46 protein-coding genes and 1 pseudogene (1 of these 47 running past the window's edge) are annotated in these 57,671 nt (G+C 71.9%); 28 read left to right on the top strand and 19 right to left on the bottom strand.

The window, feature by feature from the left end:
• From ABT078_RS02615 to ABT078_RS02600, 4 genes are all read right to left on the bottom strand, one after another.
• Positions 1-3,027: the 5' portion of an outer membrane protein assembly factor BamB family protein gene (locus ABT078_RS02615; protein ID WP_351223032.1), read on the bottom strand. Its footprint begins 1,674 nt before the window's first position; only the first 3,027 of its 4,701 coding nucleotides appear in the window; the start codon lies at positions 3,025-3,027; the stop codon falls past the left edge of the window.
• A 31-nt stretch (positions 3,028-3,058) separates the two neighbouring features.
• A complete protein-coding gene (locus tag ABT078_RS02610; RefSeq protein WP_351223030.1) occupies positions 3,059-4,180 on the bottom strand; it encodes a HupE/UreJ family protein in 1,122 nt (373 codons plus the stop codon).
• 168 nt (positions 4,181-4,348) lie between these two features.
• A complete protein-coding gene (locus tag ABT078_RS02605; protein ID WP_351223028.1) occupies positions 4,349-4,615 on the bottom strand; it encodes a VanZ family protein in 267 nt (88 codons plus the stop codon).
• Complete coding sequence (locus ABT078_RS02600) at positions 4,596-4,877, bottom strand: hypothetical protein (RefSeq protein WP_351223026.1); 282 nt, start codon at positions 4,875-4,877, stop codon at positions 4,596-4,598. The genes ABT078_RS02605 and ABT078_RS02600 overlap by 20 nt, the downstream gene beginning before the upstream one ends.
• Before the next feature lie 682 nt (positions 4,878-5,559).
• Here ABT078_RS02600 and ABT078_RS02595 point away from each other — a divergent pair.
• Positions 5,560-6,099 carry a hypothetical protein gene (locus tag ABT078_RS02595; protein WP_351223024.1) on the top strand — a complete coding sequence of 180 codons (540 nt, stop codon included), beginning with the start codon at positions 5,560-5,562 and terminating at the stop codon, positions 6,097-6,099.
• Positions 6,100-6,273: 174 nt separating this feature from the next.
• Positions 6,274-7,086 carry an ATP-grasp domain-containing protein gene (locus ABT078_RS02590; RefSeq protein WP_351223022.1) on the top strand — a complete coding sequence of 271 codons (813 nt, stop codon included), beginning with the start codon at positions 6,274-6,276 and terminating at the stop codon, positions 7,084-7,086.
• Between the two features lie 30 nt (positions 7,087-7,116).
• On the opposite strand, the gene ABT078_RS02585 is transcribed toward ABT078_RS02590, so the two are convergent.
• Positions 7,117-7,890, bottom strand: coding sequence for an amidohydrolase family protein (locus ABT078_RS02585; RefSeq protein WP_351223020.1), 774 nt, complete (start codon positions 7,888-7,890; stop codon positions 7,117-7,119).
• Entirely contained in the window at positions 7,887-8,633 is a 747-nt protein-coding gene (locus tag ABT078_RS02580; RefSeq protein ID WP_351223018.1) for an amidohydrolase family protein, read from the bottom strand. The genes ABT078_RS02585 and ABT078_RS02580 overlap by 4 nt, the downstream gene beginning before the upstream one ends.
• A 498-nt stretch (positions 8,634-9,131) precedes the next feature.
• Between ABT078_RS02580 and ABT078_RS02575 the strand changes: the two genes are divergently transcribed.
• A complete protein-coding gene (locus tag ABT078_RS02575) occupies positions 9,132-9,689 on the top strand; it encodes a TetR/AcrR family transcriptional regulator (protein ID WP_351223016.1) in 558 nt (185 codons plus the stop codon).
• A 261-nt stretch (positions 9,690-9,950) separates the two neighbouring features.
• Here the strand turns inward: ABT078_RS02575 and ku are convergent, their stop codons facing one another.
• A complete protein-coding gene (gene ku, locus ABT078_RS02570; protein ID WP_351223014.1) occupies positions 9,951-10,964 on the bottom strand; it encodes a non-homologous end joining protein Ku in 1,014 nt (337 codons plus the stop codon).
• Between the two features lie 50 nt (positions 10,965-11,014).
• Here ku and ligD point away from each other — a divergent pair, with 50 nt between their 5' ends.
• The 3 genes from ligD to ABT078_RS02555 all read left to right on the top strand — a co-directional run bounded on the left by ligD (position 11,015) and on the right by ABT078_RS02555 (position 13,329).
• Positions 11,015-11,899 (top strand): non-homologous end-joining DNA ligase, encoded by an 885-nt coding sequence (gene ligD, locus ABT078_RS02565; protein WP_351223012.1) that lies wholly within the window; start codon positions 11,015-11,017, stop codon positions 11,897-11,899.
• A gap of 35 nt (positions 11,900-11,934) precedes the next feature.
• Positions 11,935-12,825: an ATP-dependent DNA ligase gene (locus ABT078_RS02560; RefSeq protein WP_351223715.1), complete on the top strand. Its 891-nt coding sequence runs from the start codon at positions 11,935-11,937 to the stop codon at positions 12,823-12,825.
• Positions 12,826-12,897: 72 nt separating this feature from the next.
• Positions 12,898-13,329 carry a nuclear transport factor 2 family protein gene (locus tag ABT078_RS02555; RefSeq protein WP_351223713.1) on the top strand — a complete coding sequence of 144 codons (432 nt, stop codon included), beginning with the start codon at positions 12,898-12,900 and terminating at the stop codon, positions 13,327-13,329.
• A gap of 88 nt (positions 13,330-13,417) precedes the next feature.
• Here the strand turns inward: ABT078_RS02555 and ABT078_RS02550 are convergent, their stop codons facing one another.
• Complete coding sequence (locus ABT078_RS02550; RefSeq protein WP_351223011.1) at positions 13,418-14,236, bottom strand: nuclease-related domain-containing protein; 819 nt, start codon at positions 14,234-14,236, stop codon at positions 13,418-13,420.
• Positions 14,237-14,486: 250 nt separating this feature from the next.
• On the opposite strand from ABT078_RS02550, the gene ABT078_RS02545 reads away from it, so the two are divergent.
• The 5 genes from ABT078_RS02545 (at position 14,487) to ABT078_RS02525 (ending at position 21,889) form a co-directional block, all read left to right on the top strand.
• Entirely contained in the window at positions 14,487-16,517 is a 2,031-nt protein-coding gene (locus ABT078_RS02545) for a HEAT repeat domain-containing protein (protein ID WP_351223009.1), read from the top strand.
• Between the two features lie 326 nt (positions 16,518-16,843).
• Positions 16,844-17,533 (top strand): hypothetical protein, encoded by a 690-nt coding sequence (locus ABT078_RS02540; RefSeq protein ID WP_351223711.1) that lies wholly within the window; start codon positions 16,844-16,846, stop codon positions 17,531-17,533.
• A gap of 119 nt (positions 17,534-17,652) precedes the next feature.
• Positions 17,653-19,011: an ATP-binding protein gene (locus ABT078_RS02535; protein WP_351223709.1), complete on the top strand. Its 1,359-nt coding sequence runs from the start codon at positions 17,653-17,655 to the stop codon at positions 19,009-19,011.
• Positions 19,012-19,037: 26 nt separating this feature from the next.
• The gene (locus ABT078_RS02530) at positions 19,038-20,438 is read left to right on the top strand and encodes an FtsW/RodA/SpoVE family cell cycle protein (protein WP_351223007.1); all 1,401 of its coding nucleotides are present in this window, start codon (positions 19,038-19,040) and stop codon (positions 20,436-20,438) included.
• The gene (locus ABT078_RS02525) at positions 20,435-21,889 is read left to right on the top strand and encodes a penicillin-binding transpeptidase domain-containing protein (protein ID WP_351223005.1); all 1,455 of its coding nucleotides are present in this window, start codon (positions 20,435-20,437) and stop codon (positions 21,887-21,889) included. The genes ABT078_RS02530 and ABT078_RS02525 overlap by 4 nt, the downstream gene beginning before the upstream one ends.
• A 229-nt stretch (positions 21,890-22,118) precedes the next feature.
• Here the strand turns inward: ABT078_RS02525 and ABT078_RS02520 are convergent.
• A pseudogene (locus tag ABT078_RS02520) lies at positions 22,119-22,274 on the bottom strand (Uma2 family endonuclease); the annotation flags it as partial.
• 65 nt (positions 22,275-22,339) lie between these two features.
• A complete protein-coding gene (locus tag ABT078_RS02515; RefSeq protein WP_351223003.1) occupies positions 22,340-23,446 on the bottom strand; it encodes a ferritin-like domain-containing protein in 1,107 nt (368 codons plus the stop codon).
• Positions 23,447-23,575: 129 nt separating this feature from the next.
• On the opposite strand from ABT078_RS02515, the gene ABT078_RS02510 reads away from it, so the two are divergent.
• The 6 genes from ABT078_RS02510 (at position 23,576) to ABT078_RS02485 (ending at position 30,504) form a co-directional block, all read left to right on the top strand.
• The gene (locus ABT078_RS02510; protein WP_351223001.1) at positions 23,576-24,511 is read left to right on the top strand and encodes an AurF N-oxygenase family protein; all 936 of its coding nucleotides are present in this window, start codon (positions 23,576-23,578) and stop codon (positions 24,509-24,511) included.
• 80 nt (positions 24,512-24,591) lie between these two features.
• Entirely contained in the window at positions 24,592-25,323 is a 732-nt protein-coding gene (locus ABT078_RS02505) for a TetR/AcrR family transcriptional regulator (protein ID WP_351222999.1), read from the top strand.
• A gap of 65 nt (positions 25,324-25,388) precedes the next feature.
• Positions 25,389-25,667, top strand: coding sequence for a DUF8847 domain-containing protein (locus tag ABT078_RS02500; RefSeq protein WP_351222997.1), 279 nt, complete (start codon positions 25,389-25,391; stop codon positions 25,665-25,667).
• Positions 25,668-25,711: 44 nt separating this feature from the next.
• On the top strand, positions 25,712-28,135 hold the full coding sequence (locus tag ABT078_RS02495) for an outer membrane protein assembly factor BamB family protein (RefSeq protein WP_351222995.1): 2,424 nt from the start codon (positions 25,712-25,714) through the stop codon (positions 28,133-28,135).
• Between the two features lie 537 nt (positions 28,136-28,672).
• Positions 28,673-29,263 carry a flavodoxin family protein gene (locus ABT078_RS02490; protein ID WP_351222993.1) on the top strand — a complete coding sequence of 197 codons (591 nt, stop codon included), beginning with the start codon at positions 28,673-28,675 and terminating at the stop codon, positions 29,261-29,263.
• Positions 29,264-29,670: 407 nt separating this feature from the next.
• The gene (locus tag ABT078_RS02485; protein WP_351222991.1) at positions 29,671-30,504 is read left to right on the top strand and encodes a coiled-coil domain-containing protein; all 834 of its coding nucleotides are present in this window, start codon (positions 29,671-29,673) and stop codon (positions 30,502-30,504) included.
• Between the two features lie 190 nt (positions 30,505-30,694).
• Here ABT078_RS02485 and ABT078_RS02480 read toward each other — a convergent pair whose 3' ends face one another.
• Genes ABT078_RS02480 through ABT078_RS02460 form a run of 5 tightly spaced genes read right to left on the bottom strand, consistent with a single transcriptional unit; the run spans position 30,695 to position 36,465 of the window.
• Positions 30,695-31,930: a styrene monooxygenase/indole monooxygenase family protein gene (locus ABT078_RS02480; protein ID WP_351222989.1), complete on the bottom strand. Its 1,236-nt coding sequence runs from the start codon at positions 31,928-31,930 to the stop codon at positions 30,695-30,697.
• 15 nt (positions 31,931-31,945) lie between these two features.
• Entirely contained in the window at positions 31,946-32,593 is a 648-nt protein-coding gene (locus ABT078_RS02475; RefSeq protein WP_351222987.1) for a GTP-binding protein, read from the bottom strand.
• Positions 32,574-32,984 (bottom strand): DUF742 domain-containing protein, encoded by a 411-nt coding sequence (locus ABT078_RS02470; RefSeq protein WP_351222985.1) that lies wholly within the window; start codon positions 32,982-32,984, stop codon positions 32,574-32,576. Before ABT078_RS02470 ends, ABT078_RS02475 begins: the two co-directional genes overlap by 20 nt.
• Positions 32,984-33,472: a roadblock/LC7 domain-containing protein gene (locus ABT078_RS02465; protein WP_351222983.1), complete on the bottom strand. Its 489-nt coding sequence runs from the start codon at positions 33,470-33,472 to the stop codon at positions 32,984-32,986. The genes ABT078_RS02470 and ABT078_RS02465 overlap by 1 nt, the downstream gene beginning before the upstream one ends.
• On the bottom strand, positions 33,469-36,465 hold the full coding sequence (locus ABT078_RS02460; RefSeq protein ID WP_351222981.1) for a sensor histidine kinase: 2,997 nt from the start codon (positions 36,463-36,465) through the stop codon (positions 33,469-33,471). Before ABT078_RS02460 ends, ABT078_RS02465 begins: the two co-directional genes overlap by 4 nt.
• Before the next feature lie 378 nt (positions 36,466-36,843).
• Between ABT078_RS02460 and ABT078_RS02455 the strand changes: the two genes are divergently transcribed.
• Entirely contained in the window at positions 36,844-37,635 is a 792-nt protein-coding gene (locus ABT078_RS02455; RefSeq protein WP_351222979.1) for a protein phosphatase 2C domain-containing protein, read from the top strand.
• A 106-nt stretch (positions 37,636-37,741) separates the two neighbouring features.
• Here ABT078_RS02455 and ABT078_RS02450 read toward each other — a convergent pair whose 3' ends face one another.
• Positions 37,742-38,236: a MarR family winged helix-turn-helix transcriptional regulator gene (locus tag ABT078_RS02450; protein ID WP_351222977.1), complete on the bottom strand. Its 495-nt coding sequence runs from the start codon at positions 38,234-38,236 to the stop codon at positions 37,742-37,744.
• Between the two features lie 624 nt (positions 38,237-38,860).
• The gene (lon, locus tag ABT078_RS02445) at positions 38,861-41,275 is read right to left on the bottom strand and encodes an endopeptidase La (protein ID WP_351222975.1); all 2,415 of its coding nucleotides are present in this window, start codon (positions 41,273-41,275) and stop codon (positions 38,861-38,863) included.
• A 131-nt stretch (positions 41,276-41,406) separates the two neighbouring features.
• Here lon and ABT078_RS02440 point away from each other — a divergent pair, with 131 nt between their 5' ends.
• From ABT078_RS02440 to ABT078_RS02395, 10 genes are all read left to right on the top strand, one after another.
• Entirely contained in the window at positions 41,407-42,063 is a 657-nt protein-coding gene (locus ABT078_RS02440; RefSeq protein WP_351222973.1) for a GNAT family N-acetyltransferase, read from the top strand.
• Between the two features lie 250 nt (positions 42,064-42,313).
• Positions 42,314-42,910, top strand: coding sequence for an RNA polymerase sigma factor (locus tag ABT078_RS02435; RefSeq protein WP_351222971.1), 597 nt, complete (start codon positions 42,314-42,316; stop codon positions 42,908-42,910).
• Entirely contained in the window at positions 42,907-44,181 is a 1,275-nt protein-coding gene (locus ABT078_RS02430; RefSeq protein ID WP_351222969.1) for a zf-HC2 domain-containing protein, read from the top strand. The genes ABT078_RS02435 and ABT078_RS02430 overlap by 4 nt, the downstream gene beginning before the upstream one ends.
• The gene (locus ABT078_RS02425; protein ID WP_351222967.1) at positions 44,178-44,939 is read left to right on the top strand and encodes an ABC transporter ATP-binding protein; all 762 of its coding nucleotides are present in this window, start codon (positions 44,178-44,180) and stop codon (positions 44,937-44,939) included. Before ABT078_RS02430 ends, ABT078_RS02425 begins: the two co-directional genes overlap by 4 nt.
• Positions 44,936-46,264: a hypothetical protein gene (locus ABT078_RS02420; protein ID WP_351222965.1), complete on the top strand. Its 1,329-nt coding sequence runs from the start codon at positions 44,936-44,938 to the stop codon at positions 46,262-46,264. Before ABT078_RS02425 ends, ABT078_RS02420 begins: the two co-directional genes overlap by 4 nt.
• Complete coding sequence (locus tag ABT078_RS02415) at positions 46,261-46,863, top strand: hypothetical protein (protein WP_351222963.1); 603 nt, start codon at positions 46,261-46,263, stop codon at positions 46,861-46,863. Before ABT078_RS02420 ends, ABT078_RS02415 begins: the two co-directional genes overlap by 4 nt.
• A 39-nt stretch (positions 46,864-46,902) precedes the next feature.
• On the top strand, positions 46,903-47,628 hold the full coding sequence (locus ABT078_RS02410) for a spermidine synthase family protein (protein WP_351222961.1): 726 nt from the start codon (positions 46,903-46,905) through the stop codon (positions 47,626-47,628).
• A gap of 84 nt (positions 47,629-47,712) precedes the next feature.
• Positions 47,713-48,456 carry a response regulator transcription factor gene (locus ABT078_RS02405; RefSeq protein ID WP_351222959.1) on the top strand — a complete coding sequence of 248 codons (744 nt, stop codon included), beginning with the start codon at positions 47,713-47,715 and terminating at the stop codon, positions 48,454-48,456.
• Positions 48,453-49,544, top strand: a complete 1,092-nt coding sequence (locus ABT078_RS02400; protein WP_351222957.1) for a HAMP domain-containing sensor histidine kinase — start codon at positions 48,453-48,455, stop codon at positions 49,542-49,544. Before ABT078_RS02405 ends, ABT078_RS02400 begins: the two co-directional genes overlap by 4 nt.
• 258 nt (positions 49,545-49,802) lie before the next feature.
• Complete coding sequence (locus ABT078_RS02395; RefSeq protein WP_351222955.1) at positions 49,803-53,636, top strand: multifunctional oxoglutarate decarboxylase/oxoglutarate dehydrogenase thiamine pyrophosphate-binding subunit/dihydrolipoyllysine-residue succinyltransferase subunit; 3,834 nt, start codon at positions 49,803-49,805, stop codon at positions 53,634-53,636.
• A gap of 158 nt (positions 53,637-53,794) precedes the next feature.
• Here the strand turns inward: ABT078_RS02395 and fxsT are convergent, their stop codons facing one another.
• Positions 53,795-56,791 carry an FxSxx-COOH system tetratricopeptide repeat protein gene (fxsT, locus tag ABT078_RS02390; RefSeq protein WP_351222953.1) on the bottom strand — a complete coding sequence of 999 codons (2,997 nt, stop codon included), beginning with the start codon at positions 56,789-56,791 and terminating at the stop codon, positions 53,795-53,797.
• A gap of 79 nt (positions 56,792-56,870) precedes the next feature.
• Positions 56,871-57,671 (bottom strand): aKG-HExxH-type peptide beta-hydroxylase (locus tag ABT078_RS02385; RefSeq protein ID WP_351222951.1); only part of this gene is annotated, 801 nt, incomplete at its 5' end.

Raw genomic sequence — 57,671 nt, 5'->3', positions numbered from 1 at the left:
GACGCCGTTGTTGCCGCCGGTGTACGGCGTCACGGACGCCCGGACCTTGTCATTGGCCAGGTAGTAGTACTCCCTGCCCGTGACGACGTCGGTGCGCGTGCTGCCGTTGCCGTAGTCCGGCGCGTACGTCGACTTGCCGGCGACCGGGTGGGTCACCTTGATCAGCTTCAGGTCGGCTGTCTCGTTGCCGGTGGTGCCGACCGTGACGCCGGCCGCCGAGCGGTCGTCGGCGATCAGGCCGCGCTTGGCCGCCGAGACGGTCCAGGTCGACGCGGGCAGGCCCATCCGGTAGCGGCCCTTGGCGTCGGTGCTGGTCAGCGCGGTGTCCTGACCGGCGGCGACGGCGGTGACCTTCGCGCCGGCGATCGGAGCGCCCGTCTCCGGGTCGCTGACCGTACCGGTCACGGTCGCCCAGCGCTGCGCGGACTCGCCGCCCGGCACGTAGGCGTAGAGGTTGCCGTCCCAGGCGCCCGCAACGACGGTGTTGCCGCTGACGGCCGGGCCGGCGCCGACCCAGGTGCCGGTCTCGTGGTTCCACAGGATCTGGCCGGTGTCGGTGGCCAGGGCGTAGAACTTGCCGTTGTTGGCGCCGACGAAGAGCGTGCCACCGGCCACGACCGGGCTGGACATGACGCCACCGTGGTAGATGTCGCCGGGCAGCACGCGCTCCCAGAGGACGTTGCCGGTCTGGGCGTCGAGGGCGACGACGGCGCCGCTCGGGAAGCCCATGTAGACGACGCCGTTCTTGACGGCCGCGGCGCTCGGGGTCGAGCCGCTCGAGACGAGCGAGGAACGCGGGCTCCGGTAGGTCCACAGCGTCTCGCCGGTCTTGGCGTCGCGGGCGGCGATGCCGTTGTTGGAGCCGATGTAGACCTTGCCCTCGGCCGCGGTCGGCACGCCGTCCTGCCAGCCGCCGAGGGACTCGGCTCCGGTCCACTTGCGGGCGCCGGTGGCCAGGTCGTAGGCGAGCACGCGGTCGGCGGTCTGGTTGCCGACGTACACGGTGCCGTCCATGACGGCGGGCGTGCCGTCGCTCATGGTCGCGCCGGACATCGGGGAGGCCCAGATCTGCTCGCCGGTGCGGGTGTCGAGCGCCTTGAGGACGCCCTGGCTGCCGATGCCGAAGCGGGTCTGGTAGGGCCAGAGCACGGTGTGACCGGAGACGGCAGGCGAGTAGTAGCCGTAGGTGCGCTGGTTGTTCGGGGCCGGCGCCTCCTCGGGCTCGGCCTTCCAGCGCAGCTTGCCGGTCTTCGCGTCCACGGCGTACAGCTCCGAGCCGAGGGTCGGCGCGAAGATCAGGCCGTCACCGTAGGCGAGGCTGCCGTGGATCGACTGCGGCACCTCGAAGTTCCACAGCTCCTTGCCGTTCTTGAGCTGGACGGCGTGGATCCGGTTGTTGCCGTCGCCGTTCTCGTCGCGGGTGCCCGCATACACGACGCCGTCGTGGATGACCGGCGACCCGGTGAGGAAGGTGCCGTTGGTGCGGAAGCTCCATGCCAGGCGGCGGCCGGCCTCCTGTGCCGGCGCGACACCGGAGTGGCCCTCGTTGCCGTGGTGCTGGTCCCAGTCACCGCCGGCGACCGGCTTGAGAGCCGGCTCGTCGGTGAGGGTGAAGTCCGCCGACTTGGTCCAGGTCTTGCCCGCCGCGTCGACCACCTTCACCTCGACGCTGTGCTCACCGACCGTCTGCAGGCTGTCGGGCAGGTTGCCCTGCCAGGTGAACTCGCCGCTGCGGTGCAGCGGCCTCCACTTCTTGTCGCCGGCGATCCGGTAGGTCGCCGAGACGACGTCGTCGCCGGTGTCGTAGGCGTTGATCTGGATGCCCGGGAACTTCTCGGCCGGCACCTTCGAGCCCGGCGCGGGGCTGACGATGGTGAGGTGCTCGTTCTCGCCGTACATCCGGAACGGGTTCTCGAAGCCCGGACCCGCCATGTGGATGTAGCGGAAGCCGCGGGGCGCGTTGTCGATCGTGTAAGAGCTCGACACGGTCTGGATGTGCTTGGCGGTCGAGGCGAACGCCGACTTGTTCTCGACGTGGTTGGAATGCTCGTGGCCGACCAGGATCAGCTGCGCCTTGTACTGCTCGAGCACCTCACCGAAGGCGTCGTACGTCGACGGCGAGCCGAACGGGACGTTCATCGGCTGGTGGGTGAGGACGACGACCTCGATGTCGTTGGTCGGGTCGTCGTCGAGCGGAACGCTCGCGGCGAGGTCGTCCTTGAGCCAGTTCAGCTCCTCGTCGAACGGCGCCGAGCCGTTGTTCTCGAGCACCACGAAGTGCCGGTTGCCGTAGTTGAACGAGTACCACTCCGGACCGACGTTCTTGCGATAGTTGTCGATCTTGTCCGCGTACGCCGACCCGCTCGCGTACTCGTGGTTGCCGACGGCCGGCCAGACACCGACGGCCGACTGCTGGGTGCCGCGACGGTACGCGTCGAACTGCCCCTGGCTGGCGTCGTTGGTGAGGTCGCCGCTGACCGCGATGAACCGCAGGTCGGTGCCCGTGGAGTTGATCTCGCGTACCTGGTCGGGCAGCTGTGCGTTGACGTGCGGGTCGGCGATGTTGGCCCAGGAGAAGGTGTCGCCGTCGGAGAGTTCGTCGCGGACGAGCGCGAAGTCCGCGGTCGGCGTGGCGTCGTCGGCGAGCTGGCCGAGGTTCGCCCAGAACCTCGGCTCCTTGTACTCGTCGAGGCCGAACCGGTAGCCCCGCGGCTGGCCGGCCCACACGATGTCCGTCTTACGACGGTCGGTGGAGATCGTCAGCGAGTAGGAGCCGTCGGCGGCGGTCGTGGTGGTGACGGTGCCGTCGGAGACGCGCATACCGGCCAGGCCGGCCTCGTCGGAGCTGCGCCGGCCGTCGCCGTTGGCGTCGACGTACGCGACGCCGCTGACGGTGGCCTCCGGCGGGTCGATAGCGGTCGCCGCGTACAGCGTGAGCGGGCCCGCCACCACGCTGGAGGCAAGCCCCAGCATGGTGGTGTACAGGACGGCGCGCATGTGCGCGCGTGTCCAGGTGAACACGGACATCGGGATCCTTGAGAGTGCGGGGAGGTGGGTGTCAGGTCAGGAGCGGGGAACGTTCGACGAACCAGACCAGACCGGCACCTGCGACGACGACGGTCGCCGCGACGGTGCCGAGCGTGAGGGCGCGAGCGGCGACCGGCGTGGTCGCGGCCCTGCGCAGGAACAGCAGCGCCGGGAAGGCGAGCGCGATAATCGTCAACTGGGCGAGTTCGATGCCGACGTTGAAGGCGACCAGGTTGGCCAGCATCGAAACCGACAGCGGCCCGTCGATGCTGAGCGCGCCCGCGAAGCCCAGCCCGTGCAGCAGCCCGAAGCCGAAGACCACGGGCAGCCGGTGCCCCGTCCTCGTCGAGAGCAGGTTGTCGAGCGCGACGAACGCGATCGACAGCGCGATGAGCGGCTCGACGATCCACCCGGGCACGCTGACCCAGCCGATCGCGGCCGGCACCAGGGTCACCGAGTGCGCGACCGTGAAGGCCGTGACGACCCCGACGACGTCGCGCAGCCGCTTCGCGCCCAGCAGCAGCGCCAGCAGGAACAGCACATGGTCGAGCCCGAAGTACAGGTGCTCTGCCCCGAGCTTGACGAACCGCGGGATCTCACTGAGCAGATCGGTGTGCCCCACCGTGACGCTGGTGCGGGCGGTGTCGAGCAGCGTCGAACCGCGGCTGCCATCGATGTCGTAGACCACCTTCGTCGTGGTGCCGTCGATGACGCCGTCGGAGGGGCGGAAGATGTCACTGCGGACAGTCAGCGCCCCGGACGCCGGGCAGTCGTAGGCGAGCGCGACCCGCGCCGCGCCGGAGTCGGCGAGTTCGACGCGGGCACGGTCCGCAGCGGTGCACCCGATCGAGCCGCGGCTCAGCCGCAGCCGCTCGCCGACGTACGCCTCCACGTCGCTCGCGTGCGCGTCCAGCGAACTGCGCCGCACCCCGGTCGGCACCTCGGCGGCCGTGCCGTCCGCGTCCGGGCCCAGGACACCGTCGAGGCTCAGCAGCCGGGCGAGGACGTCGTACTCCACGTCGACGACAGCCGCGACGCCGTCGCTCTGGCTGCGCAGGTCGACCACGACCGAGGTCTCACGGACGTGCGCCTGCGCCGGAGGGGCGACGAAGAGAACGGCAACAAGGGCAGCGAGAAACGTCAGCAGACGCACAGTCGAGCACTTCCGTGGTGAGGCGAACGGCGGTCGGCCCCAACCCTGCAGTGCTCGCACCACACCCGGCAACCAGAGACGACCCAGTTCACCGACCCTTCCACTGCCGGTCACCCACCAGCCGAAAGCCTGGTTTCCGGGCGTCGGAAACCGGGCTTTCGGGCCCGGCTACGAGGCCCGCGTACGAAGCCGGGTGAGCCCTGCGCCCAGGGCCCACCCGCACGAGGTGAGCATGACGTCGTCGACGTCGGCGGCGCGGTTCAACAGCAACTGGCCGAGCCCGATGAGCAGCAACAGGCCCGCACCCGCCGCGACCACCGCCACCGCCTGCGGCAGCACCACGCGCAGCAGCCATCCCACGGGGACGAACATCGCGACATTCCCGACGATGGCGACCGCAGGTCGCTCCGGGATCTCATGCCTGGCTGCGAGCATCTGCCAGCCCTCGCTGCACGTCCAGCACCAGACTGCGCAGACGCCCCGGTCGTACTCCCTCGCGCTCCAACCACTCGTCGAGGCGGGGCCGCAGATAGCGCGCCATCCCCAGCCCATGCCGGCGCAGAACTGAGCGATGGATCGAGATCTCTTCCTGGACCTCCCGGCGGAGATCGTCACTCCAGCCTTGCTCCAGGTCACCCCGCTCCAAAGGTTCCTTGAGAGCGGCCACCGCCTGACCGAGCAGCGCAAGCAGTTCCACGGTTCCTCCGGCTCGCACAGGGCAGACGCTCTTCGCAGCGGCACAGAAACCAGACTGATGGGACGGCGAAGACCACCCGCTCATTGAGCAGGTGGGCAGCAGGGTACCTTCGGCGGGTCTTTGTCGGCCTCCTCCTGACAGCCCGAGCCCGTCGAGGAGTTCCGCGATCCGGCGATCGGCGACATCCTGGCGGCCGGCGAGGCTCTTCTCAGAGTCCTGCCGGGGCCCATCTGCTCCTCGTCCACGTGCGTCGCCGCAACCGGGACGGCTACGAGGACCGTTCGCGGAGTGGCTCGCCGGGCAGATCGGGCAGAGGGTCATCGGTCCCCCACGGCAATGGGGCCGCGGACTCCACGGAAGCGGAGTCAGCGGCGTCGTTCAGCCTCACCGCTTGCCGGGCGGCATCGGCCGGGCATCGGTGCTCAAGCTGTCCTACGGCAGGTACCAGAAAGCCAGTCGTGCCCTCGCCTCTGCTCTCGTACGCACCGGCACGCAACTACGGGACAGAGGGCGAGATGCTCGACATCGCACACGGCCGTACCACGAGCTACCTGACAGAGACGGCGTACTTCACAAAAGCAGCTGCGCGAGCGCGTCGCTGGGCCCCGAGATCCCGAGGGCTGCTCACCTGCGCCAATTGCAGAACGACCGGCCTCGGAATCCCGGCGATACGATCACGACCATGAGCGACAGTGCGATCATCGTCGCGGAATTGACCGTCTCGGCGCAGGAGGCCCCTGCGCGGGCGGCGGCCGCCGCCACCTGGCTTCTCGAGCAGCAGATCATCCAACCCAACGATCAGCCTGACCCTGTCTGGCGGCCAAGTCAGTACCACCCCGGTCCCGCCGCCGCGGCGGCGGTTCGCGACTTCCGCCAATACACCGGCCTCATCGGCGACGGCATCGACATCCTCGACCGACGTCAGATCCACGACCCCGGCGGCAACTACACCCCGCCGGCCTGCCCGAACTGCACCACCCTGCTCGAGGAAGACGCACACATCACGCTGATCAAGCCCTGGCTTGACCGGGCCGAACCCTTCGTGACCTGCGAGAACTGCGCCACCGCCGCGCTCCTGGGCGACTGGACCGGCCCATGGGCCATCCACGTTGCCAACCTCGCAGTGCGCTTCAACAATTGGCCGCCGCTCAGCGACGCCTTCATCCTCGAGCTCTGCGATCACCTCGGCCCACGCTGCCGTCTGATCCACCAGCGAATCTGAGACGCCTCAAGTCCGTGACACCCCGACAAGAGCAAGTTCAGAGAGCTCCGGCGTCGTGGTGCTGAGGCGCTCCCGTCGTGGTCCTTCGCTTTCGGCCTACAGTTCTACCTCGTGCGTCTGACAATCCGGCCGGCGATCCGGGCCCGATGTCCGCGCGCGGCGAAAGGACGGGACATGGGACAGGTGCTGTACGTGACGGACCTGGCGTATCAGGCGCGGGGGCGGCGGTACTGCGACGAGGACATCCGGTTGACGGCGCGGCTGCGCGAAGACGTCACGCTCGCGCTGTGCCATCCGCGGGACGCCGAGGCGCTCATGGACTCGTTCGACCTGGTCGTCGTGCGCAACAGCGGGCCGGTGATGAACTACCGGAAGGCGTACGACTCCTTCCGCGAGCGGGCGCGTGCCGAGGGCGTGCGGGTGTACAACCCGCTGACCGGCAAGGGCGACATGGCCGGTAAGGGGTATCTGCCCGAGTTGTTCTCCGCCGGGTATCCCGTGATCCCGACCGCCGACCGGGCGGCGGACCTCGCGCGGCTGCCGGAGGTCCACGAGTACGTCGTGAAGCCGTTGCTCGGCGCGGACTCGGCGGGGCTGGAGTTCGTGCCGCGGGACGGGCTGACCGGGGTGGAGTTCGGGCAGGTGCTCGTACAGCCGCGGGTGCGCTTCCGTTACGAGGTGTCGTTCTACTTCGTCGACCGCGCCTTCCAGTACGCGCTGTATGCGCCGCGGCCGGAGCGGCGCTGGGAGCTGGAGCGGTACGAGGCGAACGGGGCGGACCTGGAGTTCGCGCGGGCTTTCGTGGAGTGGAACGGACTCGAGTACGGCATCCAGCGGGTGGACGCGTGCCGGGACGAGGACGGGCGGCTGCTGCTGGTCGAGCTGGAGGATCTCAATCCGTACCTCTCGCTCGATCTCGTCGACGCGAAGAGCCGTGAAGGGTTCGAGCGGGCGTTCGTGGAGTCGGTGCGCTCGGCGATGGGGTGAGAAAGCGGGAGGCCGGACGTCCGGCCTCGCTCAGTCCGCTCCGGTGACTCCCTTCAACAAGCGGTCCATCGTGCCGTGCAGGATCTGCTCCTTGTCCTTGTCGGTCAGGTCGGCGAGCAGCACCCGGCCGAGCCCGATCCTCAGGTCGAGGAAGACGGCGTCGGAGCCGAAGGCGATTCGGTCCGCGCCCACCTCGGCGACGAAGCGGGCCAGATGGCGCGCCGTCATCCGGGAACTGCACGTCTCCAGCACCAGGTTGGGGCAGCTGGTGGCGACGTCCGCGGCCGGGCCGTAGCCGTGGGGGGTGAAGCCCGAGTGGCCCATGAGCAGGGGCACCGTGGGGTGGCGCGGGGCGACGGCGAGGAAGTGGCGGGCGTCGTTCCAGGCGCTGCGGTGCTGGCTGTGCGCGAGGACGATACGGCCGCGGTCGGCGGCCGCCTCGAAGGCGGGGGTGTAGGCGGGGTCGTCGAGGGCGATCTCGTGGACGTCGGGGTGGAGTTTGACGCCGATGACGCCGGGTGCGTCGAGCAGGTCGCGCAGCCGGGGTGCGGCCTCGGGGTCGTGCGGGTTGTGGACGGCGTAGCCGAGGAGGCGGCCGGGATGGGCGTCGAGCGCCTCCAGGAGGAGGGCGTTCCCGGCGCGGGCGTCGGGTCCTACGGCCAGCAGGTGTGAGACACAGGCGGCGGCCACCCCGCACCGGTCCATCATCGCGACGAGGCTGTCGGCGGAGCCGTCGGGGATGGCGAAGGCGTGCCAGCGGCCCAGGTGGCCGTGTGCGTCGATGACGTTCGGGACCGCGTTCATGCCTCACCGTCCAGCAGTCGCAGCGCGTTGCCGCCGGCGATGAGGGCCGCGTCGCCGGCCGGCAGGTCGAGGGTGTCGAGCAGATGGCGCGGTCCCGCGTCGTCCGTGATCGGGGCTCCGGTGCCGAAGAGGACGCGGTGGGCGCCGTGCCGTTCGGCGAACCACTCCACCTGGCGGTGGCCGGCGAGCGTGGAGGTGTCGACGTACAGCAGCGGGTGGGTGTCGAGCAGTTCGGTGAGGTCGCGCAGGCTGCGGTAGCCGGTGCCGGTGAGGACGATCCGCAGGCCCGGGTCGGCGGCGGCGATCCGGTGCACGGCGGCGGCGGTGACGACCTCCCAGGCGAGGAGCGTGGCGCTGCCTGCGCGGGCGAGGGCGGCGGTCAGGTCGAGGGCGTGCGGTCCGGTGATGCTCCAGCCGTGCCGGTCGGGGCAGAGGCGTACGAGCGGGGCGGCGCCGTCGTGGGGGATGTCGCCCGTACCGAGGGGGCCCGGGACGAGGACCGGAACGGGTCGCAGTCGCTTGTCGTCGATGAGGTCCAGCTGTGCGTTGCCGTCGCGCGGGTCGCCGTACACCGCGTGCGAGTGGACGACGCACGCCGAGTCGATCCCCAGCCGGTCCAGTTCCCTGACCAGGCCGGTCTCGTCCCGGCTGGGGATGTCCTCATGGGGCAGGGGCCCGAGGATCCGGTTGATGTCGACAATGGTGGCGGCCGTCTCGGCCGGACCGTACTGATTGGTCGTCACATTCCGCCCTCCGCCGTCCGGTACCGCAGGGGTGGTGCCGTGCGCACCTGGCGCGCGGGGCCACCCAGCGGCACGTTACGGCACCGGCCCGATCACGTCGCGCGTGGCGCTCCCGCGTGCAGGCGCTCGGCGGCCGGCGGTGCGGCGAGCGCGCGGCGCGTACGGCGCAGCCGGTGCCGGGCCATGAACGGGTGTACGCAGCGGATCAGCCCGAAGGCGGGCCGGCCGCGGCTGTTGTGGATGGGACGACGGTCGTGAGCGTCACGTTTTCCTCACCGTCGAGCAGCGAGGCGCGGAAGTCGGGATGGGAGGCGTCCTCGCCGAGCAGCAGCTCGTTGACCTCGACCGCCTTGACGGCGAAGGGACAGCCGGTCCACCAGGGCGCCGACCGTGTCGGCGGGGGCCTCGACGACCCGCTCGTGAACGTTCCGTACCGTGCGCATCACGCACCTCCATACGGAGCGTATGTTCTCCATACGGTACCGTATGGTGGATTTCATGGCTCGACTCACCGCACAGGACTGGGCCGACGCGGCACTGGCGGCGATCGGCGAACGCGGCCTCGCCGCGGTGGCGGTGGAGCCGCTGGCAGCGCGGCTGGGGACCACCAAGGGCAGCTTCTACTGGCACTTCACCAACCGTGAGGCGCTGATCGAGGCGGCGCTGGCGCGGTGGGAGGCGCTCTGCACGGAGGAGATCATCACGGCGGTCGAGCGGGAGCCGGATCCGGAGAAGCGGCTGCGGCTGCTGTTCGCGGAGGCGACGGCCTTGGCGGCGGAGGATCCGCTGGAGGTCTCCCTCCTGGCCACCGCGGGCCATCCGCACGTCGCCGCGGTACTGGGGCGGGTGACCGAGCGGCGTATCTCGTACGTGGCGGCGCTGTTCGAGGAGCTCGGCTTCGCTCCGGTGGAGGCGCGGCGGAGGGGCTTGCTCGCGTACACCGGCTACCTGGGGCACACGCAGCTCGCCCATGCGGTGCCGGAGGCACTGCCGCGGGCGGAGGAGCGGGAGGCGTACTTGGCTTCGGTGCTGGACGCGTTGCTGCGGCGGGGGTAGGGGCCCGGACCCCCGCGCATCGCATTCGCCGCTTCGGCCGGTGCGGCCGCGAGGAGCACGCTGCCCGCGACGGCCACCGCCGTGGTGATTCATCTGCCGGTGTTGCGCACGGTCGTCCCGCTCCCCTTGATCGCTTGAGCTCTTGCTCATGACATTGAGCGATCTTGTGAGGCCCGAGTAGCGATCACAGGAGGCCGCTTTGGGCCAGTGCGCGACCGCCCGACCGCGGAACCTTCCACTCCGCGTCAGGGGGACGCGACGTCAGGCCGAGGCGCGTTTGCGCGGGGTGGTCTTCTTGGCCGCCGCCTTCTTTGTCGTGGACTTGGCCGTGGACTTGGCGGCCGCCGTCTCCTTCGTCGTCACCGTGGACTTCTTCGCACCCGTCTCCTTGGGCGCCGCCTTGGCCGCGGTCTTCTTGGCCGCCGCCTTCGTCGCCCGCTTGCGGGGCTTGAGCTCCGTGACCTCCGCGGCCCGCGCCACCCCCTCGCCCTCGCCCCCGCGAGCCTCCTTCGCCGCCTTCACGCTGCTCTCCAGTGCGGCCATGAGGTCGATGACCTTGCCGCCGCCCGCGGCCGGAGCGCGCTCCGGCTCCAGTTCGACGCCCTGGGCCTTCGCGGCGATCAGTTCCTCGACCGCCGTGCGGTAGTCGTCGTGCAGCGACTCGATGTCGACCTCGCCGAGTGTGTCCATCAGGGCGTCCGCAAGGTCGAGTTCGGCGTCGCGGATCTTGACCTCGGCATCCGGGGCGACGCCCTCCGGCTGCCGGATCTCGTCCGGCCAGAGGAGCCCGTGCATGGCGATGACGTCGTCGACGACCCGCAGCATCCCGAGCCGCTCCCGCCCGCGCAGCGCGAATTTCGCGATGGCGACCTTCTTGCTCCGTTTCAGCGCCTCACGCAGCAGCGTGTAGGGCTTGGCGGCCGGCACCCCGTTCGCGGAGAGGTAGTACGCCGCGTCCATCTGGAGCGGATCGATCTCCGAGGCCGGCACGAACGCCACGATGTCGATCGTCTTCGCCGTCGGCAGCGGTAGCGAGGCGAGGTCCTCGTCCGTGATCGGGATCATCGTCCCGTCCGCGTCCTCGTACGCCTTTCCGATCTCCGCCGACGAGATCTCCTTGTCGTCCAGCTCGCAGACCTTGCGGTAGCGGATCCGTCCGCCGTCCTCCGTATGGATCTGGCGGAAGGAGATCGACCGGCTCTCCGTGGCGTTCACCAGCTTGATCGGGATGCTGACCAGCCCGAAGGAGATCGCGCCGTTCCAGATGGATCGCACGTTTCATCCCTTTCATCCGAGTTCATCGGGTTTCATGGGATTCTCATCGTATGACGCCCATCACAGAGGTGGAGGGGCGGCGCCTTGCGCTCAGCAACCTGGAGAAGGTCCTCTACCCGGCGACCGGCACCACCAAGGGCGAGGTGCTGCACTACTACGCCCTCACCGCGACCCCCCTCCTCGCCCACCTCCGCAACCGGCCCCTGTCCTTCCTCCGCTACCCGGACGGCCCCGACGGCCAGCTGTTCTTCACCAAGAACCCGCCCCCCGGCACCCCCTCCTGGGTGCGCGTCGCCGAAGTCCCACGATCGTCGCGGGAGACGGGCGAGCAGGTCGTCGTGGACGATCTGCCGTCCCTGATGTGGGCGGCGAACCTGGTGGTGGAGTTCCACACTCCGCAGTGGCAGGTGGACGAACCCGCCAGGGCCGACCGGATGGTCCTCGACCTCGACCCCGGGCCGCCGGCGACCGTCGTGGAGTGCTGCTCAGTGGCCGTGTGGCTGCGCGAGCGGCTCGCCGCCGACGGTCTGGAGGCGTATGCCAAGACGTCCGGCTCCAAGGGACTGCACCTGCTGGTGCCGCTGGAACCGACACCGTCGGCGGACGTGTCGGCGTACGCGAGGACCCTGGCCGTCGAGGCGGAGGCGGAGCTCGCGGGACTCGTGGTGCACCGGATGACGCGGGCGCTGCGCCCCGGGAAGGTGTTCGTCGACCACAGCCAGAACGCCGCCGCCAAGACCACCGCGACGCCCTACACCCTGCGCGCCCGGTCCGAACCGACCGTGTCCGCGCCCGTGACCTGGGAGGAGGTCGAGGCGTGCGGCTCCCCGGCGGACCTGGTGTTCCGGCACGGGGACATCGAGGGACGGCTCGGCCGGTACGGGGACCTCCTCGCACCGCTCTTCGACCCCGCCCGCGCGGGCAGCCTGCCGTGAGCACGGCACGGACGGGGCACGTGCTGCGGCCGCCCCTGAAGGTGGCGCTCGCCGAGTCCGTGGCCAGGCTGCCGCGCGGGGAAGGGCTTGCGTACGAACCGAAGTTCGACGGGCACCGGATCCTGATCTTCAGGCTGGACGGCAGGGCCGTGCTGCAGGCCCGCTCGGGGCGGCTGGTGACCCCGGCCTTCCCCGATCTGGCGGAGGCCGCGCTCGCACTGCCCGACGGCACGGTCCTCGACGGCGAGGCGGTGATCTGGACCGGCGGCCGGATCGACTTCGCGGCCGTCCAGCGCCGGGCGGCCGCCACGCCGGGGCGGGCCGGGATCCTGGCGCGCCGGCTGCCCGCCTCGTACGCCGCGTTCGATCTGCTGGCGGAGGGCGGCACGGATCTGCGCTCCGCACCGTACGCACGCCGCCGCGAGCGGCTGGTCGGGCTGCTCGGCCCGCTGGGGCCGCCGCTCCAGCCGGTGCCGATGACGACGGACCCGGAGCTCGCGGCCACCTGGTACGAGACCCTGACCGCGACCGGCGTCGAGGGGCTCGTGATCAAGCGGCTCACCGGGCCGTACCGGGCGGGCGCCCGCGACTGGCGCAAGCTGCGGCACACCGACGTCCGGGACGCGGCGGTCGTCGGCTTCACCGGGCCTCAGGGCCGGCCGGCCGCGCTGGTGCTCGTGCTGCCGGACGACGACGCCCCGGTCGTCTCCAGCCCGTTGCCGCCGGCGCTGCGCACCCTCGCCGCGACCACCCTCGCGGGGCGCGGGACCAGGGCGGTCGAGGGCCGGGCGATGGCGATCGGGGTGGGCGAGGTGCCGTACCGCACGGTGGCGCCGGGGCTCGTGGCGGAGGTCGAGCAGGGAACGACGCGGCACGCGGTGGCGACCGTTCTGCGCATCCGGGACGACCTGATTAATCAAGTTTGACTAGTGAGAGAACGGGAAATATCGTCGTCACGGAAGTAGTCAAGTTTGATGAGACGAGGAGAGAGCGTGACCCTGCCCCAGCTGCCCGACACCGGCTACACCCCGACCCCCGGCGAGCTCACGAGCATCGAGGAGTGGTTCGCCGCGTACGACGCGGCGAGCGGCCGGCGGGACATCGAGCGGATGGCCGACATGGCGGTCTTCCCGCTCAACCTGGTGAGCGACGACTCGGCGGGCAACGGCGCCTCCGCGCAGTGGGACCGCGAGCAGTTCGTCGCCACCATGACCCACGTGATGGGCGACGGCACCACCGACATCACCTTCGAGTCGACGCGTACGCCCGTGTTCCTCACCTCGGCGATGGTCGTGGTCTTCACCGACTCGGTCATGACCGCGGGCGGCACCGAGCAGCAGCTGCGGTACGCGGACATCCTGATCAAGCGGGACGGGAAGTGGGCATTCCAGACGATGCTGCAGGGCGGCTGGGGGGACAACCTGCGGTAACCGCCGCTGCCACGGGCCGGGTGCGCGACCGGAAGCCGGGGCGTCGTCGGCAGCAGGTGTGCAGCCGGCATGAGGTGTGCTGCCGGCATCAGGTGCGCAGCCAGGTCCTGCGGTCACGGGCGCGCCCGTGCAGCGCCTCGATGTCCGCCGGTTTCAGCACACCGTCCAGCCGGGAGAGCGCCGGCACCTCGGTGTCGGCGAGGATCCGTACGTCCCCCGGCACGGGCGGCACGTCGAGCCGCGCCGCCCCGACCACCGCGAGCACCGGGCGGACGGCAACGGCCAGAGCGAACGAGGCCCGCTGGGCTCCCCTGCGGGCCCGGCGCAGCTCGGGCCGGGGCTCGGCTCGGCCCGTCGTGACCAGCGGGTCGGCGACCCGGACGCGACGGCCGCGGGCAGCCAGGGTCCGTACGGCGAACACACCCGCCGGGCCGATCGCCAGATGGTCGATGTGCTCGGCACCGGGCAGCGGCACGGAGTGGAGCACCCGCCACCCGGCGTTTTCCAGCCGGTCGAGCTCCGCCCCGAGCCGCTGCTGGGCGTCGAGGTCGGCAATCCGCGGATCGGCCCTCAGATGCCGTCGGCCCGCGGTTCCCTGCGCGCGCCGGTCCAGTGCGAGGTGCAGGGCCTCGCCGGGGCGGTTGGGTGCGAGGTCGTCGTCGGGACGGAGGGCGAGCCGGGCGAGCTCGTCGGCGGTCGGCACGGGCGGGGGCCCGACGGTGAAGTCGCCGGTCAGATAGGGCGCGAGGGCGGCGAGTACCTCGTCGCGGAGCTCGGTGAGGACCAGGCTGACGCGGTGGGTGTCACGGTCGTACCAGGCCGCGTTGCGGCCGCCCGGGAGGCTCACGTACAGCCGTGAACGGCCGTACTTCACCGTCGGTGTGACACGCAGTCCGAACCTGTCCATCGCTTCCTCACCCCCACCGACCATGGGAGCAGGCGGGGCGCCGGAGGGGCAATATCCCGGACGGGGGACGGACGGACCGGGTGACCGAAACCCGTGCGGCATGGCGGTTTTCCAAGTCCTCGTTGTCACCGTCCTGGTGCACACTCTCCCCTAGTCCCTGTCCGGGCGATCGGGTTGGACGGGGCCCGGGGGCCGGTGCGGTCCGATCGACCGGACAGGGACCGGCGGCTGGTTCGCGGGAGGAAACGGCGTGTTCACGGGGATCGACGAGGTCGACTGGGCGTCGCTGGACCATGCGTACGGTCCGGCGGACGACGTCCCGGGGCTGCTGCGCGGGCTCGCGTCACCAGATCCGGTCGAGCGGGAGGCCGCGCTCGACGCGATGTACGCGGCCGTGCACCACCAGGGGGACGTGTACGACTCGACGCTGGCCTGCATCCCGTTCCTGCTGGAGCTCGTCGCCATCCCGGAGGTCCAGGACCGGGGCGCCGTCGTGGAGCTGCTGACCAGCATCGGCGGCATCGAGCTGGACGGGGACGACGAACCCGGCCCGGACGAGGAGGAGTTCGAGGAGGCCGCCAACTACGCGATGGCGGCGGCCGCCGTCGCCGCCGGTGCGGATGTGTTCGTCGGGCTGCTCTCGGACGACGACCCCGGCGTGCGGCTCGCCGCGCCGTGCGCGCTGGCGATGCTGCACGGGGAGCCCGCACGGGTGCTGGCGCTGCTGTGCGGCCGGCTGGAGGCCGAGCCGGACGCGGAGGTGCAGCTCGCGCTCGTCGAGGCGGTGGGGCGGATCGCCCTGCGGCATGCCGGACTGCGCGCGGAGGCGGTGCGGTGGCTGACCGGGCTGCTCGCCCCGGCTCACGAACCCTGTCTGCGCCTGTCCGCCCTGACCCAGCTGGCCCGGTGCGGGCCGGCGAGCCTGCCGCCCGATGTCGCTGCGACGACGACGGCGCTGCTGCGGGAGGCCGACGGGCCGGCGAGCGCCGACGAGACCTGCGGCACGGACGATCTGCTGCGGACGCTGCACTCGGCGCTGGGCGACCGCGTCGACGAGCGGATCGCGCTGCTCGTGGGCCGGCTGAACAGCGGGGACCCGGGGCAGCGTACGGACGCCGTGTGGATGTGCCACGGCCTGATAAGGACCTGGCGGGGGCCGTACGACGAGCTGGTGCGGTGCATCGGGGCGCAGCTCGGCGATCCGGAGCCACGGCTGAGGGCGGCCGCGGCGAGCCTGCTGGAGAGCCTGTTCGGGCTGGCGCTGCCCGCGGCGGACGCGCTGGCGGCGCGGATCGCGGGGGCGGACGGGGGCAGGGGCCGGCACCGGGGCGCGGACGGCGGTGCGGTCCGAGGTGCGGACGGGAGCGCAAACGGGGGTGCGGACCCGTGTACAGGCGTCGCCGTGCGGGACGACCGCGCCCTGGTCGCGCTGGCCAGGCTCGGCGACCCGCGGGCGGTGCCGGCGCTGGCCGTGGCCCTGGAGGAGCCGGAGCTGCCGCGCGAGGTGGCGTTCGCGGTGCCGTATCTCGGGGCCGCGGCCGCGCCGCTCGCGCCGGTCCTGCGGCGGCGGCTCGGCGAGACCGAGCTCGACGACGGGGCGGTTCCGCTGATGCTCGCGCTGGCGGCGCTGCGGGCGGCCGAGGCGCTGCCCGAGGTGCTGCGGGTGCTGCGGGGCGCCTCGGAGCAGGGCGGCGAATGGGTGACGGAGTCCGCGCTGCGGGCGCTGACGGCGTTCGGGCCCGCGGCGCTGCCCGCCGCGCCGGAGCTGCGCACGCTGCTGGCGAGCGCGTGCCCGTCGGTCGCCGCGGCCGCGGCGAAGGCGCTCTGGGCGATCTCCGGTGACGGTGCCGTACTGCCGCCACTGCGGCAGCTCCTCGCGGCGGACGGCCCCGACGCACGGCGGTCGGCGGCCGCCGCGCTCGGCTTCCTCGGCCCCCGCGCGTCGGCCGCGGCGCCCGCTCTGCGCGAGCTCCTCGGCTCCCGAGAACGCTGGCTGCGCATGGACGCGGGGATCGCCCTGTGGCGCGTCACCGGCGACACCCGGGACGCGCTCCCGGTCCTGCTCTCGGCCTGGGAGGAGAACCGCTACGGCCGCGTCGAGGTCGCCGAATGCCTCACCGAAATGGGCCCCGCGGCCTCCCCGGCCGCCCCGCTCCTGCGCGCGGAGCTGTCCCGGCCGCGTCGGCACAACGTCCTCGACGGGGGCTCCGGGACGCACGACATCGAGCGGGACGAGCGCTTGCTGACGCTGTGCAGGCGGGCGTTGTCGGCGGGGACGTGACCTTTCCGGGCGGGCTCGTGTGTGAGCCCGCCCGGCGGTTGAGGACGGCCACACCGGACGGTGCCGGGCACGTACCGGGGGTCTGGGGGCGGAGGCCCTCCACTCGGGAACGAGCCGGGGCCCGATATGGCCCCCTGTTACACAACCGACGACACCCCGCCCAACCATCGCAATAGCGGACAGATGCCATCGATCTCCCCGGTGACCATGCCCCACGGCATAAGGTTGACCGCAACACCGATCGGCCCGAGCCCCGTCTGACGCGCAGGACGGCGTCGCCGCAGCATCAGCAGGGAGCCAGCTCCGTGAATCCGTTCCGCACCGTCATGGGCACAGCTCTGGCCGCACTGTCGGGTGTCCTGTTGCTGGCCGGCTGCGGTGGTGGCGCGGGGCAGCTGGAGAGCGCGGGGGCGACGCCGACGGCCGTGGGGCCCGTGGAGCTGTGGCCGGAGCTGCCGCCGATATCGGCGCCGCCCGTCGACTACGGGGAGAGCGACACCACGCGCGTCCCGGGGATCAGGGTGCCGGAGGGCGACGTCCGCTCGCTCGACCCGATCGCCGTCGTCCAGGCCGAGGTGGCCGCCCACCCCGAGGAGGTGACGGGAGCCGAGGGGCTCTACCCGGAGACGGCCGGGCAGATCCGCGCGTGCACGTCGAAGCCCGGCACCTGCCCGGTGCTCAGGCCGTACTACCGAGATCTCACCGGCGACGGGAAGGACGAACTGGTCGTCGCCATCACGATGCCCGAGCAGCGCACCGCGATCCGGGCCTACATGCCGGAGAACGGCGGACTGACCCGGATCATGTCCGACTCGGACGCGGTCGTGCGGGTGGATGTGGCCGGAAAGGACCTGATCATCCGCGCAGTGTCGGCCGGCATTCCCGGGTACGAGTACCGGACCGTCTGGTCCTGGGACGCCCGGCAGCGCGCGATGCTCCCGGCCCGCGACGAGATCATCCGTATCAAGCCGTCGGCGCCGGCGACGCCCACCCCGTCGGCGGAGGCCGCCCGGTGAACCCGCGCCGACCCGGCAACCGCGCCCGCCCCGACCGCGCCCGCTCCCGTAACCGCCGCACCACCCGCCGCCATCCCTTCCTTCCGCGCCTCCCCCGCCTCCCCGCCTGGACAGCGACGCTGACCTGGAAGGCCGCGCTCTTCATCACCGTGATGTGCTGCGCCCTTGCCGCGCTGCTCGGCACCCTGGTGCATGCGTCCGTGACCCGCCAGACCGTCGACCAGGCCCGCGAGAAGGCCCTCTCGCGCCTGGAGGACGTGACGCAGTCGTACGAGGCGGGCGAGCCGCTCGCCTCATACGGCGGGATCGATCCGCCCGGACTCCCGGCCGGGCTGCGCGACCTCGCAGTGAGCGGGAAGCGCGGAACGGTCGTCTCCGAATTCCAGGACCGGCCGACCATGTGGGCCGCGGGCCCGGCCGACGGCCGGGCCATAGCCGTGCACGTCGACTACACGCTCAGCGCGGACACGATCGGCAATCTGGACCGCGCGATCCTCGGCTCCTCCGTCCTCGCGATCGGTGCCACGCTGCTGATGGGCACGTTCGCGGTGACCCGGGTGACCCGCCGGCTGCATCTGACCGCACAGGTGGCCCGCCGAATCGGCGCGGGCGATCTGGACGCCCGCGTCAACGATCCCCGCACCAAGGACCCCTCGCGGCCCGAGGACGAGGTCGCCACGGTCTCCGGCGCCCTGGACACCATGGCCTCCACCCTCCAGGAGAAGCTGCTGAACGAGCAGCGCTTCACCGCCGACGTGGCGCACGAGCTCCGCACCCCGCTGACCGGGCTCTCCGCCGCGGCCGAGCTGCTGCCGCCGGGCCGTCCGTCGGAGCTCGTCCAGGACCGGGTGCGGACGATGCGCGCCCTGACCGAGGACCTGCTGGAGATCTCCCGGCTCGACGCGGGACGCGAGACCGTGGATCTCGACATCCACGAACTCGCGCCGCTCGCCGAGCGCGTGGTCAGGGCGGCGCGCGCGGCCGGTTCGGCGACGGAGTCGCGGATCGTGCGGCCGGCGAGCGTCGAGACCGACAAGCGCCGCCTGGAGCGGGTGCTGGGCAATCTGATCGCCAACGCCCATATGCACGGGGCCCGGCCGGTCGTGGTGACGGTCGACGGGCCGTCGGTGTCGGTGCGGGACCACGGGAGCGGATATCCGCCGTATCTGCTGGAGCACGGCCCTCAGCGGTTCCGTACGGAGTCCGGGTCCGGCGGCAAGGGGCACGGCCTCGGGCTGACGATCGCCGTCGGACAGGCGGCGGTGATCGGCGCGCGGCTGGAGTTCTCCAACGCGCCGGACGGCGGGGCGGTCGCCCGGCTGACACTGCCCGAGTACATCCACCTCGGCGGGGACGAGAAAGTGGACCTGGAGGAGGTGGAGGTGGAGGTGGACGGCGACGGAGGGGGTGACGGAGCCGGAAGCAGGCAATCGGCCGTCGACGGCACGCCGCCCGAGTCCGCAGATAAGCGGACATAAGATCCCTGCTTGCTACGTTGCGGGGCATGACCGCAACGGCAGCGGACGCTCCCCCGCCCGCACTTCGCCTGCCGAAACGGCGCGGGGTCGAGCTCTCGCTCCTCGTCTGCGCCGTCCTCATCTCCGTCTACGGCTACGTCGCCGTCGGGCTCACCCGCAACGACGCCGTCCCGCCCGACGCCGTCGCCTACGGCGCGGGCCTCGGACTGCTCGCCCTGCTCGCCCATCTCGCCGTCCGGTTTCGCGCCCCGTACGCGGACCCGCTCCTCCTCCCGATCGCAGTCCTCCTCAACGGCATCGGACTGGTCCTGATCTACCGGCTCGACCTGGAGACCCCCGGCTTCCGCGCCGCGCCCGCCCAGCTCGTCTGGTCGTCCCTCGGCGTCGCGCTCTTCATCGCGGTCGTCGTCCTGCTCCGCGACCACCGGCTGCTCCAGCGGTACGCGTACGTCTCCGTCGCCGCCGCCCTCGTCCTGATGATCGTGCCGATCTTCTTCCCGGCCGTGAACGGGGCCCGGATCTGGATCCGGTTCGCGGGGCTCTCCTTCCAGCCCGGTGAGTTCGCCAAGATCCTGCTCGCGGTGTTCTTCGCCGCGTATCTCGCCGCCAACCAGAGCGCCCTCGCCTACACCGGCCGCAGGATCTGGAAGCTCCAGTTCCCCACGGGCCGCGTCCTCGGCCCGATCGTCACCATCTGGCTCATCAGCGTCGCCGTCCTGGTCCTCGAACGGGACCTCGGCACCTCGCTGCTCTTCTTCGGACTCTTCGTGATCATGCTGTACGTGGCGACGGGCCGGACCGGCTGGATCGCCGTGGGACTGCTGCTCGCCGCGGTCGGCGCGGTCGCGGTCGGCACCCTCGAACCGCATGTCCACAGCCGCGTCGAGGACTGGCGCGATCCCTTCGCCTCCATCGAGGCGGGCCAGGGGCCGGGGCAGCTCGCCCAGTCGCTGTTCGCGTTCGCCGCCGGCGGGATCCAGGGCACCGGGCTCGGTGCCGGGCACTCGATCCTGATCGGCTTCGCCGGCAAGTCCGACTTCATCCTGGCGACCGCGGGCGAGGAGCTGGGGCTCGCCGGGCTGACGGCGCTCTTCCTGCTCTACGGGCTGCTCGTGGCCCGCGGTTTCCGCGCGGGCCTCGCCCTGCGCGACCCCTTCGGCCGTCTCGTCGCCGTCGGCCTCGCCGCCATCCTCGCCGTTCAGGTCTTCGTCATCGCGGGCGGGGTCACCGGGCTGATCCCGCTCACCGGCATGGCGATGCCGTTCCTCGCGCAGGGCGGTTCGTCCGTCGTGACCAACTGGATCATCGTGGCGCTGCTCATCCGCGTCAGCGACTCGGCCCGCGCCCCGCGCCCCGATGCGGTCGTCGCCGGGGCCGTCGCGGAGCCGCCGCCCGCCCTGGCCGCGCCGTCGGGAGAGGGACGATGACGCGCTACATCCGGCGCGCCGCCGCGCTCAGCCTGGTCCTGCTGGTCGCGCTGCTGGTCAACGCCGTACGCGTCCAGGTGATCGAGGCCGACGCGCTGAACGAGAACCCGGCCAACCGCCGGCCGGTCATCGCCCGTTACGAGGCACCGCGCGGCGACATCGTCGTCGGCTCGAAGCCGGTCACCGGTTCCCTGGACACCCGGCAGCAGCTGCGCCACGAGCGCACGTACCGCAACGGCCCGCTGTACGCGCCCGTCACCGGGTACGCGTCCCAGCTCTACGGCACCACCCTGCTGGAGCACGCCGAGGACGCGGTCCTGTCGGGCACGGACCCGCTCCTCGCCCCGCTCCCCCTCTGGAACGACCTGACCCGCTCCCGCCGACCCGGCGGCCGCGTCGTCACGACCGTCAAGGCCGCGCTGCAGGAGACCGCGTACCGCGGGCTCGCCGGGCGGCGGGGCGCGGTCGCCGCGATCGAGCCGTCGACCGGCAGGATCCTGGCGCTGGTCAGCAGCCCCTCGTACGACCCGGGCCTGATCTCGGGGAACAGTGCGGCCGTCACCGACACCTGGAAACGGCTCATCGCGTCAAAGACGCAGCCGATGCTCAACCGGGCCATCCGGCAGACCTATCCGCCCGGCTCCACCTTCAAGATCGTGACGGCGGCCGCGGCGCTCGACGCCCGGGTCGTCACCGACCCCGATGCCCCCACCCACACACCCGATCCCTATGTGCTCCCGGGGACGAGGACGAGGCTCCCCAACCCTGTCGGCGACTGCGAGGACGCGTCGCTCGCGTACGCGATCCAGTGGTCCTGCAACACCGTGATGGCGGACCTCGGGGTGAAGGTGGGCCTGCCCGGGATGCTGGACGCGGCGGGCAGGTTCGGCTTCAACGACAAGGCGCTGAGGATCCCGTCGGGGGTCGCCCCGTCCAACTTCGACCGGCGCATGAGCGTGGACCAGCTGGCGCTGTCGTCCATCGGCCAGTTCGACACGACGGCGACGCCGCTGCAGATGGCGATGGTGGCCGCGGCCGTCGCCAACGGCGGGGAGCTGGCGTACCCGTATCTCGTCGAGCGGACCACGACGTGGGACGGCGACACGGTGCGCGAGACACCCCGTCGCTCCTACCAGCGGGCGATGAACCCGGGGACGGCGCTGACGCTGCGGCGGATGATGATCGAGGCGGTCGAGAAGGGCACGGGCACGCGGGCGGCGATGAAGGGGGTCGTGGTGGGCGGCAAGACGGGCACCGCACAGCACGGCGTCGGCAACGCCGGTGTCCCGTACGCCTGGTTCATCGCCTGGGCCCAGGCCCCTCGCGCGCCCCGCCCCGCGGTGGCGGTCGCCGTGGTCGTCGAGGACGCGGAGGCCAACCGCGCGGAGATCAGCGGCGGCGGCGACGCGGCACCGATCGCGCGAGCGGTGATGCAGGCGGCGCTGCGCTGAGGCCCCTCACGTACCCGGGGGAGCGTCTCGCACCTCGGAAGGGGGCGGACATCCGGGCCATGGCCGGCCCGTGCGGCCATGACGACCGAGCAACCGGCCCATGAGTTCGCCCAGGTCGACATCGCACGGCTCGCATTTCCCGTGGATTCCGAGGAGTTGAAGGACATCGTCGCGCCCTCGGCCCCGTCGACGCCGTGGCCGACCGGGCCGACGGCTACATCCGGCGGCTGTCGCGATCGCGCTCCGGCGAGTCGGCCGAGACAACCTCGACGGCAAGGACGACATCCTCGGGCATGAACCATGTACGGCCGGGGCCCGTGTCCGCCTCGACCCGAACGACGAGAACGTCGGGCTCCGGCCGGCTCCGCCGGTCCGGTTTGATCGTCTTCGCGAACCGGGGAGCTCCCTCCGAACGTTTGATCACCGGTCGAGGTGGCACCCCGGTGCAGCTCAGGCCCCTCCGCCCTCCGCGATCGCCTCCTCCACCTCCGCCACCCGCTCGGCCTCCTCCGCCGCGAAGCGCTCGCGGTCCAGCTGTTCCGCGAGCTCCTCGTCCTGGCCCATCAGCAGGTCGAGGTTGGAGTCGCCGAGCTCGAAGACACCCATGTCGACGTACGCCTTCTGCAGCCGCTCGCCCCACAGGCCGATGTCCTTCACGCACGGCACGATCCGGCTGAAGAGCAGTTTCCTGAAGAGATGCAGGAACTCGGACTGCTCCGTGTACTCCTCCGCCTCCTTCCGCGGGATGCCGAAGCCCTCCAGCACCTCCAGCCCCCGGATGCGGTCCCGCATCAGATAGCAGCCCTCGATGACGAACTCCTCGCGCTCGCGCAGCTCCGCGTCCGTCAGCTGCTTGTAGTAGTCGCGCAGCGCCATCCGCCCGAAGGCGACGTGCCGGGCCTCGTCCTGCATGACGTACGCCAGGATCTGCTTGGGCAGCGGCTTGTCGGTCGTGTCGCGGATCATGCCGAACGCGGCCAGGGCGAGCCCTTCGATGAGGACCTGCATGCCGAGGTAGGGCATGTCCCAGCGGGAGTCGCGCAGGGTGTCGCCGAGCAGGCCCTGGAGGTTGTCGTTGATCGGGTAGAGCATGCCGATCTTCTCGTGCAGGAAGCGCCCGTAGATCTCGGCGTGCCGGGCCTCGTCCATGGTCTGGGTCGCGGAGTAGAACTTCGCGTCGAGGTCGGGCACGGACTCGACGATCCGTGCCGCGCACACCATCGCGCCCTGCTCGCCGTGCAGGAACTGGCTGAACTGCCAGGAGGAGTAGTGCCGGCGCAGCTCGCCCTTGTCCTTCTCGGTCATCTTCGCCCAGTGACGGGTGCCGTACAGGCTGAGGGCCTCGTCGGGGGTGCCGAGCGGGTCGTACGGGTCGACCTCGAGGTCCCAGTCGATCCGCTTGGCGCCGTCCCACTGCTTGTCCTTGCCCTTCTGGTAGAGGGCGAGGAGGCGGTCGCGGCCGTTGTCGTACTCCCAGCTGAAGCGCGCGGCGCCGGAGGCGGGGACGGACCAGACGGGTTCCCGTGGCGGGTTGGTGTAGTGGTCAAACGTCGACACGAACGGCTCCCTCGCCTCGCACTGACGAACTGACGGTCTGTTGGCAGACTCACACGTTGGTAGACGCCCAGTCAACAAGTCCCGCACAGGGGATTGACGGCGTTACTGACACGCAGTCTCATAAGTGCCATGACGACTGTGACCCCACGCGATCTCACGCTCCTCCGCGATGCCATCGGCCCGCTGCGGGACCGCGAACAGGTCGCCGAACGCCTCCTCGAATCCTCGGCCAAGCACTCCTTCGACCCCGAGACGGAGCTCGACTGGGAGGCCCCGATCGAGGAAGGAAAGTGGTTCTGGCCGCCGGAGCTGGTGTCGCTGTACGACACCCCGCTGTGGAAGAAGATGTCCGAGGACCAGCGGATGGATCTGGCCCGGCACGAGGCGGCGTCGCTCGCGTCGCTCGGCATCTGGTTCGAGATCATCCTGATGCAGCTGCTCGTGCGGCACATCTACGACAAGTCCGTGACCAGCAGCCATGTGCGCTATGCGCTCACGGAGATCGCGGACGAGTGCCGGCATTCGATGATGTTCGCGAAGATGATCCAGAAGGGTGGCGCCCCGGCGTACCCGGTGCCGCGGCTCTACCACAATCTGGCGCGCGTGCTGAAGACGGTGTCGACGACGCCGGGTTCGTTCGCGGCGACGCTGCTCGGTGAGGAGATCCTCGACTGGATGCAGCGCCTGACCTTCCCCGACGAACGCGTCCAGACGCTGGTCCGCGGGGTGACCCGCATCCACGTGGTGGAGGAGGCCCGCCATGTGCGCTACGCCCGCGAGGAGCTGCGCCGCCAGATGGTGACCGCGCCCCGGTGGGAGCAGGAGTTCACCCGCCTCAGCTGCGGCGAGGCCGCGCGGGTCTTCTCGGTCTGCTTCGTCAACCCCAAGGTGTACGAGAACGTCGGCCTGGACCGGCGGGAGGCGGTCGCCCAGGTGAAGGCGAGCGGCCACCGCCGCGAGGTCATGCAGACCGGAGCGAAGCGCCTCACGGACTTCCTGGACGACATCGGCGTGTTGCGGGGTGCGGGGCGCAGGCTGTGGAAGAGCTCGGGGCTGCTGGCCTGAGCCTCGGGGCCACCGGCCCGGGTGCACGGTCCGCGGCACACCGCCCCCCGGTGCCCGAGAGCGGCGGTTACGCTGCCCGTATGACCCCGAGTGCTCCCGCGACGAATCGCGCGTACCGGCGCCTCAGTGTGGAGGAGCGGCGCAGTCAGCTGCTCCGCGCCGCCCTCACCCTGTTCGGGCACCGAGCCCCCGAGGACGTGTCGCTCGACGACGTCGCCGAGGCCGCCGGGGTGTCCCGGCCGCTGGTCTACCGCTACTTCCCCGGCGGAAAGCAGCAGTTGTACGAGGCCGCCCTGCGCAGCTCCGCCGACGCGCTCGTGCTGTGCTTCGCCGAGCCGCCCGCCGGGCCGCCCACCGAGCGGCTCGGCCGGGTCCTCGACCGCTACCTCGTCTTCGTCGACGAGCACGACGCCGCGTTCAGCGCCCTTCTGCGCGGCGGCAGCGTCGCCGAGACGTCCCGCACCAGCGCGATCGTCGACGGGGTGCGGCGCGCCGCCGCCGAGCAGATCCTGGTCCACCTCGGGGTCCCGGACCCCGGCCCGCGGCTGCGCATGATGGTGCGCACCTGGATCGCCGCGGTGGAGGCGGCCTCGCTGATCTGGCTGGACGAGGACAAGCAGCCGCCCGCCGGCGAACTGCGGGTCTGGCTCGTCGACCATCTGGTCGCCCTGCTCGCCGCGACCGCGGCCTCCGACGAGGAGACCGCGGGCGTCGTCCGGGAGCTGCTCGCCCTGGAGACCCCGTCGGGCCCGGTCGGGACGCTCGCCCGGCGGGTGATCCCCGTCGTGGGCGACGCCGGTCACCTGCTGTAGCCGTCGAGGCGGCCCGGGCCCCGGCCCGAGGAGACGCGACAGGGGGCCTGCGCGAGACTGGGCGGGTGAGAAGCGAGAACACCCCCTTCGTCGGCGGCCCCCTGGACGGCCGGGTCCTGCCCGTCCTCGTCGGCCCCACCGGCAACCCCCCGCAGTGGTACGAGGTTCCGGTGCCGGACGACGCCGGCGGGCCGCCCACCGTGTACGCGTACCGCCGCGTCCCGGCCGGCCACACCAAGCGGCTCGGGCTGCCGCGCGGCTGGCGGTACGAGTACGCCCCCGGCGGCCGCGAGCGCCGCACGCTCAACTGGCCCTGGTCGAAGCCGAAGCGCGCCGATCGGTAACCGAATAGGATCACCGCGAACGCACCACCAGGGGGGAGCTCGCCGTGGAGCCGCTTCAGCAGGACGATCCGCGCCGCATCGGCCAGTACACGACGCTGCTGCGCTTCCGCGAGACCGCGAGCACCGTCCAGTACGTCGCACACGGCGGCCCCGACGACGCCACCGTCGTCGTCTCCCTCGCCAGGCCGGGGCTCGCCGCGCTTCCGGCGTTCCGGCGCCGCTTCGAGGCGGAGGCGCGCACGGCGGACCGGCTGGCGGGCGGCTGGGTGCCGGCACCGGCCGGCGCTGCCACGGACGGGCCGCAGCTGTGGACCGCGTACGGCTACGTTCCCGCCCTCACCCTCGCCGAGGCCATCGCCCTCGCGGGACCGCTGCCGGAGCGTGCCGTACGGATACTGGGCGCGGGGCTCGCCGAGACCCTCTCCCGGGTCCACGCGACCGGCACCGTGCTGCACGGCCTCACCCCGGAGACCGTCCTGCTGGCGGCCGACGGTCCCCGGCTCTCGGCCTTCGGCGCGCTCGGCGCCGCCGCCCACGCCCAGGCGGGCCCGGGCGGGCGGCTCTCCGTGCGCCTGGCCTCCCTCACCCCGGAGCAGGTCAAGGGCGAACAACCGGGCACCGCATCCGACATCTTCGTCCTTGGCCTGCTCCTCGCCTACGCCGCCACGGGGACGACACCGGTCCTGCCCGACGACGCGTCGCCGACGGCCCAGGCCCCCGAACTGGCCCGGATTCCTGAGGAGTTGCGCGATCTGGTGGCCTCGTGCCTCGCCGGGGAACCCGCCTCCCGTCCCTCGGCAGGCACGGCCGCGGCCACGCTGGCCCTGGAGGGCGCCTCGGCCCTGGCCAAGGACGGCTGGCTCCCGGAGCCCGTGGTGACGGCTCTGGCCGCCCAGGCCGCCGCGGTGTCGGCGGCCCGGCCACCCACGGCGACCGGCACCGGACGGAAGACCCTTGCCCTCGGGGCCGTCGGCCTGCGCGTCGGCGACAAGGTCACCGCCGCCCTGGGCATTCCGCGGGTCCGGGTGGGTGGCGCCGCGCCGGTGCCGAGCGCGCCCTCGGCCGGTGGCGTGGCGGGCCCGTCCGGCGCCGGGCCCGCGGTCATGCCCGCATCCGCACCTGTGTCGGCACCGGCACCCGCAGTCTCCGCCCCTGCCCCCGTTGCCGTCGCGCCCGACCCGGCGGCCGCGCCCAAGTCCGACCTCACCGCGTCCGTGCTGGCCGCCAAGGCCGACGCCGAGCGGCGGGTGGTGGTCGCCGGAGCCGTGGCCGGAGCCGCCGGGCTGCTGCTCGGCGGGGGCATCGGGGTGGCCGTCGCCGGTGGTGACGCCGAGCCCGCGGCCGCCCCCACGGCCCCCGCGAAGGCCCCCGCGCCCATACCCGGAGCGCCGCCCGCGCCCCTCTGGGCGTACGACCACACGGGCAGCGGCCCCTTCGAGGCCGCCGTCTGGCGCGACCGGATCGTCGTCATCGGCGACGCACGCCAGAGCACCGGCGTCGATCTCCGCAGCGGCCGTCGCCTCTGGACGCAGCCGGGAGCGCAGACCGCGTACCGGCCCTTCCTCGCGGGCGACGGCGTCTTCGTGATCGGCGCGACGAACTTCCTGTGGCTCTCGCCGCAGGACGGCACGGTCCGGCACCGCGTCGCCGCCCCGGCGCACATCACCTCCGTCGCCGCCGACGACGGACCGGTCGTCTGGTTCACCGGGACCGCGGGCGCGGGCACGTACCTCTTCGCGTACGACGCCGTCGCGCGGAAGGAGCTCTGGCGCACCCAGGTCCCGAACGGCCGCGCCCGCGACGCGCTGCCGAGGTACCAGGGCGTCGCCCTGCGCCCCGACGGCATCCTCGTACGGCAGGACGGTGCCTCGCTCACCCCGCAGCAGCGCAAGGCCGACAAGGGCCTCGCGCTGTTCACGGTGTACGACCGGGTCGGTGGAAAGCGACTTTCGGGCAAGTACTTCACCGCCGTGCTGCCGGACACCACCGTCTCCGGCGACACGGCGGGCCGGGTGTACGCGGCGGTCGGCGACGGCCTCCACGCGTTCGACTCGCGCAGTGCTAAGCGCGTGTGGCAGGCCGCCGGAACCGCCGCCCCGGGCTCCACCGGCCGGAACGCCTTCGGTGAGGGCGTCGTCCACGACGGCACGCTCTATGTCGGGACCGCGCACCACCAGCTCCACGCCCTGGACGCGGCGACGGGCACGACCCGCTGGTCCCGGTCCACGGAGGCGGGTGGCGGGGGGAGGCCGCGCATACTGCTCTCGTCCGGTGCCCGCACTGCGCTGGCGCTGGAGGCCACCCAGGTCACCGCGTTCCGGACGGCGGACGGCAGCCGCCTGTGGAAGTTCCAGGACGCGGGCGGCACCACGCCCGCGAAGCCCGGCGGCTACCGCGGCGTCGTCGCCGGGCGTACGGCCGTCGTCTGGCGCGACAGCACCCTGTACGCGCTGCCTCTCGACCGCTGAACGGACACCGAGGTCAAGGCCTGCGGTCGGCGACGGTCGCGCGTTCCGGCTGAGGCCGCTGCCGCGAGCACGGAGCCGATGGGACCCTCGCCGACCGAGCCGCGGTCGACCCTGCCACCTGCCCACCGAGTTCGTTCCTGTACCGACACAGGAACACGGACACGCGGTCCTGCGCGGTGCCGCGCGGTGAGCGACGGCATCGAGACGGCCTTTGCCCGCCCTTCGGGGTCCTCGGCGTCCAGCAGGCCTCGAAGCCGGCGTGCGCGGTGACGCGATTCGCACGTACGCAGCAGGTGGCGCCATCCGCGCCTCGCGGTCGGAAGCGGATGACGTGACCGGGTGCCCGTCGGCCCAACTTCACATCATCAGGTAGCGAAAAAGGGTGGATAGTCCAAAAAATCACCTTCGATGTCACGGAGACGGAGGCTGTTCGGTCTAAGCGGGCATGGGGTCGACTCCACGCCGCCACGCGGGAGGATCGTCGACCTCCCGGCTCCCGGAGGGAGTCAGTCACCCCACTGCCAGGAGGAAACCTTGATGACCAGCCCCGTCGTCGCCATCGCTTACCACTCCGGCTACGGCCACACCACCGTCCTCGCCGAGGCCGTGCGTGACGGCGCCGTGCAGGCCGGAGCCGTCGCCCACCTGATCAAGGTCGACGAGATCACCGACGAGCAGTGGGAGCTGCTCGACGCCGCCGACGCGATCGTCTTCGGTTCGCCGACCTACATGGGCACGGCTTCCGGCGCCTTCCACCAGTTCGCCGAGACCACCTCCAAGCGCTGGTTCGTCCACTCGTGGAAGGACAAGCTCGCCGCCGGATTCAGCAACTCCGGCGCCAAGAGCGGCGACAAGCTCCACACGCTCCAGTACTTCACCGTCCTGGCGGCCCAGCACGGCATGACCTGGGTCAACCTCGGCCTTCACCCTGGCTGGAACAGCTCCACCGCCTCCGAGGAGGATCTCAACCGCCTCGGCTTCTACCTGGGCGCGGGCGCCCAGTCCCACACCGACCTCGGCCCCGAGGAAGTCCACAAGGCCGACATAGCCACCGCCGAGCACCTCGGCCGCCGCATCGCCGAGCAGGCCCGCATCTACGCCGCCGGACGCGCGGCCGTCGGCGCTTGATCCGACGGCTGCCCCGCCTGCCCAACCGCCGCTGAACCCTGAGGCCCACTGGTCAGCGGTCACCTCACCGAGGGCGCCGGGTCTGTCGGCAGCACGGCGCCCGGGCCGGGAATTCACGCGGCCGGTACACCCTCGGGTGTACCGGCCGCTCCGCATCCGCACGCCTCGTGCACGTCGGCACCTTTCGGCACTGTCCGTATGCGCGGCCCGGCGGCGGTCCCGCGCTCAGCCGTCTCATGGCCACACGGCCACGCCCTGCGGTTTCACGCCTGCGCCAGTCACCACGCCGCCGCACTCGCCGATCACCCCGTCGTGGGTGACGGTGTTGCGCCGAAACGGTCACCCAGGGCGTTCATCACACAACCGAAGGCGCATCATCGCTCGCATAACCCCTGTGAGGTGATGATGTGTCAGACAGCCTGCTGCGTTCGATCTGCACGACCGCACTGGCCGCCGTCACGGTCTTCGCGGTGACAGCGACACCGGCGGCGGCCGGGCCGGACGACCCGGTCGCCACGGCGGCCCCGGGCGGCTCGGAAGCCTCGGGCGTCCCGGAAGCCACGGTCGTCCCGGATGAGGAGGGCAAGCCTGGCGGCCGGCCCGCCCCTGGCAACCCCGCGGCGCGGACCGTCACCGGGCTGCTCGGCCGGCTCCGCGAGCTGTACTGGCAGGCGGAGGAGGCCGGCGAGGCGTACTACACGACCCGGGAGAAGCTCACGGTGCAGCGCACCGAGACGAAGCGGCTCGGCACCGCACTCGCCGACGCGCGCAACGCGCTCGCCCGCAGCCGCGGCGAGGCGGGCCGGTTCGCCCGCCAGCAGTACCAGGGCGACTCGGAGCTGTCCGTGTACCTCCATCTGCTGTTCGCCCGTAATCCCCGGATCGCCCTGGACCAGGGACACCTCATGGAACGGGCGGCCCGTGACCGGGCAGCGACGATCGCCCGCCTGGAGCGCGGCGTGGCCTATGCCGACGGGCTGGCGACACAGGCACGCAAGGCGTTGGATCGCCAGCAGTCGCTGGCCGAGACGCAGCGGGAACAGCGCGCCACCCTGGACACGCGTCTGAAGGAGGTGGCAGCTCTGCTTGCGTCCCTCCCTTCGCAGCAACTCGTGGGACCGACGGATCCCGAGCGCACGAGCACCGAGGAACCGCAGCAGCGCGAGGTGCCGGAACCGGGTGCGCTCGACAGCGCCGCCCGTACGCCCCAGGCGGACACGGAGACCGAAGCGCTGCGGTAGAGCACGTCGATGCGGGGACGGCATCACATCAGTGCGAGCGTGGCGGAGAACGAAGGCCCGGACACAGTGTCCGGGCCTCTGATCTTGTTCTTTTGCGGGTGGTTCTGGGCCGTCTGTGGGCCGTCCGAGGGTGACCCGCGACGGCCAATGACGACCAATGACGACCGTCAGAGTGCTGGTCAGAAGCCGGTCAGGCGCCGGCGACCGACCCCAGGTACGCCGCCGTCTTCTCCGGCTCGTAGAAGAAGTTCTCGAAGTCCGCAGGGTCGTTGAACCCGTTGGCGAACCGGTCCGCCACCGGCTGGAGTTCGCCGGCCGCACCGATCAGGTTGAGGACGTGCTCCGGCGGGACGCCGAGCATCGCGTTGGTCCACTTGGTGACGTGCTGCGCGGTGTCCCAGTAGCGGTCGAAGGTGGACTGCATCCACTCCTCGTCGAACGGCTTGTCGCCGTGCTCCACGATCGACGCGAGGTACGCTGCGGCGCACTTGGCCGCCGAGTTGGAGCCCTGTCCGGTGATCGGGTCGTTGGCGACGACGACGTCCGCGACGCCGAGCGCGAGCCCGCCGCCGGGGAGCCGGCCGATGGGGTTGCGCACGGTCGGGGCGTAGCGGCCGGCCAGCGTGCCGTTGGCGTCCGTCAGCTCCACCTTCGTCGCACGCGCGTACTCCCAGGGCGTGAACTTCTCCATCAGCTCCAGGGTCACGGAGAGGTGCTCCGCGGGGTCCTTCACGCCCTGGAAGACATCGAGCGGTCCGCCGGGAATGCCCTCCCAGAAGAGGATGTCGGCACGGCCGGACGTGGTGAGCGTCGGCATGACGAAGAGCTCGCCGACGCCGGGCACCAGGTTGCAGCGGACCGCGTCGTAGTCGGGGTGCTCGGGGCGCGGGCCGAGGCCGTGGACGTAGGCGACGGCGAGGGCGCGCTGCGGCTCGGCGTACGGGGAGCGGGAGGCGTCGCGGCCGAACATCGACACCAGTTCGCCCTTGCCTGCGGAGACCAGCACCAGGTCGTACGTACGGGAGAAGTAGTCCAGGTCGGAGACGGCGGCGCCGTGGATGACGAGCTGCCCGCCGCGCTGGGCGAACGTCTCCATCCATCCGGCCATCTTGACGCGCTGGTCGACGGACTGGGCGTAGCCGTCGAGCTTGCCGACCCAGTCGATGACCCTCTGGGTGTCCGGACCGGTGACGGAGACACCGAGGCCCTGGATCTTCGGGGCCTGGGACTCCCAGAAGTTGATCTGGAGGTCCCGCTCGTGCTGCAGCGCCGTGTCGAACATGCACTGCGTGGACATGACCCGGCCCGACCGGATCTCGTCCGCCGTGCGGTTGGACATCAGGGTGACTTCGTAGCCCTGCGCCTGGAGGCCGAGGGCGAGCTGGAGTCCGGACTGACCGGCGCCGACTATGAGGATCTTCCGCATGGCGGGGCTCTTTCGTTACAGGGCGGGGACTGGACGGGGCTCTTCGGGGGTGACGTCGAGCGCGTGGCCCACGATCGCGAGCAGCGACTCGATCACCGTGATCCGCTTGCGCGCGTCCATGATCACGACCGGGACGTGCTCGGGTACGCTCAGGGCCTCCCGCACGTCCTCGGCCTCGTAGGCCGGTGTCCCCTCGAAGTGGTTGACGGCGACGACATAGGGCAGCCCGCAGCTCTCGAAGTAGTCGAGCGCCGGGAAGCAGTCCTTCAGCCTCCGAGTGTCGGCCAGCACGACCGCGCCGATCGCGCCGCGCACCAGGTCGTCCCACATGAACCAGAAACGCTGCTGGCCCGGCGTGCCGAAGACGTACAGCACGAGGTCGTCGTCGAGCGTGATCCGGCCGAAGTCCATCGCGACGGTCGTGGTGAGCTTGCCGGGCGTCGAGGTGAGATCGTCGGTCTCCTCGCTCGCCTGGGTCATCAGCGCCTCTGTCTGCAGCGGCACGATCTCGGAGACCGACCCGACGAAGGTCGTCTTGCCCACGCCGAACCCGCCCGCGACCACGATCTTGGTGGCGATCGGGGCGCGGCTGCGGTCGTTCTGCCAGGGCTGTACGTTCTCGTCCTCCACAACGGTGGGGAGGTCAGAGACGACGGAGTCCACTCAGCACCCTTTCGAGCAGCGCGCGGTCGGGACGGCCGTCGCCGTACCCGGTCCCGTACACACGTATCTTTCCTTGGTCCGCCAGGTCGCTGAGCAGCACCCGGACGACCCCCAGCGGCATCTTCAGCAGCGCCGAGATCTCGGCGACCGTACGCATCCGTCGGCAGAGCTCGACGATGGCCCGCATCTCGGGCATGACCCGGGAGGCCAGGTTTCCGTTCGTCAGTTCCTTGCGCTCGTCAGCTGCTTCGAGCGCGGCGACGAACGTCTCGACGAGGAGGACATGGCCGAAGCGGGTGCGGCCGCCGGTGAGCGAGTACGGGCGGACGCGGGCCGGGCGTTTGCCGTCTCCGCGCAGGGGAAGCCGGGGGGCGGGCTGGGCGGCGGGCATCACTGGGCGCTCTCCAACGATTTGCGCAGCTCGCTGCGGAGTTCGGGGGTGAGTACGTGTCCGGCTCGACCGACGAAGAGCGCCATGTGGTACGCGACGACGCTCATGTCGACGTCGGCGATCGCGTGCACACCGAGCAGGGAGCCGTCGCTGATGGACATCACGAAGACGCTGCCTTCCTCCATCGTGACCATGGTCTGCTTGACGCCGCCGCCGTCCATCAGCTTGGCCGCGCCGGCGGTGAGGCTGGCGATGCCGGAGACGATGGTGGCGAGGTCGGCGCTGGAGCCGCGCGGGCCGTCCTGGCGTGCGCGGGCGGCTGGAGCGGGCGCGGAGTTGTGCGCCGGGTCGGAGGACAGCAGCAGGAGTCCGTCGGACGACACGACAGCGACGGAGCGGACTCCTGGGACCTCCTCCACGAGGTTGCCCAACAGCCAGTGAAGGTTGCGGGCCTCACTGCTCAGCCCGAATGTTCCGGTGGCGGTCAACTGCGTGCCTCCTCGACGGTGTCCCCCGATTCCTCGCTGTGTTCCTGGTCTTCCTGGACTGCGATCCGGATGTTCTGCGTGGTTTCGGCGAGCTCCGCCTCGACGTCCCGGCGGCCGTCCTTCGCCCCCTGGTGGAAGCCGCCGAGGCGGCGGCGCAGCGCCTCCGCGTCGACGGTCCTGGTGCTCCCCGCGAGCGGGGTGGCGGGTGCGACGATCTTGGGCGTGCGCTTGGGCAGGCCCTTGTCGGTGACCGGCTCGGCCACATCAGGACCGCCGGCGACGCCGGCGACGCCCGCTTCCTCGGCGCCGTCGACACGGTCGGCACCGTCAACGCCGTCGGCGACCCGCTCGTGGGCGTCGGGCTCGGGCGAAGGGTGCGGGAGGCGGACCTGGAGGGTGGTCTCGGGGGTGGTGGCCGGCTCCGGTGCGGGTGCGGGCACCGGAGCGGTCGTCTCCGCGACGGCGGCCGGCTCCTGCGCGGTGGCAGGCTCCATGGCGGTGGTCCGCTCGGGCTCCGGCCCGTTCTCGGCCTCCGCGTCCACATCCGTCCCGGTCCCGGTCCCGGCCTCCGTGTCCACGTCCGTCCCGGTCCCGGCCTCCGCGTCCGTCCCGGCCTCGGTCTCCTCCTCCGCCTCCGCCGCGCGGACGGACTGCTCCGCCGCAGCGATCAGCCGGTCGCTCGCGGCCGAGCGACCCGGCAGCGCGTTGGAGTTGGCCTCGGCGACCGAGCCCGGCAGGTTCAGCATGGGCGCGTCACCCGGCATGGGCGTCGCCTGGGGCGTGGCGATGGGCGGGGCGGTCGGCAGCAGCGCCTTCGGGAGGACGACGACGACGGCGATCCCGCCCTGCTTCTGCTCGCGCAGCTGTACGCGTACGCCGTGCCGACGGGCCAGCAGAGCGGCCACCCGCAGCCCCAGGCCCTCCCCGTCGACGCCTGCGGCGGGCTCCGGGTCGGCGAGCCTGGCGTTGAGTTCCTCGAGCCGGGCGGCGGCCATGCCGATGCCCTCGTCCTGGACGGAGAGCATCACCTCGCCGCTCTCCAGGAGCCAGCCGGACAGCTCCACCTGGGCGTCCGGCGGCGAGAAGGATGTGGCGTTCTCCAGCAGTTCGGCGACCAGGTGGCTGAGGTCGTCCGCGGCGAACCCGGCGACCTGCGCGTGCGGCGGCAGCGACTGGATGGTGATGCGCTCGTACCGCTCGATCTCACTGACCGCAGCCCGCATGACGTCGACCAGCGGCACCGGGCCCGCGTGGGCGTGCCCGTGCTCGGCGCCCGCGAGCACCAGCAGGTTCTCGCTGTGGCGGCGCATGACGGTGGCCATGTGGTCGAGTTTGAAGAGGGTGGCGAGGCGCTCCGGGTCCTGCTCGCGCTCCTCCAGCTTCTCGATGACGCCGAGCTGGCGCTCGACGAGGCCGAGGGTGCGCAGCGAGAGGTTGACGAAGGTGTGGCCGACGGTCTTCCGCAGCTGCTCCAGCTGCTCGGTCACCTCGGTGACCCGGCCTTGGAGTTCGGCTCGCTGGGTGGCGAGCTCCTCGCGGGTGGCCGCCAGGTCGTCGTGCGAGGTGTCCAGCCGGTCGGCACGCGCGGCAAGGTCGACGAGCTTGCCGTGCAGAGCGTTGAGGGACCGTACGACCTGGGCGAACTCGTCGTTGCGACCGGTGAAGCGGACCGGCTCCTCGGCCTCGGCGGCGGGCGCGGCGGCGAGTCGGGCCGCGCCTATGCGCAGCACCGCGAGCGGGCGGGTCAGGGTGCGGGCGACGGCCGCGGAGATGCCGATCGCGACGAGCAGGCAGCCGCCGAGCAGGGCGATGCGCAGTTCGAGGGCGGTGACGTCGTCGTCGCGCAGCTGTCCCAGGCGCTCGACCTGGGCGGAGGCGAGCGCGGACTCGACGCCACGCATCTGCTCGATACGGGCGGAGAGGGAGGACTCGAGCCGCTCGCGGTTGGACTTGAGGTCGCCCTCCGAGAGCTCGGGCTGGTCGGTGAGGCGGGTGAGATAGCCCTCTGCCGTCTTGACGTCGGGGCCGGTGACGGTGGCGCCGAGGCGGTCGCGGGCGTCGCTGCTCGCGGCCTGGTCGAAGTCGGCGAGCGCGGCGAGCTCGCGGACGCGGGCCTGCTGGGCGGCGGCGCTCAGGGCGTTGCGGGCGGCCTCGGCCTCCTTGTCGCCCTCGTCCTCGACGGGCAGCCCGGTGATGGGGTCGTAGGAGGGGCCGTCGTCCGACGGTTCCGGGACGGAGAGTGCGGCGATCAGCAGTCCGCGGCTCGCCGAGGCCTGCTCGACGGCGAGACCGAGAGCGGCGGGCGCCCTCGTGCCTCCCCCGGACTCCGTCCCCGGGGACATCCAGGCGCGGGCCGGGGTGCTCTCGGCGAGCTCGTCGGCGAGCGCGTGCAGCGTGGCGATGATGTCGGTGTACGCCTTGTACGCCTCGAGAGCGGTGCCCTTGCCGCCGAGCGCGGTGCGCCGGACGGACGGCACGGTGGCGAGGCCCCGGGTCAGATCGGCGTGGTCGGCCGGGAGGTTGCCGCGGATCTCGTCGATCTGGCGGTCGACACGGGCGCTGTGGCTGGCGGAGACGGCACGGCGGTTCTTCTTGGGGCCCGTCTGGTCGTCGCGGCCCGCGGCGATGTACGCGGTGACCTCGTCACGCTCGTCGGCCATGGAGTGGGCGAGGGTGACGGCCTGCCGGTTGAGCTCGGCGAGGGTGACGAGCTGCTGGGACTCGGCCAGTTCGTCCGAGGCGGTGAGGACGGCCGGGGCGCCCGCGGCGACGACGGTCAGCGAGACGGCCGCGACGCCGGCGACGAGCCTGCTGCGCACCCGGACGGAACGACCGCCGGGCACGAGGCCCTCGTGTCCCGTGCCGGCGGAGGCCGGTCCGGCCGGGGAGGTCCCTGTGGGGTTCCCCGCGGGGGTCGCGGGCGTCGACGCCTCCCGCCCCGAAGACGCCGTACCGGGCATTCCGCCCTTGCCCCGAGGCCGCTTCTTCTGCACCGGTGCTCACATTCTCGACTCGTCCGCCCATGAAGCAGAGGTGACGGCCGGTCACAACACGAGAACGCCCTCCCACCCCTGGTACGGCTTACGACCATTCCAGCGCTTTTGAGAGGGGGACGCGCATCGGCCACTCCGCCACCCGAACGAGTGAACAACACTCAGGAGTTGGTCAACAACTCGCCCAGGGGCGCACTCCACCCCCGCCCGGGACACGGGCTGGAACTTCGGCGCGGGCTTTGGCAGGATGCCCGCCCGCAGCCCGTCGGAGTCGATCATTCCGACCAAAAGCCGCTGGTCGCCCAGGTGGTGCAGGCCAATTCCGCGTTCTTGCGGGCTTCGTGAAGGAGTCGTGGCGGCTCGGGCAGACTGGGGATCATGCGTTTCGCACTCGCGACCGAACCGGGCGATCCCGAACGCCCCAACGAGGACTGGGCGTCCATCGCGCTCCCCGCGTCCGGCCAGGGCGGTTGCCTGGTGGCCCTGGACGGGGTGACTCCTCCCAGGGGAGACGACGGATGTGTGCACGGGGTGCCGTGGTTCACCGCCCGGCTCGGTGGCGCATTGATCGAACTGTCCGGTTCGCGGCGGGATATACCGCTGACCGAGGTTCTGGCGTTGTCCATCCGGCGCACCGCGGATGCCCACCGCGACACCTGTGAGCTTTCTCACGTGCGTACGCCGCAGGCGACGGTCGTCGTCGCACGCTGGGACGAGGAGTGGGTCGAGCAGCTCGTCCTCTCCGATTCGACCCTGCTGCTGGAGTCGCCGGACGGGTCCGTGCGGGCCCTTCTCGACGACCGGCTGGACCGGATCCCGCGGGAGATCCTGCGGTCACTGAGCGCGACCGACGCCCTGCGCAACAAGGAGGGCGGCTTCTTCACGGCGGCCGCGGACCCGGCGGTGGCGGAGCGCGCGGTCACGGACCGTACGCCACGGGCGGATGTACGGGCGGTGGCGGCGCTCACCGACGGCGCGTCCCGCTGGACCGACCTCTTCGAGGAGGGCGGCTGGGCGGACCTCGTGGGTCTGCTCGACAAGGAGGGGCCGCACGGGCTGATCGAGCGGGTGCGGGCGCTGGAGCGCGCGGACGCGGCCCGGGGCGGCGCGCGGCGCTGGAAGAAGCACGACGACGCGACGGCGGTGTACGCGCGGCTCGAGGGACCCTGAGGGTCCCGGAGGCCCGGGCGCCCCCTGGCAGCTCGGGGGCCAGGGGGCGTGACGGGCCTGGGGCGTGACGGGCCTGGGGCGTGACGGGCCAGGGGCCCGAAAGGTCCTACGGGCCCTCCGCCCGCATGTTGAGCTGGTGGAGCAGCCGGGCGAGTTCGGCGACCTCACCACGGTCCCAGTCGGCGAGCTTCCGTACGTACCGCTCGCGCCGTGCGTTCCGTACACGGCGGAAGCGGGCGAGCCCTTCGTCGGTGAGCCGGACGAGCGAGGCGCGCCCGTCGGCCGGGTCGGGCTCGCGGGCCACGAGGCCGAGCTCCTCCAGCGCGCGGAGCTGCCGGCTCATGGTCGCCTTGCCGACGCCGAAGAAGGCCGCGAGGTCGGTGGCGCGCTGCCGGCCGGACTCCTCCAGGCGTACGAACAGTCCGTAGGCCGCGGGCTCCAGTTCCGGGTGGACCTCACGAGCCATCTCGCCGGAGTTCGCACGGGCGCGGCGCAGAAAGACGGCCAGCTCACGCTCCAGGGCGAGGTACTCCTGGAATTCGTGGTCCACACCACTCCCTCCCGTGGGCTCCTCTTCACTCCCCGTACCGCTTACGTGCACGTCAGCACCCTTCGTGCGCTTTCCCGACGATGAAAGTGTCTTTCGGCGGCGGCCGTTGCCGCAGCTCGTCCAGTATTTCGCAGGCGTAGACCAACGGCAGGGACCGGCCCCTCTTCCGCCGACGGATCTCCGCGCGGCGAAGCCCCACCCCGCCCCTTCCCGAACTGGGGCTCCGCCCCAGCCCCGGTTGCGAGGGCTCCGCCCCGAACCCCCAGGGCAGGGCGCAGTCCCTCCTACGCCCTGCGGGCGCCGGGGACGCCTCAGCGCGGGGTCGAGTCCTGGACGCCCTGGCGGGCGCGAGGGCTGGGCGCTCCACCGGAGCCCGTCCGGCGCTTGGGGACGGACACACCGGCCCACCGCGCGGTACCGGGCGCGCCCACCGGAGCCCGTCCGGCGCTTGGGGACGGACACACCGGCCCACCGCGCGGTACCGGGCGCGCCCAGCGAGCCCGTCCGGCGCTTGAGGGCGGACACACCGGCCCACCGCGCGGTACCGGGCGCGCCCAGCGAGCCCGTCCGGCGCTTGAGGGCGGACACACCGGTCGCCCTGCCGGGCACGGGAAACCCCCGCGTCCCCCGCCCGCAGGGGCACAGGGGACGCGGGGGCAGGAGCCTCCGGAAGGGCTAGGCCGCCGCCGGGACCGGGACCTCGGCCGGGGAGAGGGCGATCTCCAGGACCTGGCGGACGTCCGTCACCGGGTGGACGTCCAGCTTCTCCAGGACCTCCGCCGGGACGTCGTCCAGGTCCGCCTCGTTCCGCTTGGGGATCACGACGGTCGTCGTCCCGGCCCGGTGCGCGGCCAGAAGCTTCTGCTTCAGGCCGCCGATCGGCAGCACCCGCCCGGTCAGCGACACCTCTCCGGTCATCGCCACATCCGTGCGGACCTGCCGCCCGGACAGCAGCGACGCCAGCGCCGTCGTCATCGTGATGCCCGCGCTCGGGCCGTCCTTCGGCACCGCGCCCGCCGGGAAGTGGATGTGCACACCCCGGTCCTTGAGGTCGGCGACCGGCAGCTCCAGCTCCGCACCGTGTGAGCGGAGGAAGCTCAGCGCGATCTGCGCGGACTCCTTCATGACGTCACCCAGCTGACCGGTCAGGGTCAGCCCGGCCGCGCCCGTCTCCGGGTCGGCCAGCGACGCCTCGACGTACAGGACGTCGCCGCCCGCGCCGGTCACCGCGAGCCCGGTAGCCACACCGGGCACGGCCGTCCGACGCTCGGCCGGGTCCTGGGCGGACTCGGGCACGTGGTGCGGCCGGCCGATCAGCGCGCGCAGATCGCCCGCACCGACGGCAATCGGCAGCTCGCGGTCGCCCAGTTCGTGCTGGGCGGCCACCTTCCGCAGCAGCCTCGCGACCGCCCGCTCCAGGTTCCGTACGCCCGCCTCACGGGTGTACTCGCCCGCCAGCATGCGCAGCGCGGACTCCTCGATGGTGACCTCGCCGTCGGCCAGCCCCGCCCGCTCCAGCTGGCGCGGGAGCAGGTGGTCGCGGGCGATGACGACCTTCTCGTCCTCGGTGTAGCCGTCGAGCCTGACCAGCTCCATCCGGTCCAGCAGGGCCTCCGGGATGGCCTCCAGGACGTTCGCCGTGGCCAGGAAGACCACGTCGGACAGGTCGAGCTCGACCTCCAGGTAGTGGTCGCGGAACGTGTGGTTCTGCGCCGGGTCGAGGACCTCCAGCAGCGCCGCCGCCGGGTCGCCGCGGAAGTCGGAGCCGACCTTGTCGATCTCGTCGAGCAGGACCACCGGGTTCATCGACCCGGCCTCCTTGATGGCGCGGACGACACGACCGGGCAGCGCGCCGACGTACGTACGCCGGTGGCCGCGGATCTCCGCCTCGTCCCGTACGCCGCCGAGCGCGACGCGGACGAACTTCCGCCCCATCGCGTGCGCGACGGACTCGCCGAGCGAGGTCTTGCCCACGCCGGGCGGGCCGACGAGCGCGAGAACCGCACCCCCGCGCCGCCCGCCGACCACGCCCAGCCCCCGGTCGGCACGCCGCTTGCGCACCGCCAGGTACTCGGTGATCCGTTCCTTCACGTCGTCCAGGCCCGCGTGCTCGGCGTCCAGGATCGCCTTCGCACCCTGGATGTCGTACCCGTCCTCCGTGCGCTCGTTCCACGGCAGTTCGAGGACGGTGTCGAGCCAGGTGCGGATCCAGGAGCCCTCCGGGCTCTGGTCGCTGGACCGCTCCAGCTTCTCGACCTCCTTGAGTGCCGCCTCGCGGACCTTCTCCGGGAGGTCGGCGGCCTCGACCCGGGCACGGTAGTCGTCGGACTCGTCGCCCTCGGACTCACCGTTGAGCTCGCGCAGCTCCTTGCGCACGGCCTCGAGCTGGCGGCGCAGCAGGAACTCGCGCTGCTGCTTGTCGACGCCCTCCTGGACGTCCTTGGCGATGGACTCGGCGACGTCCTGCTCCGCGAGGTGCTCGCGGAGCCGTTCGGTGGCGAGCTTGAGCCGGGCGACCGGGTCGCCGGTCTCCAGCAGCTCCACCTTCTGGGCGGTGGTCAGGAACGGCGAGTAGCCGGAGTTGTCGGCGAGGGCCGAGACGTCGTCGATCTGCTGGACGCGGTCGACGATCTGCCAGGCACCGCGCTTCTTCAGCCAGTTGGTGGCGAGCGCCTTGTACTCCTTGACGAGCTCGGTGACGTGCCCGGGCAGCGGGTCCGGCACGGTCTCGTCGACGCCGGTGCCCTCCACCCAGAGGGCGGCGCCCGGTCCGGTCGTACCCGCGCCGATGCGCACCCGGCTGCGGCCGCGGATCAGGGCACCCGGGTCGCCGTCCGAGAGCCGGCCGACCTGCTCGACGGTGCCGAGCACGCCGGTCGCGGCGTACGTCCCGTCGATGCGCGGCACGAGCAGCACCCTGGGCTTGCCCGGCTGTGACCGAGCGGCGGCCTGGGCGGCCTCCACCGCGGCCCGTACGTCGGCGTCGGACAGGTCGAGCGGTACCACCATCCCGGGCAGCACGACCTCGTCGTCGAGTGGCAGCACGGGCAGGGTGAGGGCGTCGTTGTACGACGAGGACTCAGCAGCCATGATCTCCCCTTCGGCAGTCAAGTTGAGCTATGCCGACTCAATGCAGAAGGGCGACGAGATGTTCCCCGAGCGGTGTTCGCTGTGAGCGATCACGCGTACCGGATCCCGTGACCAGCCGATGTAATAAGCGTATGACAGATTCATCCCTTACGAACACGGTACGCGCCTGGGTGGACGGCTGGGTCGTGTCGCGAGGTGCGGCGGAGCCCGTCGCCGAGCCCTGGGGCTTCACGATCGACGTCGGTCTGCCCCTGCACACCACCCACCACGTGCTGACCGACGGCGGTGGGTCGGCGGTCCGCAAGGTCGCCGGGGCGGCCCGGACGCCCGGCCGCTGGCTCAAGGTCTTCGAGGATCCGGAGAAGGTCCTGGACCTGCTCGGGCCCGACTGGACCCCCGACGAGCCCGGGTTCCTGATGACGGCGGAGCTGCGCCACGAGGAGCCCGGCGCCGTACCGGCAGGGCACCGGCTGCGGACGTGGACGCACGGGGGTGTGACGAAGGCCCTGGTCACGAGGGACGACGGGGCCTTCGCCGCCCGCGGGCAGATCGCGCGGGGCGGACCGGCGCGACCCGCGGTCGTCGATCAGATCGAGACCGCCCCGGAGCACCGGCGCAAGGGCCTCGGCAGCCTGGTGATGCGTACGCTCCAGAACGCCGCGGTCGAGGAAGGCGCCACGACCGGCGTGCTGGGCGGGACGCCCGACGGACGGGCGCTGTACGAGGCGCTGGGGTGGCGGGTGATCGCGCCGCTGGTCAGCGTGTACTACGACCCCAAGGCACCCTGACGCGCCCGAGGAGGTCCGCCGGCGCGGGACGCCGCCCAGCAGGCCGGAACCGGCCGTCCCGTCGTCCGGCGCATCCGGCCCACTCAACTCGTCCGACTCGAGCGGCTGCAGCGCGTGAGGCTCCTTCGATCGACGCCCCGACCCCGCCCGGCCCACGCGATCGTCGTTCGCTCCGTCTATGGTCTGCGCCACACCGGGCAGCCGCGCACGCCCGTGAACCGATCGCACTCCCCCGTGCGATAGAGAGGTCGTGAGACTGTTGCGCCCCACGGGGGCAGACCGGGACGACGACGCGGCGCTGCTGCGGGCCGTCGCACACGGGGACTCGGAAGCGCTCGCCACGCTGTACGACCGGCACGCGGGCTGGCTGCACGCCCGGCTGACGCGTCGGTGCGCGGATCCCGAGACCGTACGGGAAGTCCTGCAGGACACCTTCGTGACCGCTTGGCGGTCCGCGGGATCGCACCGCGGCGGCGAGGCGGGCGGCTGGCTCTGGGTGATCGCGGCCCGCAGGCTGGTCGACGCCCGGCGCCGCGCAGGTGGACGGGCCGACGAACCCGCCCCGGTCGAGCAGTTGCCCGTCGCGGCCGTGCCGTCGGCGGAGGACCGGGTGCTGGCGGGGCTGGAGTACGGCGACGTGGGCGCGGCGCTCGACCGCATCTCGCCCGAGCTGCGGGACGTCCTGCGCGCCACGGTCATCGACGGGCTGACGACCCGTGAGGCCGCGCGGCTGCTCGGCATACCCGAGGGAACCGTCAAGACCCGCGCCCGGCGCGCCCGTCGCGAGCTGCGGGCCACGCTCGTCCGCCCGGCGCCCGGCACCGACCCGTTGGGAGGCACCGCATGACCGCGCCCGACCGTGCCCGCGACTGGCACGTGAACGACGCCCTGGCCGCCCGGTACGCCACGGGTGCGCTCCCCGAACCGGACGCCTGGTCCGTGGAGAAGCACGTCGAGTCCTGCGGCAGCTGCGCCGGACGCGTCTCTGCCGCGGTTCGCGCGACGCCGGCGGCCGCGCTGCTGGACTCGGTCCGCACGGCGGTCCTGGCACAGGCGGCCACTGCTGAGGCAGACGCACTCGATCACCGTGGTCAGGCCGGACAGCACGAGACGGCGGCGGCGGCCGACGGCACGATTCTGCCTGTGGGCGAGAAGCCCGAGAAGCCGAGAGGGCCCCTGAGGCCCACAGGGCCTGCCAGGCCCGCGAGGACCGGGGCACCGGGTACCGACGGTGACGCGGCGCGCCGACGGACATGGGCAGCGGCCCTTGCCGCGCGTCGCATACGCGACCTGCCGGTTCTCCCTGCGCGCGGGCGGCGTGGCTCTTCCGCCCCGTCGGCGGCGCACCACGGCACAGAGTCCCGGCCGCGCGAGGCCCGACGGCGCACTCGGCTCGCCGCGATGCCGGACGCCCCCGGCACCGGCACCAGCACAGCGACGGGGCTGCGGCGTGCGGTCCGGAGTGCCCGGGCGGTCGCGCGCAGGATGTGGGCCGCCGGGCCCGCGCTGCACGAGGCGTGGCTGGTGGCGCTCGGGCTGGTGGTCGTGGCGGCCGTGGGGCTCGGGTACGGGGCCGGGTTCGCCGGGACGCGGCCGTTGCTCGCCGCCGTGGCGCCCGTGGTGCCCCTCGCCGGGGTGGCGCTGTCGTACGGGCGGCGCGCGGACCCGCTCCACGAGATCGCCGCGTCCACACCGTCGGGCGGGCTTCGGCTGCTGCTGGCACGGACCGCCACGGTGCTGACCGTGAGCGTGCCGCTGCTGACCGTCGCGGGGGCCGTGCTGCCGGGCCGGGCCGGGATGCCGGGCGCCGCCGCCTGGCTGCTGCCCGGGCTCGCGCTCACCCTGGCGGCACTCGCGCTCGGCTCGTACGTGGGCTGCCGCGCGGCCGCCGCGCTGGTCGCCGTGGGATGGCTGTCCGCGGCCGTCGGCCCGGCGCTCGTCACCGGCCGGCTGCTCGCCGCACCGGCCGCCGAACTCACCGCCCGCGTCGGCCCGTACGTCTCCGGGGCCGCGGTCCAGTCCGCCTGGGCCGTGGCTGCCGCGGTGTGCGCCGGGCTGCTCGCCCTGCGCCGCCGGGCGTTCGACTATCCGTCCTTCGGACACTGGGGGAACCTGTGAACACGATCAGCGTCGGCGAGCTCACGGTCCGGCACCGCCGAACCGTAGCGCTCGACACAGTGAGCCTCGCCTTCGGCACCGGCGTGCACGGGCTCCTCGGCCCGAACGGCGCCGGCAAGACCTCGCTCATCCGGGTCCTGGCGACCGTCGCCGCACCGGCCGCCGGGCGGGTGGAACTGCTCGGCCGCGACGCCGCCGCGCAGCGTGACCGTGTGGAGGTCCGGCGCCGGCTGGGATATCTGCCGCAGGAGTTCGGCTACTACCCGGGCTTCACGGTCCGGGAGTTCGTCGAGTACGTGGCGTGGCTCAAGGAGATGGACCCCGTGCGGGTCGCGGCCGCGGTGGAGCGCGCGGTCGGGCGAGTGGGCCTCGCTGACCGGATCGACGCCAAGGTGAAGTCGCTGTCGGGCGGCATGGTGCGACGCGTCGGCATCGCCCAGGCGATCGTCAACGAACCCGAGTTGCTGCTGCTCGACGAGCCGACCGCCGGTCTCGATCCGGAGCAGCGCGTCGAGTTCCGGGCACTGCTCCGCGACGTGGGCACCACCTCCACCGTGATCGTCTCCACCCACCTCGTCGAGGACGTCGCCGCCGCCTGCTCCGAGGTGACCCTCCTCGACGCGGGTCGGGTGGCCTACCGCGGGACGACCGCCGAACTCACCGCGCTGGGCAGGGACTCCGCGGACGATGCGGCCAACGCCATCGAGCGGGGCTACACGGCGGCACTGCGGGCCCACAGGTCGGGAGCCCTCCGATGACCGCGGTCGTGACCTCCGACGCCCCCGCCCCGGAAGGCGCGCTCGCGCAGCGCCCGCGCCTCCCCCGCCCCCTCCTCACCGAGCTGCGACGCGGAGTCGGCCCCTGGACCGGCGCGGCCACGACCGCCGTCGTCGCGTTCGCCATGTACTCCAAGGCCGGCTACCTGGGCGGCTGGCAGAACCACTGGACCGACGCGACCGATCTGCTCCGCATCACCGCCGCGCTGCTCTGCGGGCCGCTCGCCGTCGCCGCGGGCTGCTGGCACGGCGGACGGGAACGCCGTCGCCGCACCACCGCCTGGCTCGGCTCGCTGCCCCGCGGTCCGCTGAGCCGGACCCTGGTCGCCGCCGCCCCCGCAGCCCTCTGGCCCGCCGCCGGGTATCTCGCCGCCGCCACCGGCTGTCTGCTCGCGACCTGGCCGTACGCCGGCGGCGACAGTCCGCATCTGGCACTGGTCGCCGCAGACGCCGTGACCCTCGCCTCCCTCGGCACGCTCGGCTTCGTCGTCGGCCGGCTCGTCGCCTGGCGCTTCACCGCGCCGCTGCTCGCCGTGCTCACATACGTCGGACTCGGCTATCCCTCCTACAGCGAGGCGGACGCCCGCTGGCTCGATCCAGCAATCCAGCACAACTACGCCTGGGACCGGCCCGCCTGGTGGTTCGGGGCCGCGAGCATCGTCTGGGCCGGTGGCCTCGCCGCGGCCGCGCTGCTGGCGTACGCGGCCCGGCGCCGTACCACCGCGCTCGTACCGCTCACCGCCGCCTGCGCCGCCGCCGTGCTCATCGCGCAGACCGGCGACGGTCTGTGGCGCCCCGATCCCGAAGCAACGCGTCGCGTCTGCGACGACGGCACCCCGCAGGTGTGCCTGCCGTACGCGGAGCGGCACTTGCTGCCCGAGGCGTCGGCCGCGCTGGCCGGCCTCAACGCGCGGCTGCGCGGCATCCCGGGCGCCCCCACCCGATGGGTGGTCGGTCCCGGCGGGCGGGCAGCCGGAGACCTCGAGCTCCCGAACCCGTCGTTCGAGGCGATACGCGGCAAGCTGACCAGCCCTGACGCCTACGCCGCCAACGGGGTGAGCGCGCTGTTGTCCGAGACGTGTGCCCAGAACGACTACGACGCGCCGGACTGGGAACGAGCCTCCGCGGTCAACAGCGCCGTGTTCGCGTGGCTGTCCCCCGCCGAAGGCCAGGGCCCGTACATCGGCCCCGCAGAGCAGGGACACTTGACCAGGCTCGAAGCCAAGTCCCCGGCCGAGGCGCGTACGTATCTCACGCGCTACCTCGCCGCGGACCCCTGCACGGCGGCGGAGGTGCCGCTCCCGTGAACCTCCCTGTGCTGTACGCCCGTTCCCGCGCTCTGCCCGTCACTCTCGCCGCCCTCGCCGCGACCGCGCTCGTCGCCGCCTGGTGCGCCTGGCGCCTCCAGGCCGCCGAGGGGTACGACCACACCGCGCGCGTGCCCGTCGTCGTGCTCGCCCCGCTGCTGGCCGCCTCGGCCGTCGGCACCGGACTGTTCACGCACGCCGACGAACTGGACCGCACGGCCGTGCGCCCCTGGTGGGCGCGCCGGGTCGGTCTGGTCGTGGGACCGACCGTGCTCGCGGGGCTGCTGCTCGCGCTCTCCGTGCCCGGGCATCCGGATCAGTTCGGCGCCCCGGCGATGGTGCGCAATCTGCTCGGCGCGGCCGGGGTGACGGCGGCCGCGGCCGTCCTGCTCGGCGCACGGCTCAGCTGGCTGCCCATGACGGCGTACCTGAGCACGGTGTACGTGTCCGCGCCGCAGGTTCCGGGCGGCGCGGCGGCCGTGTGGGCGTGGCCGATGCAGCCCGGTCCGCAGGGCGCCGCCTGGGCCGTGGCGCTGACCACGTACGCCGCCGGGGTCGCGCTGTACGCGTGGCGCGGGGCCCGTCCGGAGCGGCCATAGCGCCACGCCTCCCGGCGGGCTCTCGATACCCTGCAGTTCATGGTGCTGCCCAGCGATGTATCGGCTCCCCGCACGCTCGACCGGCGCGAAGGACCGTACGGCGAGGTCGTCCTGCGCGAGCGGGGCGGTCCCGACGGGCGGCCCGTGCACGAGATCATCGCCAACGGCTGTTTTCTGATGGACACCTCGGACGGCCGTTCGGAGCGGCTGCTGGTCGACGCCGCAGCGCGGGCCCTGGCCGACCGCCCGGATCCGCCCTCGGCCCCGGTCCCCGACCCGCCCGCCCTGCTCATCGGCGGCCTCGGGGTGGGAATCTCGCTGGCCCATGCCGCCGCCGACCCCGGCTGGGGCCGGATCGCCGTCGTCGAGCGCGAGCAGGCGGTCATCGACTGGCATCGCACAGGGCCGCTCCGCGCGATCTCCGCCGACGCGCTCGCCGACCCGCGGACCGTGATTCTTCCCACGGACCTCGTCGCGTACGTTCATAACACTTCCGAAACGTACGACGCGCTCTGCCTCGACATCGACAACGGCCCCGGCTGGACGGTCACCGAGGACAACGAATCCCTGTACTCGCCTGCCGGACTTGCCGCCTGCGCAAGGCGGTTGAGGCCCGGCGGAGTACTCGCCGTGTGGTCGGCCCGGCCCTCCGCCGATTTCGAGGAGTCATTGCGGAATGCCGGATTCAACGGGGTAAGGACCGAAGAGATCCACGTTGCCCGAGGCGTACCGGACGCGGTCCATCTCGCTGTTCGCCCTGCGTAGCCGGGAGCCGATCGATGCCTTTACGCTGACTGACCTGACACTCGGATCTACACGCAGCTCGCAGTGCGCGACAGGGGCGGGGCGATGGAGCAGACACACACCAGCAGCAATGGCGCGTCGTCCTACACGACGACAAGTGCCCAGCGCCGGGTGCTGGTGGTCGAGGACGACACCACCATCGTGGAGGCCATCGGGGCGCGACTGCGCGCGGAGGGCTTCCTGGTCCAGACGGCGACGGACGGCCCGGCAGCGGTCGACGCCGCCGAGGCCTGGCAGCCGGATCTGATGGTCCTCGACGTGATGCTGCCCGGCTTCGACGGCCTGGAGGTCTGCCGCCGGGTACAGGCGCAGCGTCCGGTGCCGGTCCTGATGCTCACGGCACGCGACGACGAGACCGACATGCTGGTCGGGCTCGGTGTCGGCGCCGACGACTACATGACCAAGCCGTTCTCGATGCGCGAGCTCGCCGCGCGCGTGCACGTCCTGCTGCGCCGGGTGGAGCGGGCGGCGCTGGCCGCCGTGACACCGCGCAGCGGGATTCTGCGGCTCGGCGAGCTGGAGATCGACCACGCGCAGCGCCGGGTCCGCGTCAAGAGCGAGGACGTGCATCTCACCCCGACCGAGTTCGACCTGCTGGTCTGCCTGGCGAACACCCCGCGTGCGGTCCTCTCCCGCGAGCAGCTGCTCGCGGAGGTCTGGGACTGGGCGGACGCGTCCGGCACGCGTACGGTCGACAGCCACATCAAGGCGCTGCGCCGCAAGATCGGCGCCGAGCGGATCCGTACCGTCCACGGCGTCGGCTACGCGCTGGAGAGCCCGGCGCCATGAGCCGGCTGAGCCGGCTCATGTCCGAGCTGGGGTCGGTCGAGATCTCGATCAAGACCAAGCTCGGCGCCCTGGTCGTGGTGTCGGTGCTGATCACCTCGGGTCTCGTGCTGGTCGCCTTCAGGACCGGGGCCGAGCTGCGCTACATCACCGTCTTCGCGATGATCACCACCCTGCTGATCACACAGTTCGTGGCTCATGGCCTGACCGCACCGCTGGACGAGATGAACACCGTCGCCAAGTCGATATCCCACGGTGACTACACGCGGCGCGTGAGCGGCGCCGACCGCCGCGACGAGCTCGGCGACCTCGCGAACACGATCAACCGCATGGCCGACGACCTAGAGTCCGTGGACCGGCACCGCAAGGAGCTGGTCGCCAATGTCTCCCACGAGCTGCGCACCCCCATCGCGGCCCTGCGCGCGGTGCTGGAGAACGTCGTGGACGGTGTCTCCGCCGCCGACCCGGAGACGATGCGCACGGCGCTGAAACAGACAGAGCGGCTCAGCCGGCTCGTCGAGACCCTGCTGGATCTGTCACGGCTCGACAACGGAGTGGTACCACTCAGGGCACGGCGTTTCGAGGTGTGGCCCTACCTGTCGGGCGTGCTGAAGGAGGCCAATCTGGCCGCCGCGCGGCGCGGGCTCTCCTCCGGCTCCGGCAGCCACACCCGCAAGGACGTCCATCTGCACCTCGACGTGTCCCCGCCGGAGCTGACGGCGCACGCGGACGCCGAGCGGCTGCACCAGGTGGTGGCCAATCTGATCGACAACGCAGTGAAGCACTCCCCGCCGCACGGCCGGGTCACAGTACGGGCCCGCCGCGGCACACAGGCGGAGTCGCTGGACCTGGAGGTCGTGGACGAGGGTCCCGGCATCCCGGAGTCGGAGCGGCACAAGGTCTTCGAGCGCTTCAACCGCGGCAGCGTCCCGTCCCCGCACGGCCCCGGCAGCGACGGGGGCACGGGTCTGGGCCTGGCGATCGCGCGCTGGGCGGTGGAGCTGCACGGTGGGCGCATCGGCGTGGCCGAATCGGCACGTGGGTGCCGGATACAGGTCACTCTTCCGGGAGTCCCTCAGCGGCGCGGTTGACGTAAGGTTCGAACCGGAGTCCCACATGTTGCATGTGGGCAGTCAGGGGTGCGGGCCACTGGGCCGTAGCCGCGGTGGTGCGTACCCATTTCAAACGGGAACCTCGCTTGTTTCCCGCCATTTCCTGCGCCGAAACCGACCGGCTGGTGTGACTTAGGCGACGATGGCCACGCCCGGCCTGCACCTCCCGGCCCTGGAGGCGTAGCCTTTATTTCCGCTGTCCATCACCTTGTGAAGCGGAAGAGGGCGGTTGCCGCCGTGTCGTCTCAGTCCCCCAGTAACTCGAGCACTTCGACCGACCCTGACGGGCAGGGGAAGAACCCCGCTGCCGCGTTCGGTCCCAATGAGTGGCTCGTCGACGAGATCTACCAGCAGTACCTCCAGGACCCGAATTCGGTCGACCGAGCCTGGTGGGACTTCTTCGCCGACTACAAGCCGGGCGGCGGTACGGCCGCCTCCGGCGCCGCTGCCGCGGGGGCAGCGGGGCCCACTCCGGCTGCCGCAAGCACGCCGACGCCGGGCTCCGCACAGGCTCCGGCGCCGGTGACCCCGACGGCTCCCGCGGCCGCCGCCCCGGCCCAGCCGGCGGCCCCGGCCGCTCCGGCCCCGGCCGCTCCGGCGCCCGCCGCGCCGGTCGCCAAGGCCCCGGCCCCGGCACCGGCCGCTCCGGCGAAGCCCGCCGCCAAGGCGGCCCAGCCGGCGAAGGCGGCCGAGGAGACCCCCGCGGGTCCCGAGATCGTGCCCCTCCGCGGCCCCTCCGCCGCCGTCGCGAAGAACATGAACGCCTCCCTGGAGCTGCCGACGGCCACGTCCGTCCGCGCCGTCCCGGTGAAGTTGCTCTTCGACAACCGGATCGTCATCAACAACCACCTCAAGCGCGCCCGGGGCGGGAAGATCTCCTTCACCCACCTCATCGGCTACGCGATGGTGCAGGCGATCAAGGCCATGCCGTCGATGAACAACTCCTTCGCGGAGAAGGACGGCAAGCCGGTCCTGGTCAAGCCCTCGCACATCAACCTCGGCCTCGCCATCGACCTGGTGAAGCCGAACGGTGAGCGCCAGCTCGTCGTCGCGGCCATCAAGAAGGCCGAGACGCTGAACTTCTTCGAGTTCTGGCAGGCCTACGAGGACATCGTCCGCCGCGCCCGCAACAACAAGCTGACGATGGACGACTTCACCGGCGTCACCGTCTCCCTCACCAACCCCGGCGGCCTCGGCACGGTCCACTCCGTGCCGCGTCTGATGCCGGGCCAGTCGGTGATCATGGGCGTCGGCTCGATGGACTACCCGGCCGAGTTCCAGGGCACCTCCCAGGACACCCTGAACAAGCTGGGCATCTCCAAGGTCATGACCCTGACCTCGACGTACGACCACCGGGTCATCCAGGGCGCCGCCTCCGGCGAGTTCCTGCGCGTCGTCGCCAACCTCCTCCTCGGCGAGGACGGCTTCTACGACGACGTCTTCGAGTCGCTGCGCATCCCCTACGAGCCGGTCCGCTGGCTCAAGGACATCGACGCCTCGCACGACGACGACGTCACCAAGGCCGCGCGCGTCTTCGAGCTGATCCACTCCTACCGGGTCCGCGGCCACGTCATGGCCGACACCGACCCGCTGGAGTACCGCCAGCGCAAGCACCCCGACCTGGACATCACCGAGCACGGGCTCACCCTGTGGGACCTGGAGCGCGAGTTCGCGGTCGGCGGCTTCGGCGGCAAGTCGATGATGAAGCTCCGCGACATCCTCGGCGTGCTCCGTGACTCGTACTGCCGCACCACCGGCATCGAGTTCATGCACATCCAGGACCCGAAGCAGCGCAAGTGGATCCAGGACCGCGTGGAGCGCCCGCACGCCAAGCCGGAGCGCGAGGAGCAGCTGCGGATCCTGCGCCGCCTCAATGCGGCCGAGGCCTTCGAGACCTTCCTGCAGACGAAGTACGTCGGCCAGAAGCGCTTCTCGCTGGAGGGCGGCGAGTCCGTCATCCCGCTGCTCGACGCGGTCATCGACGCCGCGGCCGAGTCCCGCCTGGACGAGGTCGTCGTCGGCATGGCCCACCGCGGCCGTCTCAACGTGCTCGCGAACATCGTCGGCAAGTCGTACGCGCAGATCTTCCGTGAGTTCGAGGGCAACCTCGACCCGAAGTCGATGCACGGCTCCGGCGACGTGAAGTACCACCTGGGCGCCGAGGGCACCTTCACCGGCCTGGACGGCGAGCAGATCAAGGTCTCGCTGGCCGCCAACCCCTCGCACCTGGAGGCGGTCGACCCGGTCCTCGAGGGCATCGTCCGCGCCAAGCAGGACATCATCAACAAGGGCGGCACGGACTTCACGGTCCTGCCCGTCGCGCTCCACGGCGACGCGGCCTTCGCCGGCCAGGGCGTCGTGGCCGAGACGCTCAACATGTCCCAGCTGCGCGGCTACCGCACCGGCGGCACGGTCCACATCGTCATCAACAACCAGGTCGGCTTCACCGCCTCCCCGGAGTCTTCGCGTTCGTCGATGTACGCGACCGACGTGGCCCGCATGATCGAGGCGCCGATCTTCCATGTGAACGGCGACGACCCGGAAGCCGTGGTCCGCGTGGCGCGCCTCGCCTTCGAGTTCCGCCAGACGTTCAACAAGGACGTCGTGATCGACCTCATCTGCTACCGCCGCCGTGGTCACAACGAGGGCGACAACCCGCAGTTCACCAACCCGCAGATGTACAACCTGATCGACAAGAAGCGCTCGGTGCGCAAGCTCTACACCGAGTCGCTCATCGGTCGTGGCGACATCACGCTGGAAGAGGCCGAGCAGGCGCTCCAGGACTTCCAGGGACAGCTGGAGAAGGTCTTCGCCGAGGTCCGCGAGGCCACGTCCCAGCCGGCTCCGGCCCATGTCCCGGACGCCCAGCCCGAGTTCCCGGTGGCCGTCAGCACCGCGGTCTCCCAGGAGATCGTGAAGCGGATCGCCGAGTCCCAGGTCAATGTCCCCGACAACGTCACCGTCCACCCGCGTCTGCTGCCGCAGCTGCAGCGCCGCGCGGCCTCCGTCGAGGACGGCACGATCGACTGGGGCATGGGCGAGACCCTGGCCATCGGCTCCCTGCTGATGGAGGGCACCACGGTCCGGCTCGCCGGCCAGGACACCCGCCGCGGCACCTTCGGCCAGCGCCACGGCGTCCTCGTCGACCAGGAGACCGGCGAGGACTACACCCCGCTGCTCTACCTGACCGAGGACCAGGCCCGCTTCAACGTCTACGACTCGCTGCTCAGCGAGTACGCGGCGATGGGCTTCGAGTACGGCTACTCGCTGGCCCGCCCGGACGCGCTGGTCATGTGGGAGGCCCAGTTCGGTGACTTCGTCAACGGCGCGCAGACCGTCGTCGACGAGTTCATCTCCTCGGCCGAGCAGAAGTGGGGCCAGACCTCCGGCGTCACGCTGCTCCTGCCGCACGGCTACGAGGGCCAGGGCCCGGACCACTCGTCCGCCCGCCCGGAGCGCTTCCTCCAGATCTGCGCGCAGAACAACATGACGGTCGCGATGCCGACCCTTCCGTCGAACTACTTCCACCTGCTGCGCTGGCAGGTCCACAACCCGCACCACAAGCCGCTCATCGTCTTCACCCCGAAGTCGATGCTGCGTCTGAAGGCCGCGGCGTCGAAGGCGGACGAGTTCCTCACCGGCGGCTTCCGCCCGGTGATCGGCGACGCGTCGGTCGACCCGGCCGCGGTCCGCAAGGTCGTCTTCTGCTCCGGCAAGGTCTACTACGACCTCGAAGCCGAGCGTCAGAAGCGGGGCGTCACGGACACCGCGATCATCCGGCTGGAGCGCCTGTACCCGCTGCCGGGTGCCGAACTCCAGGCGGAGATCGCCAAGTTCTCGAACGCCGAGAAGTACCTGTGGGCCCAGGAGGAGCCGGCGAACCAGGGTGCCTGGCCGTTCATCGCGCTCAACCTGATCGACCACCTCGACCTGGCCGTCGGCGCGGACATCCCGGGCGCCGAGCGTCTGCGCCGCATCTCGCGCCCGCACTCGTCGTCCCCGGCGGTGGGCTCGGCGAAGCGGCACCAGGCGGAGCAGCAGCAGCTGGTCAACGAGGTCTTCGACGCCTGACCGCAGCATCTGCTGCAAGCACGAACCGGAGGGCCCGGCCCCGCATGATGCGGGGCCGGGCCCTCCGGCGTCGCTCGACTCCGCGGCCCGGCGTCCGTGCGGTCCGGCGTACGGCGTGCGGCGTCCAGGTCAGGGCATCCGGGGCCGGTCGACCGAGGTCAGATCATCTGGGGCTCGAAGTCCCAGTAGGGGCGGTTCCTCGAGCGGGCGGAGACCGTGTGCACATGCTGGGCGCCGAGCGTCGCGGCGAGGTCGTCGAGCGCCTCGGTCTCGATCTTGTCCGCGCGCTGCCGGTCCCGCAGACCTCGCAGGTCCGCCGCGTGGGCGATCCGCGAGGAGAGGGTCAGCGGATGGGTCCTGCCCAGGACCTCGGTGGCCCGCGCGATCGTGGCCTCGGTCAGTTCGGCGGCGCCCTCCGGGTCGCCCACCAGGTTCCGGAGTGCGGAGGCGTTGATGGCACAGCCCAGGGTCCAGGGGTGCTGCTCACCGACGGCTTGCGTCATGTCGGCGAGGGCCTTCTCGACGATGGCGTGGGCCGTGTCGCGCTCTCCGACGTTGCGCAGGATCAGGGCGTGGTTTCCGCGCGTGCCCGCGGTGTACGGGTGGGTCTCGCCGAGCATGTCGGTGTAGCTGCCGAGGACACGTTCGCTTATGTCACGTGCCTGGTCGATGTCGCCGTGCTCGCGGGCGAAGCAGCACTGACTCGCGGCGAACATGACGGTGAGCGGATCGCTCTCACCGAGCACCCGCTCGCAGCGCTCCAGGACGCGGGTGAACAGCTCCTTGGCCTTGTCCCATTCGCCCATGCGGTACTGGCACAGGGCGAGGTTGTGCTCGGCCCGCAGGGTCTGCGGATTGTCCCTGCCCATGACGATCCGGTGCACACGGACGCTCTGCGCCTGCAGCGACTCCGCCTCGCCGTAGCGGCCCAGCAGGCGCAGGTCCGTCGCGTAGTTGATCTCCGAGTAGAGGGTCCAGGCGTGCCGTGCGAGCAGCAGCTGCCTGCGCGCCTCCAAGGTGCGGCGATTGAGTTCCAGCGCCTCGCTGTAGCGTCCCAGAAGCCGTAGCGAAGTACCGAGGTTGTTCTGCGCGTTGAGCGTGCGCGAGTCCTGCTCCCCGAGCAGCTCCCGGTACGCGTCCAGCACCCAGCCGGACAGCTCCGCCGCCTCGTCGTACTGCCCGAGCCCGCGCAGATCGGCGGCGAGACCGCCCGCCGCGCGCAGATGCTCCAGGTCCTGCGGTCCCCGCTCGACTCGCAGATGGTCGACGGCGGCGCGCTCGATGGCCTCGGTGCCCGCGTAGTCGCCGACGGCGCGCAGCACATTGGCGTAGTGGTAGCTGAGGTCCCAGACCCGGGAGTGGGTCTCGCCGAGGAGTTCCTTCCAGGCGGTCATGGCCCGTTCACCGAGCTTGATGCCCGCCCGGTACTCGCCGGAGAGATACATGTAGCGCAGGCAGTTGAGGACCAGCGTCTGGACTGCCGGCTCGGTGCTCTGCAGGACGTCCGCGAACTTGAGGTGCGGGGTGATCTCCGCGTACCTCGGCCAGAGCTGGGTGTCCGTGGGGCGGCCGGGGTCGGCGGCGGCGAGGGCGCGGCGGACGACGTCGGCGAATTCCTTCTGATGCCGTTCCGGGATGTCCTTGTGGACGATCTGGTGGACCATGCGGTGCAGATAGAGCGCCTCACCCGATGACGGAGCCTCGTCGGATCCCGCCTCGTGGGACTCCAGTCGCACCACCGAGTACTGCCGCAGCTGGCCGATCGCCCGGTTCCACAGCAGCGGGTCGTTCATCAGTCCGGTCAGCTGCTCGGGCAGCGCCCCCGACGGCATCTCCTTCAGCAGCCGTACGGGTACGGAGCCCGGGGCGAAGAAGGTGCACAGACGCAGCAGGTCGACGGACTCGGGGACGGTCTCGCGGAGCTTGTTCAGCAGTATCGACCATGCGGTCTGGAAGGCGAGCGGGAAGTCGGCCGAGACCTTCACGACGTCCTGGTCGATGCCGCCTTCGAGGAGCGCGATGTACTCGTCGACCGACATGTCCGAGTCGTTGAGCCAGCCCGCGGTCTGGTCGAGCAGCAGCGGCAGGTCCTCCAGCGCCTCCGCGAGCTGGTCGGCCTCGGCGTGGGTGAGGCGGGGCGCGCGGCGGCGGATGAAGGCGACCGACTCCACCCGGTCGTAGACCGGCACCTCCAGCATGTTGCTGTTGTGCTCGCTCCACTCCGGGTTGCGTGACGTGATCAGCACGTGCCCGGGGCCGGTCGGCACGAGATCCCAGATGTGCTCGGGCTCGTCGGCCCCGTCGAGGACGAGCAGCCAGCGGGAGTACGGCTCGCCGCGGCGCAGCGCGTCACGCGCGGCGCGCAGCCGCTCGCCGTACTCGGCGCCGGTGGACAGGCCCAGTGCGGGGGCCAGTTCGGCGAGCTTCTGCCGGTAGGTGACCCGCTTCTCGGCGGACACCCACCACACCACGTCGTACTCGGACCCGAAGCGGTACACGTACTCGGCGGCCAGTTGTGTCTTGCCCACTCCCGACATGCCGTGCAGGGTCACGACGCCCGCACCGGAGCCCGCCTCCTGGAGGGCGTGGTACGCGTCGTTGAGCAGGCTCTCGCGGCCGGTGAAACGCGTGTTGCGGCGCGGGACCCCGCCCCACACCTCGGGGGTGTCCGCGGGGTACCGCGGGCCGCGCCGGTCGTCCGCGGGGTCGGGCAGCGGCTCGGTGGGCAGGTCGAGCCGGGCCAGGAGCCGCCGTTCGGCCTCGTCGGCGCCGACGTTGGTGAGGTCGGCAGCTCCGAAGACGGCGGTGGCGGCGGGGATGCGGGAGGTGGTGATGTTGACGGCGGCGAACCGGTCGGGGTCGTCGGCCACCACCTCGCGAAGCGCCCTGTTCCACTCCTCGTGGCTGCGCGGGCCGAGCTGGAAGTACCACTCGCTGAGCACGACGAGGATGCGGCCGGGGGCGAGCATCAGATCCCGGAGGGTCTCCTCCAGAGGGGTCTCGACGGGCGGGTCCCAGCGCTGGAAGACGACGCGCGTCCCGCGGCGCTCGAGACGGTCGCCGATCCAGGCAGCCCAGGCCCGGTTGAACCCGGCGAAACTGATGGTGACGGTCCGCGTCCCGGTGGCTCCAACTTGCTTACGTACTCCGGGCATTGAACCGTCTCCCTGATTCGTCACAAGCCTTACGAACATACACCCGCACCCGGCCTCCGCAGCGCTGATGCGGTCCCGCTCACGTCCTTGGCGCCCCGTTCCGCTGGCACCAGATCACGCGCGCGGTACTGACATATGCCACTGCGCGCGCAAGGTGACCCGGAGGAGGCGGATGATCAGCCAGATGGTCGTAGAGCTCGATCATGCCGTTGACGAGAATCCGGCCTTCCCGCGTCAGCGCTCCGGAGCCGGCCAGTACGGGCAGCACCGCTCCGACCTGCTCGCGGCAGCGGGCGTGCTCTGCCCAGGCCATGTCGCGGTGCCGGGTGCTCCGGGCACCGAGCGCGAAGCGCTGCCAGTAGTCGGCCAGCGCGATGTGCGAGTACGCCCCTTGCAGCAGCCCGTCGAAGGGCCGGGGGTCGGACCGCCAGGGCGCGAAGTGCCGGGGTGTGGCGTCCTCGTGATGCAGCGGCACGAGCGTACCGAGCGCGGCCAGCTTGGTGTGCTGGAGTTCGTGGACCAGCGTCGACGCCATGAACGCCGGGGTCGACGGCTTGCTGCTGAGGACCGCGCCGAACGCCTCGCGCCGGGTGCCGCTGCAGTGCGCGGCGCCCTCGCCCGCGACCGTCGATCCGGGCGGCGGGACGAGCGGGACCACACAGCGCAGCAGGACCACGGCCTCGGTCGGCCGGTGCGCGCCGCCGAGCCGGAGCAGCGGCTCCACACCGGACCAGGACTGGGCCCAGTCCTTGCGCTCGCGCTCGTCGAGACAGGCGGCGGGCTTGAGCCCGTGCTGCTCCAGTCCCCCGCCCGCGGTGCGGTAGGGGTGGAGGTCGTCGAGGAGTACGGGCAGGGCGCCGGGCCCGACCGCGGGCAGGGT

Origin of the sequence: Streptomyces sp. NPDC002133 (assembly GCF_040296405.1) — a bacterium.
GTDB lineage: Bacteria > Actinomycetota > Actinomycetes > Streptomycetales > Streptomycetaceae > Streptomyces.
The sequence above is the reverse complement of the archived record's forward strand: the minus strand, read 5'-3'. Positions and strand labels throughout refer to the sequence as shown.

Coding starts and splice junctions, on each gene's coding strand:
- ABT078_RS02605 (WP_351223028.1), bottom strand. CDS start 4,615: ATGCTCGCAGCCAGGCATGAGATCCCGGAGCGACCTGCGGTCGCCATC.
- ABT078_RS02595 (WP_351223024.1), top strand. CDS start 5,560: ATGAGCGACAGTGCGATCATCGTCGCGGAATTGACCGTCTCGGCGCAG.
- ABT078_RS02590 (WP_351223022.1), top strand. CDS start 6,274: ATGGGACAGGTGCTGTACGTGACGGACCTGGCGTATCAGGCGCGGGGG.
- ABT078_RS02585 (WP_351223020.1), bottom strand. CDS start 7,890: ATGAACGCGGTCCCGAACGTCATCGACGCACACGGCCACCTGGGCCGC.
- ABT078_RS02575 (WP_351223016.1), top strand. CDS start 9,132: ATGGCTCGACTCACCGCACAGGACTGGGCCGACGCGGCACTGGCGGCG.
- ligD (WP_351223012.1), top strand. CDS start 11,015: ATGACGCCCATCACAGAGGTGGAGGGGCGGCGCCTTGCGCTCAGCAAC.
- ABT078_RS02550 (WP_351223011.1), bottom strand. CDS start 14,236: ATGGACAGGTTCGGACTGCGTGTCACACCGACGGTGAAGTACGGCCGT.
- ABT078_RS02540 (WP_351223711.1), top strand. CDS start 16,844: ATGGGCACAGCTCTGGCCGCACTGTCGGGTGTCCTGTTGCTGGCCGGC.
- ABT078_RS02530 (WP_351223007.1), top strand. CDS start 19,038: ATGACCGCAACGGCAGCGGACGCTCCCCCGCCCGCACTTCGCCTGCCG.
- ABT078_RS02525 (WP_351223005.1), top strand. CDS start 20,435: ATGACGCGCTACATCCGGCGCGCCGCCGCGCTCAGCCTGGTCCTGCTG.
- ABT078_RS02510 (WP_351223001.1), top strand. CDS start 23,576: ATGACGACTGTGACCCCACGCGATCTCACGCTCCTCCGCGATGCCATC.
- ABT078_RS02505 (WP_351222999.1), top strand. CDS start 24,592: ATGACCCCGAGTGCTCCCGCGACGAATCGCGCGTACCGGCGCCTCAGT.
- ABT078_RS02490 (WP_351222993.1), top strand. CDS start 28,673: ATGACCAGCCCCGTCGTCGCCATCGCTTACCACTCCGGCTACGGCCAC.
- ABT078_RS02480 (WP_351222989.1), bottom strand. CDS start 31,930: ATGCGGAAGATCCTCATAGTCGGCGCCGGTCAGTCCGGACTCCAGCTC.
- ABT078_RS02470 (WP_351222985.1), bottom strand. CDS start 32,984: ATGCCCGCCGCCCAGCCCGCCCCCCGGCTTCCCCTGCGCGGAGACGGC.
- ABT078_RS02455 (WP_351222979.1), top strand. CDS start 36,844: ATGCGTTTCGCACTCGCGACCGAACCGGGCGATCCCGAACGCCCCAAC.
- lon (WP_351222975.1), bottom strand. CDS start 41,275: ATGGCTGCTGAGTCCTCGTCGTACAACGACGCCCTCACCCTGCCCGTG.
- ABT078_RS02440 (WP_351222973.1), top strand. CDS start 41,407: ATGACAGATTCATCCCTTACGAACACGGTACGCGCCTGGGTGGACGGC.
- ABT078_RS02430 (WP_351222969.1), top strand. CDS start 42,907: ATGACCGCGCCCGACCGTGCCCGCGACTGGCACGTGAACGACGCCCTG.
- ABT078_RS02420 (WP_351222965.1), top strand. CDS start 44,936: ATGACCGCGGTCGTGACCTCCGACGCCCCCGCCCCGGAAGGCGCGCTC.
- ABT078_RS02410 (WP_351222961.1), top strand. CDS start 46,903: ATGGTGCTGCCCAGCGATGTATCGGCTCCCCGCACGCTCGACCGGCGC.
- ABT078_RS02405 (WP_351222959.1), top strand. CDS start 47,713: ATGGAGCAGACACACACCAGCAGCAATGGCGCGTCGTCCTACACGACG.
- ABT078_RS02400 (WP_351222957.1), top strand. CDS start 48,453: ATGAGCCGGCTGAGCCGGCTCATGTCCGAGCTGGGGTCGGTCGAGATC.
- fxsT (WP_351222953.1), bottom strand. CDS start 56,791: ATGCCCGGAGTACGTAAGCAAGTTGGAGCCACCGGGACGCGGACCGTC.